General features: G+C 39.1%; 52 protein-coding genes (2 of these 52 running past the window's edge). 8 read left to right on the top strand and 44 right to left on the bottom strand.

What is annotated here, in order from left to right:
* The 5 genes in view from CLNEO_RS08595 to CLNEO_RS08575 are tightly spaced (at most 33 nt apart) and all read right to left on the bottom strand, a layout consistent with a single transcriptional unit that may run on beyond the window.
* On the bottom strand, positions 1 to 227 hold the 5' portion of the coding sequence (locus CLNEO_RS08595; RefSeq protein WP_066087451.1) for an alcohol dehydrogenase. 835 nt of this gene lie to the left of the window's left edge; the window shows 227 of its 1062 coding nt (coding positions 1–227); its start codon is at positions 225 to 227; the stop codon falls past the left edge of the window.
* 33 nt (positions 228 to 260) lie between these two features.
* Positions 261 to 851, bottom strand: coding sequence for an NAD(P)H-dependent oxidoreductase (locus CLNEO_RS08590; protein ID WP_066087361.1), 591 nt, complete (start codon positions 849 to 851; stop codon positions 261 to 263).
* A 15-nt stretch (positions 852 to 866) separates the two neighbouring features.
* Positions 867 to 1790 carry a ribokinase gene (locus tag CLNEO_RS08585; protein WP_066087359.1) on the bottom strand — a complete coding sequence of 308 codons (924 nt, stop codon included), beginning with the start codon at positions 1788 to 1790 and terminating at the stop codon, positions 867 to 869.
* Complete coding sequence (locus CLNEO_RS08580; RefSeq protein ID WP_066087356.1) at positions 1787 to 2263, bottom strand: DMT family transporter; 477 nt, start codon at positions 2261 to 2263, stop codon at positions 1787 to 1789. The genes CLNEO_RS08585 and CLNEO_RS08580 overlap by 4 nt, the downstream gene beginning before the upstream one ends.
* 12 nt (positions 2264 to 2275) lie before the next feature.
* Positions 2276 to 2701 (bottom strand): DMT family transporter, encoded by a 426-nt coding sequence (locus CLNEO_RS08575; protein WP_083531930.1) that lies wholly within the window; start codon positions 2699 to 2701, stop codon positions 2276 to 2278.
* Positions 2702 to 2860: 159 nt separating this feature from the next.
* Between CLNEO_RS08575 and CLNEO_RS08570 the strand changes: the two genes are divergently transcribed.
* Both CLNEO_RS08570 and CLNEO_RS08565 read left to right on the top strand, forming a co-directional pair.
* Entirely contained in the window at positions 2861 to 3607 is a 747-nt protein-coding gene (locus CLNEO_RS08570) for a nucleoside phosphorylase (RefSeq protein WP_066087354.1), read from the top strand.
* A 71-nt stretch (positions 3608 to 3678) separates the two neighbouring features.
* Positions 3679 to 4470: a hypothetical protein gene (locus tag CLNEO_RS08565; protein WP_066087351.1), complete on the top strand. Its 792-nt coding sequence runs from the start codon at positions 3679 to 3681 to the stop codon at positions 4468 to 4470.
* A 209-nt stretch (positions 4471 to 4679) separates the two neighbouring features.
* On the opposite strand, the gene CLNEO_RS08560 is transcribed toward CLNEO_RS08565, so the two are convergent.
* The 19 genes from CLNEO_RS08560 to nifH form a co-directional block, all read right to left on the bottom strand.
* Positions 4680 to 5042, bottom strand: coding sequence for a CoA-binding protein (locus CLNEO_RS08560; RefSeq protein WP_066087348.1), 363 nt, complete (start codon positions 5040 to 5042; stop codon positions 4680 to 4682).
* 387 nt (positions 5043 to 5429) lie between these two features.
* Complete coding sequence (locus CLNEO_RS08555) at positions 5430 to 10883, bottom strand: S-layer homology domain-containing protein (RefSeq protein WP_066087345.1); 5454 nt, start codon at positions 10881 to 10883, stop codon at positions 5430 to 5432.
* 52 nt (positions 10884 to 10935) lie between these two features.
* Positions 10936 to 11664, bottom strand: coding sequence for a hypothetical protein (locus tag CLNEO_RS15805; protein ID WP_066087342.1), 729 nt, complete (start codon positions 11662 to 11664; stop codon positions 10936 to 10938).
* Between the two features lie 1082 nt (positions 11665 to 12746).
* Positions 12747 to 13784: a sulfate/molybdate ABC transporter ATP-binding protein gene (locus CLNEO_RS08540; RefSeq protein WP_066087334.1), complete on the bottom strand. Its 1038-nt coding sequence runs from the start codon at positions 13782 to 13784 to the stop codon at positions 12747 to 12749.
* Between the two features lie 2 nt (positions 13785 to 13786).
* Entirely contained in the window at positions 13787 to 14458 is a 672-nt protein-coding gene (gene modB, locus CLNEO_RS08535) for a molybdate ABC transporter permease subunit (protein WP_066087332.1), read from the bottom strand.
* A gap of 22 nt (positions 14459 to 14480) precedes the next feature.
* Positions 14481 to 15323, bottom strand: coding sequence for a molybdate ABC transporter substrate-binding protein (gene modA / locus CLNEO_RS16275; RefSeq protein WP_066087329.1), 843 nt, complete (start codon positions 15321 to 15323; stop codon positions 14481 to 14483).
* A gap of 78 nt (positions 15324 to 15401) precedes the next feature.
* Positions 15402 to 16403, bottom strand: coding sequence for a hypothetical protein (locus tag CLNEO_RS08525; RefSeq protein ID WP_083531927.1), 1002 nt, complete (start codon positions 16401 to 16403; stop codon positions 15402 to 15404).
* A gap of 11 nt (positions 16404 to 16414) precedes the next feature.
* Complete coding sequence (locus CLNEO_RS08520) at positions 16415 to 17029, bottom strand: Fe-only nitrogenase accessory AnfO family protein (protein ID WP_066087327.1); 615 nt, start codon at positions 17027 to 17029, stop codon at positions 16415 to 16417.
* 13 nt (positions 17030 to 17042) lie between these two features.
* Entirely contained in the window at positions 17043 to 17333 is a 291-nt protein-coding gene (locus tag CLNEO_RS08515) for a PqqD family protein (RefSeq protein WP_066087324.1), read from the bottom strand.
* Between the two features lie 9 nt (positions 17334 to 17342).
* Positions 17343 to 18161, bottom strand: a complete 819-nt coding sequence (locus CLNEO_RS08510; protein WP_066087320.1) for a beta/alpha barrel domain-containing protein — start codon at positions 18159 to 18161, stop codon at positions 17343 to 17345.
* On the bottom strand, positions 18136 to 19128 hold the full coding sequence (locus CLNEO_RS08505) for a homocitrate synthase/isopropylmalate synthase family protein (RefSeq protein WP_066087317.1): 993 nt from the start codon (positions 19126 to 19128) through the stop codon (positions 18136 to 18138). Before CLNEO_RS08505 ends, CLNEO_RS08510 begins: the two co-directional genes overlap by 26 nt.
* A 26-nt stretch (positions 19129 to 19154) precedes the next feature.
* Complete coding sequence (locus CLNEO_RS08500; protein WP_066087314.1) at positions 19155 to 19463, bottom strand: 2Fe-2S ferredoxin; 309 nt, start codon at positions 19461 to 19463, stop codon at positions 19155 to 19157.
* 13 nt (positions 19464 to 19476) lie between these two features.
* Positions 19477 to 22122 carry a nitrogenase component 1 gene (locus CLNEO_RS08495; RefSeq protein ID WP_066087311.1) on the bottom strand — a complete coding sequence of 882 codons (2646 nt, stop codon included), beginning with the start codon at positions 22120 to 22122 and terminating at the stop codon, positions 19477 to 19479.
* The gene (gene nifE, locus CLNEO_RS08490) at positions 22119 to 23480 is read right to left on the bottom strand and encodes a nitrogenase iron-molybdenum cofactor biosynthesis protein NifE (protein ID WP_066087307.1); all 1362 of its coding nucleotides are present in this window, start codon (positions 23478 to 23480) and stop codon (positions 22119 to 22121) included. The genes CLNEO_RS08495 and nifE overlap by 4 nt, the downstream gene beginning before the upstream one ends.
* 135 nt (positions 23481 to 23615) lie before the next feature.
* Positions 23616 to 24986: a nitrogenase component 1 gene (locus CLNEO_RS08485; RefSeq protein WP_066087304.1), complete on the bottom strand. Its 1371-nt coding sequence runs from the start codon at positions 24984 to 24986 to the stop codon at positions 23616 to 23618.
* The gene (locus tag CLNEO_RS08480; protein ID WP_066087302.1) at positions 24979 to 26583 is read right to left on the bottom strand and encodes a nitrogenase component I subunit alpha; all 1605 of its coding nucleotides are present in this window, start codon (positions 26581 to 26583) and stop codon (positions 24979 to 24981) included. Before CLNEO_RS08480 ends, CLNEO_RS08485 begins: the two co-directional genes overlap by 8 nt.
* A 12-nt stretch (positions 26584 to 26595) precedes the next feature.
* Entirely contained in the window at positions 26596 to 26979 is a 384-nt protein-coding gene (locus CLNEO_RS08475; RefSeq protein ID WP_066087301.1) for a P-II family nitrogen regulator, read from the bottom strand.
* 19 nt (positions 26980 to 26998) lie between these two features.
* Complete coding sequence (locus CLNEO_RS08470) at positions 26999 to 27322, bottom strand: P-II family nitrogen regulator (protein WP_066087298.1); 324 nt, start codon at positions 27320 to 27322, stop codon at positions 26999 to 27001.
* Between the two features lie 18 nt (positions 27323 to 27340).
* A complete protein-coding gene (gene nifH, locus CLNEO_RS08465; RefSeq protein WP_066087295.1) occupies positions 27341 to 28159 on the bottom strand; it encodes a nitrogenase iron protein in 819 nt (272 codons plus the stop codon).
* A gap of 651 nt (positions 28160 to 28810) precedes the next feature.
* Here nifH and CLNEO_RS08460 point away from each other — a divergent pair.
* The 3 genes from CLNEO_RS08460 to CLNEO_RS08450 are packed head-to-tail and all read left to right on the top strand — an operon-like array spanning position 28811 to position 31255.
* Positions 28811 to 29416 carry a TetR/AcrR family transcriptional regulator gene (locus CLNEO_RS08460; protein ID WP_066087292.1) on the top strand — a complete coding sequence of 202 codons (606 nt, stop codon included), beginning with the start codon at positions 28811 to 28813 and terminating at the stop codon, positions 29414 to 29416.
* Positions 29413 to 29907 (top strand): DUF6323 family protein, encoded by a 495-nt coding sequence (locus tag CLNEO_RS08455; RefSeq protein WP_066087289.1) that lies wholly within the window; start codon positions 29413 to 29415, stop codon positions 29905 to 29907. Before CLNEO_RS08460 ends, CLNEO_RS08455 begins: the two co-directional genes overlap by 4 nt.
* Entirely contained in the window at positions 29894 to 31255 is a 1362-nt protein-coding gene (locus CLNEO_RS08450) for a DUF6179 domain-containing protein (protein ID WP_066087286.1), read from the top strand. Before CLNEO_RS08455 ends, CLNEO_RS08450 begins: the two co-directional genes overlap by 14 nt.
* 217 nt (positions 31256 to 31472) lie before the next feature.
* Here the strand turns inward: CLNEO_RS08450 and CLNEO_RS08445 are convergent, their stop codons facing one another.
* From CLNEO_RS08445 to CLNEO_RS08365, 16 genes are all read right to left on the bottom strand, one after another.
* Positions 31473 to 32156, bottom strand: a complete 684-nt coding sequence (locus CLNEO_RS08445) for an HD-GYP domain-containing protein (protein WP_083531926.1) — start codon at positions 32154 to 32156, stop codon at positions 31473 to 31475.
* Positions 32157 to 32426: 270 nt separating this feature from the next.
* Entirely contained in the window at positions 32427 to 32939 is a 513-nt protein-coding gene (locus CLNEO_RS08440) for a chemotaxis protein CheW (RefSeq protein ID WP_083531925.1), read from the bottom strand.
* Positions 32940 to 32969: 30 nt separating this feature from the next.
* A complete protein-coding gene (locus CLNEO_RS08435) occupies positions 32970 to 34766 on the bottom strand; it encodes a methyl-accepting chemotaxis protein (RefSeq protein WP_066087283.1) in 1797 nt (598 codons plus the stop codon).
* 367 nt (positions 34767 to 35133) lie between these two features.
* The gene (locus CLNEO_RS08425; protein WP_066087277.1) at positions 35134 to 36273 is read right to left on the bottom strand and encodes a tyrosine-type recombinase/integrase; all 1140 of its coding nucleotides are present in this window, start codon (positions 36271 to 36273) and stop codon (positions 35134 to 35136) included.
* Between the two features lie 655 nt (positions 36274 to 36928).
* Positions 36929 to 37261, bottom strand: coding sequence for a hypothetical protein (locus tag CLNEO_RS08420; protein WP_066087274.1), 333 nt, complete (start codon positions 37259 to 37261; stop codon positions 36929 to 36931).
* An 85-nt stretch (positions 37262 to 37346) separates the two neighbouring features.
* Positions 37347 to 37895, bottom strand: coding sequence for a hypothetical protein (locus CLNEO_RS08415; protein ID WP_066087271.1), 549 nt, complete (start codon positions 37893 to 37895; stop codon positions 37347 to 37349).
* Positions 37896 to 37975: 80 nt separating this feature from the next.
* Positions 37976 to 38470 (bottom strand): hypothetical protein, encoded by a 495-nt coding sequence (locus CLNEO_RS08410; protein ID WP_162266466.1) that lies wholly within the window; start codon positions 38468 to 38470, stop codon positions 37976 to 37978.
* An 897-nt stretch (positions 38471 to 39367) separates the two neighbouring features.
* On the bottom strand, positions 39368 to 40282 hold the full coding sequence (locus tag CLNEO_RS08405; protein ID WP_066087265.1) for a DMT family transporter: 915 nt from the start codon (positions 40280 to 40282) through the stop codon (positions 39368 to 39370).
* A gap of 17 nt (positions 40283 to 40299) precedes the next feature.
* Entirely contained in the window at positions 40300 to 41124 is an 825-nt protein-coding gene (locus tag CLNEO_RS08400; RefSeq protein ID WP_066087262.1) for an AraC family ligand binding domain-containing protein, read from the bottom strand.
* Positions 41125 to 41722: 598 nt separating this feature from the next.
* The gene (locus tag CLNEO_RS08395; RefSeq protein ID WP_066087258.1) at positions 41723 to 43414 is read right to left on the bottom strand and encodes a Na/Pi cotransporter family protein; all 1692 of its coding nucleotides are present in this window, start codon (positions 43412 to 43414) and stop codon (positions 41723 to 41725) included.
* Between the two features lie 160 nt (positions 43415 to 43574).
* On the bottom strand, positions 43575 to 44633 hold the full coding sequence (gene mnmA / locus CLNEO_RS08390; RefSeq protein WP_066087255.1) for a tRNA 2-thiouridine(34) synthase MnmA: 1059 nt from the start codon (positions 44631 to 44633) through the stop codon (positions 43575 to 43577).
* Positions 44623 to 45222 (bottom strand): DUF5662 family protein, encoded by a 600-nt coding sequence (locus CLNEO_RS08385; RefSeq protein ID WP_066087252.1) that lies wholly within the window; start codon positions 45220 to 45222, stop codon positions 44623 to 44625. The genes mnmA and CLNEO_RS08385 overlap by 11 nt, the downstream gene beginning before the upstream one ends.
* A 454-nt stretch (positions 45223 to 45676) precedes the next feature.
* Positions 45677 to 46219 (bottom strand): hydrolase, encoded by a 543-nt coding sequence (locus CLNEO_RS08380; RefSeq protein ID WP_066087248.1) that lies wholly within the window; start codon positions 46217 to 46219, stop codon positions 45677 to 45679.
* Positions 46220 to 46426: 207 nt separating this feature from the next.
* Positions 46427 to 47206: an RNA polymerase sporulation sigma factor SigG gene (gene sigG / locus CLNEO_RS08375; protein ID WP_334292150.1), complete on the bottom strand. Its 780-nt coding sequence runs from the start codon at positions 47204 to 47206 to the stop codon at positions 46427 to 46429.
* Positions 47207 to 47530: 324 nt separating this feature from the next.
* Positions 47531 to 50083, bottom strand: a complete 2553-nt coding sequence (locus CLNEO_RS08370; RefSeq protein ID WP_066087242.1) for an EAL domain-containing protein — start codon at positions 50081 to 50083, stop codon at positions 47531 to 47533.
* Positions 50084 to 50090: 7 nt separating this feature from the next.
* The gene (locus tag CLNEO_RS08365) at positions 50091 to 50453 is read right to left on the bottom strand and encodes an Hpt domain-containing protein (RefSeq protein ID WP_066087238.1); all 363 of its coding nucleotides are present in this window, start codon (positions 50451 to 50453) and stop codon (positions 50091 to 50093) included.
* Between the two features lie 559 nt (positions 50454 to 51012).
* Here CLNEO_RS08365 and CLNEO_RS16055 point away from each other — a divergent pair.
* The 3 genes from CLNEO_RS16055 (at position 51013) to CLNEO_RS08345 (ending at position 53077) form a co-directional block, all read left to right on the top strand.
* Entirely contained in the window at positions 51013 to 51318 is a 306-nt protein-coding gene (locus CLNEO_RS16055) for a hypothetical protein (protein ID WP_066087232.1), read from the top strand.
* Between the two features lie 204 nt (positions 51319 to 51522).
* Positions 51523 to 52269 (top strand): ABC transporter ATP-binding protein, encoded by a 747-nt coding sequence (locus CLNEO_RS08350; RefSeq protein ID WP_066087229.1) that lies wholly within the window; start codon positions 51523 to 51525, stop codon positions 52267 to 52269.
* On the top strand, positions 52259 to 53077 hold the full coding sequence (locus CLNEO_RS08345) for an ABC transporter permease (protein WP_066087226.1): 819 nt from the start codon (positions 52259 to 52261) through the stop codon (positions 53075 to 53077). Before CLNEO_RS08350 ends, CLNEO_RS08345 begins: the two co-directional genes overlap by 11 nt.
* Positions 53078 to 53181: 104 nt before the next feature.
* Here CLNEO_RS08345 and CLNEO_RS08340 read toward each other — a convergent pair whose 3' ends face one another.
* From CLNEO_RS08340 to speB, 4 genes are all read right to left on the bottom strand, one after another.
* Positions 53182 to 54489 (bottom strand): aspartate kinase, encoded by a 1308-nt coding sequence (locus CLNEO_RS08340; protein ID WP_066087223.1) that lies wholly within the window; start codon positions 54487 to 54489, stop codon positions 53182 to 53184.
* Between the two features lie 162 nt (positions 54490 to 54651).
* Entirely contained in the window at positions 54652 to 55779 is a 1128-nt protein-coding gene (gene nspC, locus CLNEO_RS08335) for a carboxynorspermidine decarboxylase (RefSeq protein ID WP_066087221.1), read from the bottom strand.
* Positions 55779 to 56981, bottom strand: coding sequence for a saccharopine dehydrogenase family protein (locus tag CLNEO_RS08330; protein WP_066087218.1), 1203 nt, complete (start codon positions 56979 to 56981; stop codon positions 55779 to 55781). Before CLNEO_RS08330 ends, nspC begins: the two co-directional genes overlap by 1 nt.
* Before the next feature lie 14 nt (positions 56982 to 56995).
* A protein-coding gene (gene speB, locus CLNEO_RS08325; RefSeq protein WP_066087215.1) for an agmatinase crosses the window boundary here: on the bottom strand, positions 56996 to 57671 show its 3' portion. 173 nt of this gene lie beyond the right edge of the window; only the last 676 of its 849 coding nucleotides appear in the window; the start codon falls outside the window, past its right edge — the gene reads right to left on this strand; it ends in the stop codon at positions 56996 to 56998.

Below are 57671 nucleotides of genomic sequence, written 5' to 3'. Positions count from 1 at the left end.
AAATGCTTTACGCCCTCTCCAACCTCAACCACTTCTCCTACAAATTCATGGCCTAAAATCGTGTTTTCCTTTGCTCTTGGTACTGCTCCATGCTTTATATGTATGTCGCTGGAGCATATGGTGGATCTGGTTACTCGCACAATGGCATCTGTATCTTTCTCAATAACAGGCATGGGGCGATCCTCTAAAGAAATCACGCCATTTCCTTTATATACAACTGCTTTCATCGTTTTTTCCATGTTGAACCTCGATTCTTATGTTTAAAAATCAGCCGCCATCTCTTTCGCCTTTTCCATTGCTTCTTCCAAAATCACCTCTACAGGTCGAATTCCCATATCCAGCCCTTCCGCTGCAATACAATCATATCTTTGAATACCAAAAAATTCGCACATTGCTTCCATATATTTTGAACCCATTTCCATAGGCGTTTGGTCGTAAAACCCGCCTCGGGTAGTAACGTAAACCAGATGAACCGCCTTGCAGACACCAAAACATCCTTGTTCGTTGCAGCCAAAGGTAATCCCCTCAACGCACAAGTTTTCAATATAAACCTTTAGCAAAGCCGGAAAGCTTAAATCCCAAAAAGGAGCAGCTACAACAATTTTATCCGCCTTGGCAAATGCATGGGCATAACGAAAACGAGGGTGTGAAAAATCCTTTTTCACCAATAGTTCATCTCTTTGGTGAAAAAAACCTTCGGACATATAGGTCATCCCCTCATCCATCAAGGAGAGCTCCGTAATCTCGTAGTTTCCTGTCTTATTTAATTCATTTAGAAAAAAATCAACCAATTTTTTCGTTCGAGATGCTTCCTTACGAATACAGCAGTTTACAAATAATATTTTTTCCATGGGGACACTTCCTTATTAATTAATTTTTTCAACAGATAATGGGCCGAATCTCTTTTCTTCTAATATCCCTTCCACTTCCACTTTTAAAGGCACAGAATCAGACGCACCCTTTTTGCCGATGGCCAAGGCACTTGCCGTTGTTGCCATTCGTAAAGACGCGGGAATGGATTTTCCATTCAGCACGCCATAGAGAAAATATCCGCTAAAGGTATCCCCGGCGGCCGTTGTATCCACAACCTCAACCTGATAGCATCCGATTTTAAAGGTTTCTCCATTGAAAAAACAGATTGCACCTTTACTCCCAAGGGTTAAAAGAATATTCATACTTGGATATTTTTTCTTTAAAACAGGTAGAATCTCTTCATCCTTTTCACAGCCTGCGATCTGTTTTCCTTCAACCTCATTAACAATCAACCAATCCAAAAGCCCTAAAGGATACCCCGAAACCTTTTCATCCATAGGTGCAGCATTAAAGGCAATTTTCAATCCTCTTTTATGGGCTTCTGTCATAATATAGTCTACCAAATTAGCTTCATTTTGTAATAAAACAAGGCCTTCATTTCCAAATTCATCCAATGTTTCGTTAATATATTCTTTTGTCAAATGCTGATTCGTACCGCCGTAAAGCAAAATACAGTTTTGTCCACTAGAATCCACCTGAATGATTGCATGTCCACAGCTTTCCTCAAGTCTCTTTATCAGTGAAGTATCTACGCCATTTTCTGTAAGCTTATTTTCCAGAATTTCCCCGCCCTTACCAATGAACCCTGCATGGAAAACCGTATTTCCTGCCTTTGCCGCCGCAATGGATTGATTTAATCCCTTTCCGCCACAATTGATATATAACCCCTTCGAGGATAATGTTTCCCCCGGCTGAACAAAATGATCCACATTGTAAACATAGTCCAAATTTAAAGACCCAAAATTTAAAATTTTCACTTTGTCTCCTCCTCGTTTCTTCCTAAAATAGCTTGTCGCAAATCTTTTTGACGAACCTTTTCCTTCCAGTAAATTCCAACTAATATCAAAAATATGCCAAGAATTTGAACGGGACGAAAACTTCCAAAAAAAACATAATCCAAGGCAATCGCTGTACCAAGCTGTCCGAAAAGCATTAAAACAGTGGAAGTCATGGCTCCTGTGTTTTTTGTGCCTATAATTAAAAAAATCATAGCAATTAATCCGCAAATACTGCCTAAATAAAATAAAAGAGGAACCCCTTTTATATATTCAAAGCGAAATTCACTTCCTTTTCCCACAATATACACCAGACAGAAAGATATAACTGTTGCTTCAATATAATTAATTAACGCCCCTCTCGGCGTACCTAAACATTGGCCCGCTTTTACATTTACCATTTTATTAACTGTATTCAAAAAACCATTAGCAATTGCAACTATATAAAATATCATTTTTTTGCCTCCTTAGCCGTAAACAACAACCAAAACGCCGATTAACACCAACAAATAGCATGGGAGCTGCTTTAACCGAAATGCTCGTTTTGAGGCGTTAAACCAGCCATAATGGTCAATAATTGCTGCTGAAAGCATTTGACCAATTACCGAAAGACTTAACATTGCCGTTGCACCAATATGTAAAGTGCACCAACTACTGGTTGCAACCATTGCTACCCCCATAAATCCTACGGTATATACATATTTGGGTACACCACGAAATGAAATTGGTTTTTTTTCTTTTATTATGATATATAAAAATAGGAAAACCGCCGCAATCATATGAACAAAAAAGCAGATACCAAAAAGGCTGTAATAATTTCCCAACTGCCCATTTAATGAAACCATAAACCCCTGAAAAATGCCCGCTAAAACTAAAAAAACAAAATAAATCATAGTTACCTCCTTAAAAACACAAGGCTTTCCCTTCCATCTTCTTTCAATGATTTTAGCATATTATTCTAATAGATTCAAATATTATGAAGGTGAACGTTGCATTTTTTCAAAATATAAGGTAAATTAAAACAAAAAAACACAAATCAAGGAGGGCCACTTATGTTAAACCTACAGCCTCACATTCAATTGGATGATTCTCTTGGTATAAAATATGCGCTGCTACCCGGAGATCCGGCGAGATTAGATCGAATTTCCCCATTTTTAGAAAATGCTCAAGAACTAAAATTTAACCGTGAATATAGAAGCCTGGTTGGAACCTATAAAGGTGTGAAAATATTGGCAATGTCCACCGGTATGGGCGGTGCTTCCACAGGAATTGCTGTGGAGGAACTGCATAAAATTGGCGTAGAGGCAATGATTCGCATCGGAAGTTGCGGCAGCTTACAGCCTAAGGTGAAAATGGGTGATATTATTTTGGTCAGCGGCGCTGTTCGAGATGAGGGCACATCCAAAACCTATATAGATTCAATCTTTCCCGCTGTACCAGATACAAACCTTTTACTTGCCTGCTTAGAGGTTGCTAAAGAGAAAAATATACCTCATCATACAGGAATTGCCCGAAGCCATGACAGTTTTTATACAGACGATGAGGATGCGATTGATGCATTCTGGTCAAAAAAAGGTGTGCTGGGTTGTGATATGGAAACAGCTTCTTTGTTTACAATAGGTCATTTAAGAGGGGTGAAAACCGCATCTATATTAAATAATGTTGTAGACTATCAAGGCGACACCTTTGATAGTATTGTAAATTATGTTGATGGTGCATCTCTTTCTATGCAAGGTGAAAAAAACGAAATTATTGTTGGACTAGAAGCTTTTGTTAGGCTGGAAAAAGGCCTTTTATAGTTTTTTATGCAATAGAAACTTTTTCTCCTTTTTTTGCGTCTGTGTAATAAAACTGAAAAGGAGTCAAAAAAATGAAAAATTATCTTTTTATAGCCTTATTCATCTGTAGTTTGTTTTTATCTGCCGGTTGTACGGAAGAAAAATCAGGAGAGCATAATTCCACAAATAACGCCTTGGACTCTGCTGATATAAATCAAAAGCCCTCTGTGCAATCAGAAAAAATAATAAAAGGAAAAATTATTAAAATAGAAAATGATATGTTGCTCATTGCAGACACTGAGGATAAAAGCGGTTTATACCAAATTTCAACCAAAAAGTTCTTAGGTGACATCTCTAAAATCACTACCGGAGATATAGTGGAAATAGGATTTGATGGTACGATTTTAGAGATTTATCCGAGTATCATCGCAAATGTTGATTACATTATTTTTCTGAAAAATGGCGAAGATTTTGTAGGACTGTATTATGATATTTTAATGCAGCTTTATGAAACAGATTTGGAATTAAACAGTGGGATTGACTTTATTGCCCTAGATTTGACGAAAGACAATAATCTCCTAGATAGCGAAAAAACCGCTCTGTTGCATTTACTTTGGAGTAAAACGCAAAAACAGACTAACTTGGCAACCTATGAGGAATTGCTTTCCGAAAATTTCATTACGGTGGAAGAAAATTCGAATTATGCCCAGTTTAAAACAGGAATTTTATTTAGGCTTGAAACATCCGAATTAGAACAAGGAAAATTTACTTTTAATGCCGAAAAATGGCGCTCCTCACTAGGTGCATATTTTTTTACCAACTGCGAAGCAAGAAAAGAAAATGGAACATGGGTTTATGAAATTGGCGCAGAAATGATTTCTTAATTATTTGAGTAACAACTTTGCGTTTTTATGCTAAACTCGTTGTTTGAATTAATATTCGGTTTTTTCATATCTTCAAAAGAGTTCGCTATTTTCTGCAATGTTATTTTGTAAATCAGTTTGTCTATACACAAAAACCCGATTTATTTAACATCAAATCGGGTTTTCTACAGGCTGGAACCATTTCTGTGATAAAACTTCCAAGTATATTTTTAATTTTTTTTTGCATATACCCGCAAACCCACCAATGCGCAGCCTTCAAAAAACGCAATATGAGATTTTTCAAGATATTCTAACAACGCAGGACTTTCTGCGCCTGGTTGAATCAAAATATATTTATATGGTTTGGTGCACTCTTTGATGAGATTCAGCCCTTTTGATGGATGAATGCATAAATCAATGACATCTATATCTTCCGAAATATCGTTGAGCGATGCCAATTCCTTCCCAACACAATAAACTTTATAACCGTGCTCCATCAATTCATTTTTTATCTTATATGCATATTTATCTTTGTTTAACGTATCTCCAACAACCGCAAAAACATTTTCCTGCATAATTTCTTTTAAATTCATAGGATCACCCTTTCTAAATTGTCCCTGTGGGAACGGTATCTATTGCAAATTTTTTCATCTTTATCCAGTCAATTGAAAAGGATTGTAGGATTATTATGCAATTTTTCCGACTATTCTCAATGCCGGAATACCAAATTCCGCTTTCATCTTTATAAGCACATTATATATTTTCTACAAATAATTTCAACTAAAAATTACATTAATTTCTTATTTACAATCATTTGTTTCTTTTTTGAAGGAAAAGATAAGATATCTCTGCCTTAAAATTGACCATATTCCAAGGAATTATTCTATGAATCTCCCTTACTAATAAAAAAGCCCTTACCTTGAAAATCACTTCCTCGGTAAGGGCTTAGTTACTCTCTATTCAATTTTACAATAACAGCATTAATTCCAGGTTTTATCCGGTGTAATTGCTGTCCAGGTTTCAGCACCGTCAGGTGTTTCCCTTGTGTAATCATGTGAATTTGTTGCTTCCATTACTGCTTCATAGTACCAAGCGTCTTTGTTATTATCACTCCAGTATCTCGCATTCTCAAGCAAGCCTTCTTTGCTTACCTTTCTGTTTAATACTGAATTAATCAAAGTCACTGCTTCCGCTCTCGTAATATATTCATTAGGTCGGAAGGTACCATCTGGGTAACCGTTAATCCAGCCTTTTAATGCTGCTGAATTAATAAAGTCTTTTGCCCAGTGGTTGTCAATGTCTGAAAATTGATTTGTATCGGTTGTGCTCAAATTATCAAACTTCGATACAATAACAGCAAATTCTGCTCTGGTAATCGCATTGCCAGGCTTAAACTCACCGCCCGGATAGCCGGAAATTACGCTACCATTTGCCAAAGTTGCAATGCTTGTATTTGACCACCGCTGGCTTGATACATCAGGGAAATCTTGGGTTGTTGACCTCATAGTTGCTCTGGTATCATCACTCAGCAAGCGGTAGAAAATTGCTGCAACTTCTTCACGGCTGATTTTGTTTGTTGGTTTCACGGTACCATCTGTATATCCGAAAATGTAAGCAAAATGGTCAATCATGTTTAAACCATCCGCCAATGGCACTTCTTCATCAAGAATTGTTACTTCCTCACCAAAATCGCTTCCGTTATCCGATGAATTTCCTGAATCGCCCGAATCGCTGCTCTTTTTCCCATATACAAATACAACTTCATATTTGTCTATTTCGGAAAAATCTAACGTAATACTTCTTGAAGATGAGACAGCTACACCATTTACTGTAACCGATTTAAGTTTTGTGTATCTTCCACTATTTACAGCATTTACTATAACACTTTGACCTTCAACACTTTCCTGAGACTGTGTTGTGTCATATACTGTATTGTCTCCGTACACATGTTTTACTATCAGGTCATTTTTTTCATAAACAACGTTCACTGTACGACCGTCCTCATCAATTCTAATCGGTAATACAGTGGGATCGCCATTAATCTGATATTCTTTGAATTTGTAGCCCTGTGGTGCATATAAAGCCACAGATTCAATGTTCGGTTCTCTCTTCAACACGGAACCAGCTACTGTTTCAAATGGAATCTCGGAACCTTCCAAATAGTGTTCTACGGTGAAGTTCCACACGTCTTCATTGGGTTCCCATACTGCTCTCAACTCCACATCACTGTCAGGCATAATAAATCTGCCATTTGTAATTGTTACAACATCATCCTTTACTACCCAACCGCCAAAGGTAAAGCCATCTCTCTGAGGTGTTACATTAGAGACCACAATTTCGTCACCTTTATATCTGTCGATAATATCGTTTGGCATATTGGTTACTTGACCATCAGATACATACTCAACGGTATGTTCTTCCAATTTTTCATATCCGTATTTAATCCAGATACAATTATCAGGCATTGCACCGCTAAGCGTACCATCTTCAGTTAGGGTAATATTATACTTTTCCTTCAGTTCCTGAATGAGTTCTGCTGTTGTATCTACAATCAGTTTGTTTTTGCCAATAAACACAGTGATATTGGTTAATTCATAACCTCTTATAGGATCATTTGCTTGGCTGCTGATTTCTTCGCTTGCTTTGCGTTTCACAGGAGCAATAACGTCTTCATTTGGATAAACATCTTCTGGAGAAGCATCGTCATTTATATCCGCATGCTCAACAACAAAGGAATAAACATCAACAAACTTCGCAGTGAATATTAAATTACTTGTTACAGTATCAGGGAATGAAGCATTCCAACCTGCAAATTCATAATCGTGGCTATATATATTCTGGCGCAATTTTCCTACAACCGTTGGAACTGAAATATCTGTCCAAGGTGTATTCATATGAACGCCTGAAATAGTCACAGGGCTGATTGTGCCTCCTGCCGCTTTGCTTTTATTAATTATAAAGCTGACATTCAGTAAAGAGGAGAATTTAGCAAGATACGTCATATTGCCTAATACTTCTGTATCCTCTGCAGGTGTTTCCAAAATTTCTTCTATGCCGGATTCACCTTCCATCACCCTATACCATGCTTCAAATTCATATCCGGCATTGGCTTTTGCTGAAGGAATTGCTCTACCAATTGCATTACCAATTAAGATAGGATCTGTAACAACATCATCAGTATTGCCATTAAGCGTACCGTGTCCGTCTGTTGTAAATGTTACTCTAGCCCAGTCCTCATCTTTGATAACAACTTCACCATACAATAGTGTTGTATCCATAATTACAGTACTGAATTCAAAGGGGTGTTCGCACTCCTCGTCAGTATACCAACCGTCAAATTTGTATCCGGGCTGGATGTTTTCAATTGCAGCTGCTGTTGGATCTGCGGCTGTTGTTCCCTTCTGAATTGATTGGCTATCAGGTTTTACAACACCGAAGAATTCTTCAGTTCCATCCACCATAATACCTTTCACTTGGAAAGAAACTACTGCGTTATCCTCAGTCCACTGTGCTGTAAAGGTCAAGCCATCATTGGGGATTAGATCATTTTCACTAGGCAGTGTTTTATCCCATGACGGAGCTGCTAATTTCCAGCCAGTACTTGCAGCTATAGGTGTTGGTACTTGACCGCTATAGTCAGACCATGCTGCACCTTTAATTGCATCTATCACAACATCTGCATTTGTTCCGCCTTCCCATTGTCCATGGGTACCAGCTTTAAAGGTAATTGTGGTCCAGGCTTCTGCATTCTTTACAAGATAGCAATCGACATGAATTATATTACCCTCTTTCACCAATCTAAATGGTACTATGTCATATCCCGGAGCATTGTTGTATGCAGCATTCAAATCTGAAGTACCCTTATAATTTCTAATTAAATCTGCAAATTTTGCATCCGCAGTTTCGGTTCTGTCCTTTGCATCGGGCGTTGTGCTTACTGCAAACTTATTAAGATCTACATTAGAAATTTTAGATTGATCTGACAATAGTGCCGGACTATACCGGGTTGAGGTATGAGTAATGTGTGCTGCAACGGCTGCCTCTGCCTCTGCCTCAGAATCAAACTTTGCAGTTATTGTTGTATCAGCACTAGATTTCTTTTCATATACATAGTAGCTCACGTTATAAATCTGTGTCCACTGTGCTGTATATGTTGCATTTTGCGTAATGGTTGTCGGCAAATCCTCATTTTGGATTAATGTTGCACCATTATCTGTCGACCAACCGATAAACTCATAATTATTCTCTGCTGTCACAGTAGGAATACCACCAAGAGATGCAAGGGTAGTGTCTTTTAATACACTAGGCCATTCAACTTTATTCTGGTTTGTATTCAATGTGCCGTGGTCACCTGCTAAAAACGTTACCTTGAACCACATGTCATCTTGTTTCTGATACTTCATTTCATAGGTTTTTGCACCTGTAACTGTTTGAGGGAATGTTACAAATTTTTTCTCCACCGTATCATACCAACCCACTGTTGCCCAGCCAGGGTCTGTAGTTATTCCAGGCGCAGCATCGAAGATTGCATCATAACTTGTGGCTGTTGTAACGCTTGACTCAGTTGGGTAGGCGCTAAATTTACCATGCTCGCCTCTATCGAAGACTAAGTTCACAGGATTTGAGGTATAGTAAACTTTAATCACTGTGCTTCCGTTTGGCTGTATTCCAATGATATTAGCATCTTGATTGTATGAATCCAGACCAACCTTTGCTTCCTGGAAAGTATATTTTGTATAATCTCCCGTTTTCAAGCCTTTGACACTTGCAAGTGTTACCGTAGGAGCACCTTGCCATACAGTGGCGGGTACTGGGTCTCCGGTTTGTACACCATTTTTGTAGAATACAACTTGATATGCATAGGTTTTGCTTCTGTCTTCATCCACTCTGGCGTGAAGGGTAATTGTATTATTCCCATCTACGGGAGCGTCAAAGTCAAATTTACTTCCTGTACAATTTGCTTCTTTATACCAACCGATTACTTGATAGCCAGGTGCAACGGCAACTTCTGGTTCTGTCACCTTATCACCAATTTTAACCAATTGGTCTGCTTGGGCAGGATCAACAAAGCTTGCTTTGTCCTTATTTAATCCAACAAAATTAAACTTTGCTGCAATACTTTTTGCTACCTTTAATTTTGGAACAGCAGAACTGTAATCATTTTCAGTTACCGCTAAATTAACAACATTTCCGCTTTGGTTTTTATATGTTCCATAGGCTGATTTCTTTACATTTGTCGGATACTCTCCGCCTTTCTCCAAATCTGCCTTTTTCAGCTGCACAAAAATTTCCAAGCTCTGCTCTGCTGTTGAAAAATTGGGCAGACTCCAAACAAATTCTTTGCCGGCGTTAATTTCAACTGTACCTGCGCTTGCAACATAGGAAACAGACGTTTCCGGCTTATTTGTCAAAGTAAAATGTTCTGTATCAATAATATCATGAATTGATACATTTGCTGTAATGGTTGAACCAATGTCACTTAACAAGCCTGATAATTCACTGGCATCAGTAATGTTATGATAATGTGCAGAACTTGTTGCGTAATTCTCTAAACGATTCGTTGCATCACCGTTTGTAAGATTGAATCCAACTGTGTAAATTGTAATATCTTTTGATTTTAATGATGCAATTTCGTTTACACCATTCCAACTTGGATTATTTCCAGATTCACCCTGTAAACCGGGTTCACCATCAGTTAAAAATACAACATAACCAGGTCTGGATTTATCCGTTCTTGCATTGAGCATATTATATGCCCTTTGCAAAGCAGTGGTATAGTTTGTTCCGCCCTTCGGTGATTTAGGAATTTTAGCTGCAATCTTACTTGAATCGTTTGTCAGACCGCACTCGTTAGAGTTTTGAGCATAGCCACTTGAACTAAACACCACCAACCCAAGGCGATTTTTGGTGTTTTTATTTGGAATAACTTCATCAGTCAATGCTTCTACGGCATCTGTTGCAATTGACCAGCGAGTTGCACTTTCTTCGTACATTGTTTCATACAACATACGATTTAATTTGTTTTGCCCACCCCTCGTCAGGGTACCATAGTAGTCTGTTTCCACATCAAAGCGATCTGATTCATGACCACTCGCTGTATATAGAACCACCGTTAGATAGTTCGATAGTATAACATAGTGAATATGCTGTGCTACTACTTTATAGTTTACCCACGCCTCAGTTTGCACCGTAACATAATCGTCCATGCTTCCGGATGCATCCAAAACCATAACAACATCTGCACCAGTTGTTGTGGTAATTGGTGTTCCTTTTGTTTTTAGAGTTATCTTTGCAAGCCCCGCTTCTTCATCAACCCACTCCGCCATTTTCGTTAATTCGTGGTCATCAGTGGCAGCAGCGAAAGCACTTGCGGGAAACAGCGTAATAACCATAACTGTGGCCATTAGTAAAGATAATAACTTCTTAAATCTCATTCAATCACACACCTCCTTTATCCCTTCTTTCTTTATTTAATTGTTTTTCATCTTAGCGGGCACTCACCTCCCCTACGATTTCGAAAGAAGTTTCATTAATTTCAACAATTATGCTAGGATCAATGGTTCCACTTAAAATTAAATAGTCAATTACAATTTCATTTTCGCCTGCAACTAGCACAACGTCTTCAACTTCAATCATTGACTCAAGATTATCATCATGACGAGCGTAGTTTGCTGTATGAACAGTTTCGCCCGCAGTCAAATCTACAATTACTTCTTCTGTATCGGTAGATCCGAAAAGACCATGTTCTCTATGAATAATTTTTAAGGTCGCTAACTCTTGAGGTGCTTCTACCAAAGGAACTTCTTCCTCAGGGATTTCAACAATCTCGCCTTCGGGTACTTCTACTACCGGTACTTCTGCTTCGGGTACTTCTGCTTCCGGTACTTCTGCTTCTGGTACTTCTGCTTCTGGTGCTTCTGCTTCTGGTACTTCTGCTTCTGGTACTTCTGCTTCTGGCACTTCTGCTTCTGGCACTTCTGCTTCTGGCACTTCTGCTTCTGGCACTTCTGCTTCTGGCACTTCTGCTTCTGGCTCTTCTGCTTCTGGCACTTCTGCTTCTGGTACTTCTGCTTCAGGCGCTTCTGATGCAATTAATTGACCTGCTGTTTCAGTCGCAACTTCTAATGCAGAACCATTTTCCTCAGCAAAAGCAACTACGTTTGCCGTTCCCAATGCTACACATAATGTCATTGTTAATCCTAATTTAAATTTCATTTTAATTCCCTCCAAATATAATTATATTTTATCAATACCTACAAGTTACAAAGCCAATTGCTTAAATTTGTTTGAATGTGTCTGATTGTAAAATATACTGCATTTTCAGTACGCTTCTTTTACAATCGAATCATTCCGTGCTCCATTGTTAAAAAGAAGAAACTCAACTTTTTAAACATCCATGGTAAATTTGCCCAAACTAGTTTTTTTCATACATTATATTTTTTAAAAAGATATAATGTACCTGACTTATTATGGCTCTAGTTTTATTATTTGCTTTGATTGTAGCATTCTCTGGTAACATCTTAGTTACAAAACAGAATTTTCCAATTCTTTTTATAATTTTTTTAAATTTCTTTAAAGATTTATGAAAGACTGAAAATTTAGTGCTTTTACTTAGAATAATAAATTTGCAATTCATATAAAAAGCAAATTTTGCAACAAAAAAAGTCCCCCCATTTGATAGCCTATACATAATTATCAAGTAGGAAACTCTATTTTAACATTCCAAAATATTTTGTTTTTTGGACAACTCCAGAGTTATCATATTATATTATTCTTTTTTATCCTATCCTTTAGAGCATCGTAGAATAACTATCACATTTCATCAAAAAAAAACTTCTTTAATAATAGATTTGTTGGAAATAAAAGTTGTTTCTTCCTATTTAAATACACATTTATTTTTAAATCATCTTTTCTTAATTCATCGTTATTTTCTTGTATGCCGGAACACTTTAAGTTGTGCCATCAATAAAATTGCCAAAGTAGAGAAAAACAATGAATCAACTTTATAATTTACATCATTTGGTTGAAAATGCATTTTTGCATTTACAAAGTTGGAGAAGAATCGCTATCTGCTATGCCAAAAACATAGGTTCTTTTGCAGCAGCAATTCAAATTCTGTGTATTGCTTTATGGTTAATAAGTGTTGATGACACTACCTAGTGTCATAGACTGAAAGGTCCAATATTCGCATTCAATTTAAGTGTCTTTATCCTCCTTTTAAAAATAGATTTTCAGGAATGAATTCCGCTAAAGTATCATTCCTGAAAAGCCGATCCATATATTTCTCTAAAGTTTAACTACTTTGTAAGCAATAGAATTTCAGTTCTAGGGATAGCCATTACCCTTGGGTACTTATGTAATTGGGCATAAACATCTTTTTGAATTTCCCATCGAATCAGTCCATCTGCATTTTGGGGCTTGATCATTAATATATCGCTGAAAACACCCTCCGTTACACTTACAATTTCATACTCCAGCAATAATGCATCAGTACTGGGGGTGGTTAAAAAAGCGGGAAGAATGCGTTTTGTCCTGATGCATAAATAAGACAGCCCATCGAAATTCTCATTGCATTCCAATTCCAACCCATAATCCGGGGCAAGTACTCGCCCCCTCTTCCAATATGCTTGACAGATATTTTTGCAGCCTATAAGTAAAGCATCCGTATAGGTTTTGGGCTTTATGTAAAGGGCATGCTTAGAGCAAATTTTTTCGTTTTTACCATGCTCCATCACAACAACCTTATCACTTATGCGAAAGACTTCGTCCCGATCATGGGAAACAAACAATACTGTTTTGCCAAATTCCTTGACAGCAGAAATAACCTCTTGTTCCATTTGCCATCTTAAATAGCTGTCCAGTGCGGAAAAGGGTTCATCCAGCATAATGATTTCCGGTTCACAAGCCATCATTCTTGCTAATGCACATCTTTGCTTCTGACCACCCGACAGCTCAGATGGTAGCCTTTCCTCCAACCCTGTCAGATGATAGGCTGAAATGAATTTATCAATATTACATCTTTTTTCTTTCGCCATAACAGCCATGATGTTTTTTTTCACAGTCATATTAGGAAACAGGGCATAATCTTGGAACAAAAATCCGACTTTCCGCTTTTGTGGCGATAGATTAATTTTTTTTTCGGCATCAAAAACAGTTTTTCCGTTTATTATAATTTTTCCACTATCCGGCGTTTCAACACCTGCGATGCACCGAAGTGTCATGCTCTTTCCGCAGCCCGATCCACCCATTAAAGCAACATTTTCGTCCGTTGCTTCAAACTTGACATCAAGGGTAAATGCACCCAGTCGTTTTTTTATCTTGCAGTATAAAGACATATTTATGACCTCCTTCCATAGGAGTTTTTCTTTTCAAAAATATTTACAATAAGCATTACAACAAAAGAAATCCCAATGTTTACCAAAACCCAGTTCATCGCCTGGCTATCCTGATTGGTTTGCCAAAAATATGCCACCGTCGTTGAAATCGTGGCAGTGCTATTTGCAATATAGCCTGCCACCATACTGGTAGCGCCATATTCTCCAAGCCCTCTGGCAAAGGCCAGCACAAATCCGGCGATGATCCCTTCCTTGCAGTTGGGCAAAAGAATGCGCCAGAAAATATATGAATTGGAAAGGGAAAGTGTCTTTCCAGCGGCTATAATATTTTTATCAAACGCCTCAAAGGAGCTTCTCGCCGTTCTGTACATTAACGGAAGCGTCACAATCACCACAGCAAAAATTGCAGCATACCATTTCATGGTAATTGTGGTATCAAAATATTTTTTCACTAAAATACCCAGCGAGCTTTTCGGCGAGAGTACCTTAAGCAAAAGAAACCCCACTACCGTAGGCGGCAATACCATAGGAATTGTAAGCAAAGTGTCAAAAAAACCTTTTAATACGCCCGGAAGCTTCACAATATAGTATGCCATAAAGATGCCGATAAAAAATGTGATAAAAGATGCAACAAACGAAATTCTTAAGGAATTATATAACGGAAACCAATCCATCGGCATCGCCTCGCTTAAAAAGTTATTTTTCGGGAACAATCAGCACAACTTCGTTTTCCAGCAAATTCATAAGGGTGTCCCCATTGATATATCCGCCCTCATTCAAAGCTTTCATCTGCTTTTGTGCTGCAGAGATAAAAATATCAACATTGGCACCAGACTCAATTTGTGTGAGCAAGGTTCCGCTGGAATCAAAATTGTATACAAGCTCAATATTCGGATATTTTACATTAAACAACTTACCGATTTCTGTTAAAGATTCTGTTAGGCTAGCAGCGGCAAAAATAGTCAAGGTACCCCTGTCATCAGCAGTCAAGCCCTTTGGCGTATCTGTTGCCGCAATTTTAAATCCAACCTTTTCGAATTCACTTTTTGCTTCATCTGTAAGAAGAAAATCCAGGAAAACTTCTGCTACAGCCTTATTTTCAGCCTGGGAAAGGGCTGCTGCAGGGTAAATAACAGGTGTTTTTAAGGTTTCGTAAGGAGCGGAACAGACGACTTTTACGCCATCAGCAGTTGCGGCATCCGTAGCGTAAACAACGCCGCAATCAACAGCCCCTTGTTGAACTTGTGAAATCACCTCTTTTACATTTGTACCAAAAGAAATTTTACTTTGCATTGCGTCCCAAAAGCCTAAATTAGTAAATATTTCTTCTGAATACTGCCCTACGGGTACATCGGAATTTCCTAATGCAATCAGCTTAACCCCATCGGTGTTTACATCTTCAAATCCGGTGACCTCTGCCAGTACAGCGGTTTGGTCCGATTGCTCCTTGGCGGTGTCTACCAGTGGGCTTGCGGCTTTTCCGCATGCCGTAGTCAGCAAGAAAGCGGCAATAATTATCATGGTTAAAAATTTTTTCATAAAATATCCCCCTTTTGAGTACAAGCCATGAAAAGCGCATGGCTTGCTCTCTTTCTTTGATTGAAAAATGTGGGTACGCTATTGTATTTCTTTATTTTTAGAATGACACAAAGAACAACTTGCGCAATCCTCAGGGGTACACCCTAAAACGTCGGTTTGAAGGCTTTGAACGGTAAACCTACAGGCTGACATGGAAAAGGTATGCTCTTCGTCGTTTACGATTGTTACAGTGTCATTTTCAAAATCAAAATAAAGCACCATTGCTTGAGTGATTTTCATATCATCATACAAAGGATGTATTTTTTGCTCAGGTTTAAGGAGTAAAAATTCGGAATCCTCGCTCTGTACAGCAATTCTATTGGACACCGTGGAAAACTTATTGATTCTTCCCATTTCATCAAAGGAAAGGGAATTGCTGTCAGCATTTATGCCAATGGCATTGGGATCATTTGCACTGAAACGCCCAATCTGCGTATGTATGATAACTGCCTCGGCAGGCTCAGCCGATTGGAGCTGACCGCTTTCATATAAAGAAAAACCAATTCGTGTTTGAAACGAACCTGACTTTGTGTTTAATGTAATGCATTCTCCCGGATATAGGGTGATGCTTTTGATCGCTCCGCTTTGATAAAAACAAATCCCATTGGTTTTTGCCGTAAATTGGGCGAAATCTAATTCGAAGGAAAGAGGGATATTATACGCACCTTCATCCTCCTCCGACCAAAAACCGCTTATTTTGCCGTCTGCCACAAAAACTCTGTGGATTTCTCCTGTGGGATAAAAAGTGACATATTCCGCCGGCAAAGTACCAATGGGGGTTTCTATTTCCGTTTGCTCCTCCAAGAGAACGCCTTTTACCAAGCCATTTTTATGAAACTCCACGGAAGCCTTGTTTTTTCTTCTTTCTGTTTCACTATAGGCAGGAACCAGTTCGCCTGCATGGGTCATAACCATATTTTTTCCCCCAAGCTTTACACCTTGCAATTCGCCGGAGGTATACGTTTCATAAGAGGTTACATCCCCTAATACACCAAAGGCAATCTGGATATGCGTGTCATCTACGACAAGGTAATTCATCATATTTTTCCCTCCTAACACTGTTTGTAAGTAATAGACAAATGAAGCTGAAGTCCTTTTTTTTCAGTCTTAATCTTAAATCGGGGATCCCTTTCAAGCCATGGCGGCATATGCGCACAAATCAGACTTAATTCCATAAATGGAACCGTATCAAAAAACGGTTTTAATACTTTTTTAGAGGTGAGCTCCGGATATTTTTCCTGCGCCTTCATCAAGTCAAAAAAGTATACGCCGGGGATATCCGTTTCAACGGGGGCAATGCTGCTTCCCAGTTCCTCTCGTTTTTTCCTTTCCTCCTGTAATGTCAAAATATCATTTTCTATTTCCGCTAATTGCTCCATGGTGTTGTCCTCTATTGAAAAAACATTACAGCCTGCTTTATCAAAAACAGTAAAGGGTATGCCGAAAATTTCCTTAAAAGCCACTGTATTACATTCTTTTATAAAGTTTAATAAATTCTCGGTCTTTCGTCTGATTTCAACTGGGGAGGTTGGTTCAATTTTTTCAAAGCATATGGTTTTCTTTTGCCGAAAGCCGTCCTTTTCCTTAACGTAAATTTTTATCTGAACACATTGATAAAAGTTTGCCAGATTTCCATTTTCATCAGTAAATACTGCGATTCCACCCATACCGTGGCCCCCTTTATTTATTTATTATTACAACATCTCCATGAATCAACTTGGCAAGAAATTCGCCCACCTCATATTCAGCATCCTCAAATTCAATGCCGTATTTATCAGCTACGGCTTCAATCAGCATTTGTGCATCTGCGCCTTTTGCCAATCGATCCCAAAGAAAAACACAGGTTTCATTGACTGAGGGAAGCCCCACTAAGGAGCCGTTTTCGCTATCGCTTTCATGGAAAATACAAAATTCTCCCCCTAATTCACGGAGGATATAACCCTCCTTTATCTTTACTGATTTAATATTCATAGTTCCCTCCTACAAAAGGCTTCGTACATCCTTATGAACGGTTTGAAGAAAAAGCTTCTGTACCTCAAGAATATCGCGCTTCTCAATTCCTGTATCAAAGCGCATTTCTGCGGCATGCACAAAATCATATAAATTGCAGTTTCCCGCCCGCTCTCCGATTCCAAACAAGGTACAATCTATAAATTCAGCACCAAGAACTGCCATTTCTAAGGAATTTGCTACCGCCATACCAAAATCATTGTGCTCATGGGTCTCAATAGGCAGGGAAGTTTTACTCTTTAATTCTTTTATTAATTTTCCTGCTTTTGTTGGAGTAAAAATACCTACTGTATCAGCAAGCCTTATGGTTTTTACCCCCAAGCTTTCCGCAAGATATGCGAGCCTGATCATAAAGCCAGTGTCTGCCCTTGAGCAATCCTCAAAGCCAAGGGTTATGGGAACGTCAAAATTATCAGCAATCTCCATGCATTGTATGAGTGCCTTTTCCACCCACTGCTTGTTTTTATTTAGCTTTGAGTAAATTTGAACATAACTTACAGGAGCTGCAATATGAATTAAGTCCGGTTTTTGCTTTGCAGCTTCCATAACATCGTTGGGAATCAACCGGGCCCATAAAGAAATTTTGGAGTTTTTTCGTCTTTCCATAATTTCTCTTAGAAATTCCTTGCCCTCGGTTTTTCTGTCGTAAATTCCAACTTCTATTTCATAAAATCCAATTTTATCCAAGGCTAGGGCAAGCTTAACTTTGTTTTCAGGGCTGAAAATAATCCCAGGACACTGTTCGCCATCGCGCAGTGTTGTATCAACTATTTTTAGTGGTTTTTTCATGGCAATCATATCCTTCAACAATTTTAGTAAACTCACTATCCGAAACAGCTGTTCCCTCTAAAACACTTTTCTGTTTTATGATTTTTAAAAGCTTCTCCGCGTCCTTTTCCGTATACTCGTTGTAGCCTAGCTTCTGCAGCTTTATCATTACCGAATTTTTACCGGAGTACTTTCCCAAAATCACCTTTCTTTTTAACCCTACCTCCTCGGGGGGATAGGGCTCATAATTGGCAGGCTTTTTCATAATGCCATCCACATGCACCCCTGATTCCACATGGAAGATTCTATCTCCAATGACGGGGGCAAAAGAGGGGATTTTTATCCCGACAATTTCTTCTAACCAAATCTTTATGTTTGCAAAATCGGGAAATAATTTATTGTTCATATAACGCTCTGAAACATGCAGTGCCATAATAATCTGCTCCGTTGCCGCTTTATTTCCTATTCCGGAAAATGTAGTTACAACACCATACCCCTTTTGCTCCAAAAACAATAAGGCCGTTGCCGTTGCACAGTGATAGGTATTTTCCGGACAAAGGATGGTGGTTTTTACAGGAATTTTTTTCTGAAACCATATGACCGCTCCATCACATCCGTTTAACAGCAGACTGTCAAGACCAACAATTTTTATTAGTCTGTTATCGATATGAAAATCTGTGGGTTCCGTAATATCATTGAGCTGGTGAGTTTCAATTTCGTTTGGCAGGGTACTCCTTTTCGGCGTAAAATAATATTTTATTTTATCATCAATCGGATAATTCCCTCGCATATAGGTCATTGTTCCCAGCTCAAGATAGTAAACAAACCCTTCGGGAAGCTCTCCCTCAAGCATTTCGTAAATTAAGGGATTAATCTGTAAATCCTTAATTCCCACATTTCCAACAAATGAAATAAAGCATTTAATTTGTTCCTTTGTCAAAGGATAATCATTGAGCATACATAATGTTGAATCTATAATCTTAATCATCTGCATGCCTCCATTTCAAAAAATTGTTATATCATAAGGTCTTTTACCGGTGTGTTCCCTTCAAAATGTTCATCAAAAATTCTTTCAACATCCTTTGCCTGAACATTCCCATACCATACACCTTCAGGATACACAACCACAATGGGTCCTTTATCACAAATACCAAAGCAGCCTGTATTATTTAAAACAACATCTCCCGACAGCTCCCTGTCCTCAATTTCCTGCATAAATGCTTGTATCAAATCGACACTCCCCTGCTGATGACAGTAGCCCTTCTGCTGACCGTTTATTCGACAGCTGGTGCAAATAAAAACATGAAATTTGGGCTGAATCATATGAACCCCTCCTTTATATGGCCTTTGCGGCTTCTATTACTGCATTTTCTATTTTGTCAAAGGTTGAAATAACTTTGATTCCTTTATCCTTCAGGCGAACCTTCGGGGATTCGCCAATTCTCATTGCAATTACGCCGTCGCAATCGCTGAGTGCTGCAATAATTTTAGCGATTTTATCCTGCTTATCATCACAAAACTCATTTCCATTGCAATATTTTTCAATATTTCGCCTTTCCTTAAATCTGACTTCGCTATTTGTATATTCAAAAATATAGAACTCCTCTGCATGACCAAAATGTAAATCTACATTGACACCACTTTTTGAGGCAACGGCAAAGGTACAGCTTTTTGTACTGGGTGAAGCCTCTTTTGGGGCAAGAAAACCTGCTAAATCCACGGACATGTCGTTATCCAATGTACCAACTGCATCGGCACGACACTGCTTGCAATGGAACATTTGCTTCATAATTTTGTTGCATTCATTTCTCAAATTCAGGATATCCTTATTGCTCACCATGGGGAGGCTTTCAAAAGCACTGCCCGGTACAGGAATCAGCTGCATAATATTTGTAATATAGCAACCCATATCCTTACAGGTTTGCACAACCGCAGGAATATGGGATTCATTAATCCCCTTCAAAGTAACAATATTAACCTTGCAGATAACTCCATGGGCAAGAAGAATTTTAAGCCCCGAAAGCTGATTGGAAACCATGATTGCACCTGCGGCATCCCCTTCAAAACGATTGCCCATGTAATTTATGTATTTGTATATTTTACCGCTGATTTTCGGATCGACGGCGTTCATGGTTACAGTAACGTGAGTAACACCAAGTTGAACCAATTCTTCTGCATAAAAAGGTAGCATCAACCCGTTTGTGGAGAGGCAGAAGGTAACATCCTTGTCGTAGCTTCTGATGAGCTCTAAGGTTTTTTTAGTATCGGCGTAGTTTCCTGCAAGAGAATCCCCCGGTCCGGCAATCCCCACAACTGTAAGGTTAGGCATTCTCTCCTTTACGGCTATATATCTTGCCAAAGCCTCCTCGGGCGTTAATATGGTGCTTGTAACACCAGGTCTGCTTTCGTTTGGACAGTCATATTTTCTAACACAATAATTGCACTGTACATTGCACGAAGGAGCAACGGGCAGATGAATTCTTGCAAATTGATGCCCCGCACAGTTATAGCAAGGATGCTCCATGGTTTTTTTCATGATGTCCGAAGGAATGCCCTCATCCTTTGTTTCAGTCGTTCCCTCACCACTTTCATCAATGGGAGTACCTTTATAATAGGTATCATAAAGGGTATCTCGAAAGGTGTTTTCCGTGACGGATAACAAAGCGTTTGTGATTTCATCCAAAAGGGATAGTGAACCTTCATAACCAAGCATTCTAAGGCGCTGTCCGCCGATGCGGTCATGAATGGGAAAAGCGCGTCTTACCAAAGGGATTTTCAGCTCTTCCTCGATACGCCTTCCGTCGGAGTTTCCAATCATAATATTCACCTGATGTTTTTTAGCAAACGCCTCAATCTGGGCAAAATCCGTATCGTCGGTAATGATATAATCCTCAACATAATACTTCTTTGCAACATAAGAAATCTTATCCTCAACGTATTTTTTTAAATGGTGAAAAACGCTTCCTGTTGACACAACAACGGGCAAAATTCCATTTTCCGTACAAAGACTTACGGCAGAAACCACAAACTCAGGTTCACCAAAAATCACCGCTCTACCTGCGGAGTTGTATTTGTGAGAATCAATCATGCCGTCAATATATCGGCTTCTTTCCTCCTTGATTCCCTGAGGAATGTCTGCGACTGCAAGCTCTGCCAGGGTTTTATAAAATTCATCCGTTGCCTTTAGTCCCACTGGGGAGGCAAGCCTTTTATAGGGTACCCCATATTTTTCATATAACGTTTTTGCTGGGGATTTCTCACAATCAATGTCGGCGAACTCTATTGTATATCTTGCACCACCCATTTTTTTTAGGTCGCTTAATTCCGTGCCCCCTTTGGGAAGTCTGGAATACACCTCATTATGCCCACTATCCAAATTTTCGGAAATATCAGGCAAAAGAATTACATCCAACCCAAACTGTTTAAAAGCAGCCTTCAAAAATCGTATGTCCGCCGGACTATGGGGTGGAATAATTACATTGATTTTCTGATTTTTTTCTGTATCCATTTCAATCTTTTCGGCTATAGTATTGAGGGATGCAAAGTATCCTTCATACTGTGTACCTCCATAGCCGGGAGAATTCACAGGAAGAATTGTAATGTTTTTATGCTCGGGATTTTCTTCATAAAACCGTTCGATAATACCCACAACATCTTCCCCGATTGTCTCAGCAAGACAGGTTGTCATAACACCAATCACCTTTGGATTATACAGAGAAATAAGGTTCTTAAGCCCTTTTTTTAAGTTGTTCTCACCACCGTAAACGGTTCCCTGTTCAGTCAGGGAGGATGAGGCAATATCAACAGGCTCGTTATAATGGGTTGCCATATGTCTTCTGATATAGGTTGCACAACCTTGAGAGCCATGAAGAATTGTGATACAATCCTTTATACCATAAAAAGCCGTTGCCGCTCCCATGGGCATACACATTTTGCATGGATTTGTATTTAAGTTTACCAATGCATTTATTTTTGTTTTCATACGCATCCCCCCTTTACATAATCCCAAACCGGACTGTTGATGCTTTGGTTGATTTCTGTGGTAAAATGATAGACACCCTCAAAACCAGCCAACGGACGCTTTCTTTCGTGATTATGGTCGCAAAAGGCAATGCCAAGCTTATAGGCAAGGGGGCGTTCCTTTACCCCGCCAACCAAAATGTCGGCACCCTTTTCCTTCATAAACGCTTCCAGCTCTGCTGGGTTTGCATCGTCTAATATAACAGTGTCCTCACCCACTAGACTTTCAATGATTTCGTAATCCTCTTTTTTTCCCGTCTGCGTACCAACCATAACGGTTTTCATTCCCATGAGATCGAACTGTCTGATCAATGAGATTGCCTTAAATCCCCCCCCCACATAAATAGCAACCTTTTTACCTTGCAAATTTCGTCTGTATTTTTCAAGAAAACCTTCCATTTTTGCGGCTTCTTGAGAACAGAATTCAACGGCCTTTTTTCTTGCCTCCTCGTTGCCTAACGCCTCTGCCACTCTGATTAAAGAATTGGTGGTATCCTCAATACCAAAAAAACTTACCTTTAAATAAGGTATGCCAAGCTCCTCCTCCATTCTGTTTGCCAGATAGGTACTGGAGCCAGCACACTGCACCACATTGATTGTGGCAGAGGGAGCCTTTATCATGTTTTCGTAATTCGCATCCCCCGTAAAGGCAGAAACCACAGGAATACCTATTTTCTTGAAATAGTTTTTAATAATCCACATTTCACCTGCCAAATTATAGTCCCCTAATATATTGATACCCTCCACTTTTTCGTCTGTTTTGTGAGGTAACAGAAGCTCCATAATGGCGTCGCAAGCCATTTTGTAGCCGGTAGATTTATTTCCGGAAAACCCCGGGGATTTTACAGGAATAACAGGAATATTATATTTTTCAGACATGATTCTGCAAACTGCGTCAACGTCGTCACCAATGACCCCTACAATACAGGTGGAATACACAAAAATCAGCTTGGGGTTTTGCTCCTTGATTAGCTCTTCAATGGCTTTTGTCAATTTTTCCGCACCGCCGAAAATAATATCTGTTTCCCGCAAGTCTGTGCAAAAGCTGTTGCGGTAGATATCTTCCTTGCTGGTAAGGCTTCCGCGAATATCCCAGGTATAGCTGGAACAACCAATGGGCCCATGAATAATATGATAGGCATCAGTAATGGGATTGAGTACAACCCTTGCACCGGTATATGCGCAGGCTCTCTGGCTTACCGCACCGGAAACAGAGGCCGCATCACACTGCATCCCATTTCCGCTGCAAAATCCATCTTGCTTTCTCAATATTGAATTTTCTCTTTCGTGAAGTATATCTGTACGGTTAATATCAGCCATAAAAGCACCCCTTTCAATTTTATACACAAAGAGGGCATGATTTTCTCCATACCCTCTTTGGCATAAATATATATATAACCATAAGCCGAAAAGTAGATTCTTTTCGGCTTTCGTTCATAATCATACAGGATTATGTTACATTACAATTTCAAAATCCTCGTCGGCAGCATCTGTATCCTGTCTGTCCATCAAGACTTCGGTTATTTTTTCAACGTATCTAATTCCTCCGGCATAACCAACGGTAGCTTGTATGGTATTGCCGTATCTATCCAAAACAGGGAAGCCCATTCTTACCATAGGCATACCCTCCGCCTTCGCAATCTGTTTTCCGTAGGAATTTCCAAGTAAAAGGTCAACAGACTCATTTTTAATCAGCTGATGAAGATAGAATAGGTCTGTGTCTGCCTTAATAACAGACTGTTCCGGGTCGAGGCCGTTATCTTCAAAAAGCTTTTTCACACTTCTCGTGAAATTTTCTTTGGGAGTACCTGTGATTACATACTTGGGAATCATGCCCAGCTCAATGCAAAACGCTGTAAAGCTGTAAACAACATCGGGATCACCAAAAATTGCAACCTTTTTATTATGGGTATACTGGTGTGAATCTAACATAAGGTCCACAAGGCGCCCTCTTTCTGCTTCAAGCTCGGCAGGAACCTCATGACTGGTTGCTTCTCTTAGTGCCATCACATATTGATCAGTAAGCTTCACGCCAACGGGGGAAGGAATCAGTGTATAAGGCACTTTATACTGTTTTTCCATGTATTCTGCAGGCTCAACACTGGCAATTTGTCCTAGGGCAATGAGTTTCTTCACGGAACCGAGAGCCTTAATATCCGCAGCAGGAGTACCTGCGCCTTTGGGAAAATATTTATATGCGCCTGTCATTGGCGTTTCCAGAGAGCCCTCATGATCTGGGAAGTAGATGAAATCTGCACCAAACAACTTGGCAATACGTTTCAGCTCACGGTCGTCACCAGGATTCACCCAGCCTGGGAAAATGGCAAGCTTGTCGGTGGTTTCTTCTTTTTTCGTCATAAAATTCATGAAACCAATCATCATATTGGAAAACCCTTGAATATGTGAACCTTCATAGGAAGGTGTACTTGCATACAGCACGGTTTTATTCTCGGGGAGTTCCATATCCATGATATAGTTTCCAACATCGTCACCAATTGTTTCGGAAAGACATGTGGTATGTACTGCAATAATATCAGGATCATAAAGATCAAAAATATTTTTAACCGACGTATTTAGGTTGCTTCTGCCACCGAAAACCGAAGCCCCTTCTGTAAAAGAGCTAGAGGATGCAATGGCGGGTTCCTTAAAGTGACGTGATAATACGGTTCTGTGGTAAGAACAGCAGCCTTGAGAACCATGGCTGTGAGGCATACAGGATTCTACGCCTAATGCACAGAACATTGCGCCAACTGGCTCACATGTTTTACATGGATTAATTGTAATATGTCTTTTTTCCATGATTTCTTTTGGTGTTAAATCAAGCATTTGCTTCACCTCCTATTTTTCCCCCAAGCAGTGGTGCCACTTTCCATGGTGGCGTTGTAAGGGCCCATGCGTTTGTATAAATACTCATTGTGATATCTCGGCCAAAGTTTACAGCTCCGTTAAAGCCTGCATAAGGGCCAGAATAGTCATAAGAGTGCATCTGTCGGGATACAACGCCCGCTTTTTGGATTGAATATTTGTCTTTGATCCCTGAAAAGAAGATGTCAGGCTTCATTGACTTAATCAGCTCGTCGGTTTCAAACAAATTGTAGTCATCTACGGCAACATAGCCTTTTTCCATATCTGGGAACATACCGTCATAAGTATCCAGTTCAATGCCTTTTGCTTTAAGCGCCTCTATTTCTTCCGCCGTATAACGCTCACGATACAGGTTTTCATCAGGAGAAACTGTAATTTCCTCAATGTTTTTACTGTCAGCGTCGGGCTTAATCTGAGAAATAATATCTCTGCCTTCAAAATCATCTCTGTGGGCAAATTCATAGCCGGCAATAATGGTTTCCATGCCGAAATCCCGAAGCAGCAGTTGATAGTGATGTGCACGAGAGCCGCCAACAAAAATGCCTGCTGTTTTGCCTTTCAGCTTTGATTTGTAGTATTCAATCTCGTCTGAAATCAAACTCAATTCATCTGCAATCACTTCTTCCGTTCTTGCAATCAATTCGGGATCGTCAAAATATTGGGCGATCATACGCAAGGACTTGCAGGTTGCACCCACACCAATAAAGTTTACCTTTAACCAGTCGATGCCGTATTTTGTTTTCATCATCTGCGCCACATAGTTAATGGAACGATGACACATAACTAAGTTCAGATCTGCAAGATGAGAATTTTTCATGGTTTCAAAGCTTCCGTCGCCTGTAAAAACAGATACAATTTCATAACCGATTCTTTTTAAAATTCTTTCTTGCTCCCAACCGTCACCGCCGATATTGTATTCGCCTAAAATATTCAAGGAATACTTCGTCTTGGGTTTTTTGTCACCAACACCGATTACTTGACGCATCAAACCATTATTGGCGATATGATGGCCGGCGGACTGGGAAACACCTTTATATCCCTCGCAAGAAAAACCGATGGCTGTAATTCCATATTTCTTTTCCACCCGCCTTGCTACAGCCTGAACATCGTCACCGATCAAGCCAATAGGACAGGTGGAGCAGATAAAAATACATTTCGGATGAAAAAGCTGCATGATTTCATCAATGCCATCCTCCAACTTTTTCTCGCCACCGAATACAATGTCGGTGGGTCGCATGTCTGTACAGAAGGAATAAGGGATAAAATTTTGCTCGCCTTCATAAGAAGGCTTTGCCTTATTTCTTCTTGTGCCCCAGCTATAGAAAGCACATCCGATAGGGCCATGGGTAATGGTGACAACATCCTTCATTGGCCCAACAACAACGCCCTTGCAACCTGCATAGCAACAGCCTCTTTCTGTTACAATACCAGGTATCGTTCGGGTATTGGCGGTAATGGTATCGGGTTCTTCGCCCAACTCCAGCTGTGTCACATGATTTTTTCTATTTTTAAAGACTCTTGAGGAGTATTTCTCAAGAAGAATATCTCTTTCCTTCATTTCATACACCTCCTAATATGCTTCTGTAGTAGATTCGCCGCTTCTCACCTTATATGATTCATTGATGGGAAGCACGAATATTTTTCCGTCACCGGGATGTCCGGTTTGGTTTGCAGCAATAATAATTTCTACCACATCATTAACATTGCTGTCATCAACGATTACAGTAAAGAATCTTTTGGGAATCAGCCGGACAGCCTCCGTAAGGTGCTCCCCTGTGGCATTCATGGGAAGCTCCCCCGTGGAGAGTACAAGTTTTAAAAGCTCGGCATCGATACTCTTTTTTCCTCTTCCCAGACAAGAGCGACAGCTGAAAGAAGGATAACCTCCTTCCGCCAAAGCCTTTTTTGTAGCATTGACCTTATTGGTTCTAATAAAAGCCATAATTTCTTTCATTTGAAGTACCGCCTTTCCTTTAAAGTCCAGCTTTGCCGGTGCTGATTGTATATGCCTCATCAATAGGTGAAACAAAAATACGTCCGTCGCCATAGCTTCCTGTTCCTGTTTTTGCAGTACGAAGAATAATTTTTACAAGGGTGTCCTTGTCCTCATCATTGCAGAAAATGATCAGCATTTCCTTGGGTATTTCATCATAGTATAGGTCGCCGACCATAATACCTTTTTGTTTTCCACGGCCATATACATCCATTTTTGTTATTGCAGGAAAACCTGCTTCTGCAAGCTCGGTCATAACATAAGCCGTTTTTTCGGGTCTAATAATTGCTCTAATCATTAACATATCATTTTCCCTCCTCTATTAATCCATAATGCCGTATTCCATGAGGATTGCCTCCAGCTCATCAATCGACATGGGCGTAGGTACAACAAACATTTTGTTTTCTTCAATTTTTTTTGCCAAGATTCTATATTCTTCAGCCTGGATTTCTTCGGGACTAAAATCAATCACAGTCTTTTTATGAATTTCGGCTTTTTGCACGGCATTGTCACGAGGGACAAAATGAATTAGTTGTGTGCCAAGCTTTTTTGCAACTGCTTCAACCAGCTCATACTCACGGTCAACCTTACGAGAATTGCAAATCAGCCCACCAAGACGAACAGTTCCCGTTTTTCCGTATTTTGCAATACCTTTTGAAATATTGTTTGCCGCATATAACGCCATCATTTCACCGGAACATACGATATAAATTTCCTGTGCCTTGCCTTCACGAATGGGCATTGCGAAACCGCCGCAAACAACGTCGCCCAAAACATCATAAAATACATAATCCAAATCATCGGTATATGCCCCAAGCTGTTCCAGAAGGTTAATGGATGTAATAATGCCTCTACCTGCACAACCAACGCCGGGTTCCGGGCCGCCGGATTCAACACCTTTGATTCCTTTAAAGCCTGTTTTTAATACTGCATCAAGCTCGATATCATCACCTTCGTCTCTCAAGGTGTCCAAAACTGTTTTCTGTGCAAGACCGCCAAGAACAAGTCTTGTGGAATCTGCCTTAGGATCGCAGCCTACAATCATGATATGTTTGCCCATGTCTGCAAGACCAGCCGTAAGATTCTGCGTTGTTGTTGACTTTCCAATACCGCCTTTTCCATAAATAGCAACCTGTCTCATAATCCTTACCTCCATTCGCTTTGTTGGATAAAATAAAAGCGGTTTTTCAGCATTCATACGAATACTAAAAAACCACACCATTGTGAATTGTTTAAACTTTACTTCCTATAGGATTTTGAAGTTGTGCTTATGATAAACGAAAGGGCGGCTTCTGACAATACATCATAATTTATGAAAAATTTAAGGAAAACGAAGTAAAATGTAAACTTTTGAGTAGGACATTGTTTTCCATACTGCATTATTTATACTTTTAACTCATTTTCATTTTAAAAATTAATCATAATTATGTAAAATATTAATTGTTTATTTCTCTAAAAAAAATTAATATTAACGATTTTTTTATTTGATCTCTTATTATTTGAAAAAAGAAGAGAATTTTCTGCAAAAATTTTAAAAAATAAAACTCTTGTTTTTTAAAAGTGTAACGAAGTTTTTTTAAAGCTAATACCATACTACCCTCAAATTTAACGCACAGGGCTACATTATTTACTTATTTTGTCGAAAAACTCGATTTCAATTTTTTTGCTAAAGAATGAAGATATTTAATACAGAGCTGTTAACTTTTTTAAACGCTATTGACAAGAGTCCAATCCGAGGATAAAATCTAATTACCAACGGTAATTACCGTTGTTAATTTTGTGGGGTGAGAGAATGAAAAAAAGTATAACCAAGGAGCAAATACTAACGACAGCATTGGATTTAATGCGTAAAAAAAATGAATTGAGAAGCCTAAATCTTAGAGAAATTGCCCGTACCCTTGGGTGCGCCCATACGAACCTCTATAATTATTTTTCTTCCTATACAGACTTGCTTTGGGAAACACATACAAATTTGCAAGAAGAATTCATGATAATAATGCGGAACAATCTTTTGGCAACAACCACAGCAGAAATGAAGCAGTTTTGTTTTTTTCACACTTTCTTGCAGATATATCTGGAAAATAAGGGGTGGTTTCGTTTGGCTTGGCTGGAATATATTGGCGAGGATCGGCCCGAAAGCAATTGTATTGCAACCCAAAAAGCACATCTGGAATTAGTTCAATTTGCGTCCGAAATTTGGACGGAAATGAAAGGAGTCACGCCTCCAACAGAAACCATTGACAAAGTTGTGCACAATATTCATTGTTACATTATTGGCGAGGTGTCCAATTTTATCTCCGGCAGAGGTTTACTCAAAAATGAAGCAGAGCTAAAGGAATATGTTGTTCATCAAGCGGTTGGTATGTTCACTCTTTATATGGGAGGTGATACAAATTGAGTTTTGCCCTTTCAATATTAAATAACAATGCCTTGGTTGAAAAACAGGCCCTTCAAGAAATTTTAAAATATAATGATCTGACTGCTCGTTATGGCCTTATGCTTACAGAACAACAGGCGGTTGCATTGGTGGAAACACGCACCTTTGCATTAAAAGAGAATGGGCGAATTGAGTTTGGCGGAGGTGTCATTGAAAAACTAATCTATGCATTTTGCGACTCTCCGTATCTTACTTCGGATCATTACGAGGAAACCTTGCACAATCTATTGGAGGTTTTTTATTACTATAAAAATGAATCTCTGGACTTAATCAGCGATGATGATTTGATTCGATTTATGAAGCAGGCATTTGACGGTGTATGTCAAGGCTCATTGGAATTGCTCGCTGGGCGCGAATTGGATGGACTGGCACGCAATTTACGCAACCCAAATGACTGGGAGGATTCAGATGATATCTCACAAGAGGAGGAGGATGACGATGGAGAATATTGAAAAAATAAGCAAGTTGAATTTACTGCATCTAAATAGCGAGCACTATTTTCAATCTCTTTTGGAGCAGGCATATTTGGCAGGATTGCTTTCCCAGAAAGAGTTAGAAAAAATACAGCTTGAATGTCTTACCCTTTTGGCAAAATTATCAGAACAATATAATAACGGGGACAGTAGCTCTATACGAGTTGAAACAGCGGAGAAAATACTGACCTCTCTATTGTTTACCATTGGCATCCATCTGAAAACACATATTTCCCCAGATGAAGCTGCGGAGGCCTTGAAAAGAGAACCCATAGAACAGCTGTATCAACTAGGCAAAAAACAACTGGATAAAATGATAAACACCTCAAAGCTGCTTCATAGCCAAATTACAAGCAAGCTTTTAGATACACCCAATATTTACTATCGTTCAACAATCGTAGACGGAATACTTGGATTTTTCAAGCTCTATCGACCCGATTTTTTTGCACAGGAAATTCATATCACTGCGGACTATCCCACTTATCACCAGGTCAATGGCCTTGTTGGAATAGAATTTATTAAGCAGTATTTGGAAAACATCTATTACGAAAATGATTTTCTTAATCGGTTTTCTACGGAAAATATTCATCATTTACTTTGTGGATACCATGCAGATTATCAAAAGCTGTTAATAAATCTTTTTGAACCAGTTTTTATTAGTGCCCTTGGCTGCATTCTTGTTCATGCAGATGCAAGAAGCTTAAAATTAAGCCTCTCTGATGTTGCATATCTTGAAGAGAAATTTAAAAACAAAACAACAGCAGCAATTGAACAGGAATTAATTTGCGCAGCAGAAAAATTGGTGAAAAACCTATCTTTGGCCGAGCAAACCTGGCAATATCTTAAAAAAAGCATCAAAAAAGTTAGTCGAGCAATTGAACTGGCACTTTCCATGGATACGCTAGACAAAGTTTTTCTTATTCCCCAATATCCCGAAAATAAGCCAATGCTTCAATGCTCTTTTAGTAGTAAAATGGATGATAAATTATATAAAAAAATTGCAGAAGAAATTATGTGTTGCCAAAGCTCTGTTGAAAAAATTAGAATAATAAAAGAAAAAATTCATTCCCTTGGCGATTTAGCGGATATTCTGCTGGATACCGAATTATCCGAAACTGAAGTATCCGCTGTTTTAAAGGAACTGAGTCCCGCTGAATTTGCGGCATTTACAAAAAAATATCTTTCCTATACCCAATGGGAAGAAGTTGATTTACGCGCAGGCGAAGTAATTCTACTTCACTGCTTAAGACGGCATATTTCAATGTTGCCACCACAGCAACAAGCATGGATCAAAGAAACTGCAAAGGTAATTCATATTATAGAATAGGGTTAATTTCACATTATTATCTCGATTGGGAATCCATTTGAACCTGCGGAAAAATTAAAAAAATGAGCACAAATCACTCTGTACTCATTCTGCCCCATAATCATTAGAAATGTGAGGGAATTCGCATTGTTTTCCAACTGCAATCCAAAGGGTTACTCTCCTTCATTTTGCTAAATTCACTTACTACTTTCCGCAAAAATGCACTATTATTTTATATCTATTTTGAGTGACGAATAAAAGCTTTCTTTCCATCAACCGCCTTTTCTTTCTGATAGATGCATAGATCATGAAATAAATGGTTCACTTCAGCTTCATGCGCAAGAAAAACTTCAACCAGCGCTGGTTCAAACTGCGTGCCGGCTCCTCTGCGTACTTCTTCACAGGCATATTCATGGGTAAATGCCTTGCGATAAATTCGATTGCCTACCATAGCGTCATATGCATCACATAAGGATGTCACTCTTGCAACATATGGAATATCCTGACCGCATAAATGAAAGGGATATCCTTTGCCGTTCCACCATTCATGGTGATAGGCTGCAGCCTGTATCGTCAGGGGAAAAAGGAATGATGGTATACCGCTCATATCGGTTTCTCTGTAAAAAGAAAGCAATTCCTGTGCATAAATTGGATGCCGCTGAATGATACTGTACTCTTCCGCAGTAAGGGCACCCGGTTTATTAAGAATGCAGGAGGGGATGCAAATTTTTCCAATGTCGTGGTAATAGGCGGCCCTTCCAAAATACTCTAAATATTTATCTCGAAATACCGTTTCCGACATAGACAGCCACTCCGCCAGCTTTCCGACGAGGATTTCTACATTCAGACTGTGTATGATTTGATCCTCAGGCAGCAGACGAATCAATTGATCTGCTGTCAAACCTTCAAAAAAATCATGCAATTATTTCCCCTCCTTTGTGCACAGATATTCTGCAAACATTGGCTTTGGTACTGTTTGCCAATTCTTAGAAACATTTCCCACGATAAAAGTCATCATTTTTTCCACACTGGAACTATATTTAGTAAATATTTTTTAGTAAGATCCATATTTTGGCCTTGCATTTGAAGCAGATTTAACTTTTGATTTTCTCCTAAAAATTGCATTCTTCCCAAATCCGTACTAACATCTGAAGCTTTTAGCCAGAAATAGCAAAACGCTTTTTAAGATTTTTCACTGGACTGCCTGTGCCATTTGTGATAACTCTTTTTCACTCAGTAATTTTTTTATATTCATAAGCATAATAATTTTTTCTTTGCTCTGTTGTGCTTTTACCTTGGCAATACCCGTCAAGTATGGGTTGACTGCTTCCAGATCAATATGCAATGGAGCGGTTATTTGCTCCTCAGGTATATTGCACACTTCATCCACCTCATCCACAATAAAACCAAAAAAACTGTCAATGATTTTTGTAATAATAATGCAGGTGCGATCATTGTATTCTTTTTCAGGTCTTTTCAATCGCAAACGTACATCAATCACAGGAAATAAGTCATCTCTTAAGCTGACCAGCCCCTTAACATAATCAGGTGCTTCCGGCAGCCTTGTGAACGGGTGCATCCCAATAATCTGCACCACATCCTCAATGGGAAGTCCGAAAAGCTGACCGTCAGCCCAAAAGGTTAAATAACGATGACTGACCGTGTCTGCTTCCGCCTGCTGATCATTCCACATTTCATCCATCATATTTATAAGGCCTCCTATTCTCCCGTCGCATTAGTATTTATCAAAACCACTTGCTTCAGATAGTGAAGTCATGTGTTCCTGATTCTGATTTTTTAATAGTGCTCTGTCATGCTCCCACATATGGAAAGTGTCCGATGTCTTGCGCAGCTTGAATTTTCCAATTTCCTGCTGTAAAACCAGAGCCTGTGCCGCAAGCTCTTCACTGGCAGCAGAGCTTTCCTCTGCGGTTGCAGCGTTAGTCTGCACCACAGCTGACACCTGTGTTAATCCTTGATTGATTTGCTCAATGGCTGCTGCTTGTTCTGTAGAAGCGGCTTCAATTTCATGAATTGACTTTACAACCATACTTGTTTGTTCCGCCACGTTGGCCAACAACTTACGGGTTTCACCGGCAAGCTGTTCTCCCTCCGAAACGGCAATTACCGATTTTTGAATGAGATCTGAGGTTTGTTTCGCTGCCTGAGCCGATTTTGCCGCAAGATTGCGCACCTCCTCTGCTACTACGGCAAACCCCTTGCCTGCATTTCCCGCACGGGCAGCCTCTACGGCAGCGTTAAGCGCAAGAATGTTTGTTTGGAACGCAATGTCCTCCACAAGCTTGGTAATCTTTGAAATTTCCTGAGAGGATTGTCCGATTTCTCCCATGGCTTTATGTAGCTTATTCATATATTCGTTACTAAAGGTGACCCCCTGCCCTGCCTGATTCACATAATTACCAGCCTGTTGCACGCTGTCAGCATTACGCAGTGCCTGCTCGGAAACACTGGTTGTCGAAGCCGTCAGCTCCTCAACCGTTGCAGCCTGCTCCGCAGTGCCGGAGGATAATGCCTGTGCGCCATCAGAAACCTGCCCTGCACCAGCACTTACCTGTTCCGCTGTTGATGCAACCGATAGCATCAGCGTATGGAGTTTTTCCACCAAGTCTGTCATTGCTTTGCCAAGGACATCTTCTTCTGATCTAATTGTGATTGTCGTAGTCAGATCCCCGTCCGCAATCAATTTGGTCTTTTGAGCCTGTTCTGTTGTAGATAGTATCATTTTATCATAAGCTCTGATTAATGCCCCAACCTCGTCTTTCCGAACTGCCCAAAGCTTATCCTTTTCCTCCGTAACCTTTGAAACATCCACATCTCCCACAGCCAACATTTCAGCAATTGCTGCACACTTCTGGATAGGCTTACTAATAAGAGCGGATATGTAGCGACTGAAAACATTCGAAATAATAAAAGATATGATAATAACCGCAATCATAATAATCATTGATGTTACTGCCGCCGCCTTGCTCTTTGCATTGTTTTCCAGGGCGTTTGCATCTTTACGCTCTATCAGCAATTCAAATGCATCCACTGCATTTTGCGCGTTAGACGCCGATTCTATAAGCAAAGAAAGTATTTCTTCCTTTGGTTCTCCTGCTTTTGAGGCTTGTAATAAATTATTAATGGTATCCTCATAGATTCCATATGCCGCCATGGTTGAATCATATAGCTGCCGTCCATCATCAGTTGAAATTGTTTTGCTGTAGTTATCCATCTGTGTCCGAACAGCATCCATTTGGGTTGAAGCCTCTTCCTCATATTTTTCCTTGTTTGTATCATAAAGGATATAAAGATTACGAACCGCAACTCTGATGTTGCTAAAACCGTTTTCAGCCCTGGCGCAGTAAGCAATCCCCATGGTGTCATTTTTATAAGTGTTCTCCTGGGTGTTCGTCATGTAAAGCATACTGAAAATGCCAACGCAACCAATAATAATTCCCAGAAATGATACAAAAAGAAACCCTGTTGATAGCTTTTTAGAAATTTTCATATTTTCAAATATTTTTTTCAAGTTCGTATCCCCGCTTTCTTTTCATGCCGGACAAGCTGTTGTCTGCTTTGCTTTTACTTTTATAACGTACACCAAAACCATTCATAAAACAAAGTATTGTCCGGTATTTTGAAGTATCCCTACCATTTTCTTTTGCGCAGCCTTGGATTAAACCTCCTTTCATCGCATATCCGAGTAGGCTGTGACGGATTTATGCAGAAAACCAGTTGACTTTGCCACCTTGCACTTAAGTATATGTATAATTTGCTCCATTTTGAAATAACATATAAAATATTAAAATGGTGCAAAAAAACGCAGTATATTTCATACTGTGTAATGTCTGCAAAAATCCTTGTTTTATAGCTTTTTTAAAAACAATACCACGAATTCAGACGGCGAATTTTTTGGAATCAGACACCTCAACATACATAATATTATATTTTTCTATTGCAACCTTTTTTTGCTCCACTAAGGAATGAGCATAAATATTAAGCGTTATAGAAACACTGGAATGCCCCAATATTTCACTAAGCGTTTTAATGTCCACCCCTAGTTCTAAGCCCCGTGTGGCAAAGGTATGTCGGATTGCATGAAACTTTCGATCTGGCAAATGGGATTCATTAAGTAGGTCTTTATATAACTTTTGAATCTTGCGTGGATCGATGGGTGTATTTGTACCTGATAAAATGTATACATTTTCATTTTCTTCATATAATTTGCGCTTCTCCACCAGCTTTAGTAAAAAATCAGGCAAAGGAATTTTACGCATCGAATTTCGGCTTTTGGGAGTTCCCACCACCAATTCAGTCTTTTTCGAACCACCGTCAAATTTTTTGACCCTTGATACTGTTTTTGTGATTGACATCAATCTGGTTTCTCTATCAATATCTTGCCATTTTAAAGCGCAAAGCTCCCCAAGCCTAATACCGGTATATAGACATAAAATAATGCCCAAGGCGCGCTGATCCTCCGAGCATAGCGCCGCGGACTCCAAGCTTCGCTGTTCCTTGAGGGAAAAAGCTTCTACTTCCTTCATTTCCTGTTTTGGCAATTTTACCGACTTGAAAATCAATGTCCAATTTATTTCTTCTTTCAGTACGTCCTTCAACGCTATTTTGAGAACTGTAAGAATTTTCTTCTTAGAGGTATTTGCAAGAAGTGTGTTTTCGCTAAGCTTTTTAATGAATTGCAAAACCGTTTCTTCGGTAATCTGGTCTTCTTGTTCGTTTTGAAAAAACGGAAGAATGTGTTTTTTCATGCAATGATAGTAACTTTCGTAAGTCAAAGGCTTAACTCTCACACGCACTTGCTTTTCCAACCAGTTTTCTAACAGTTTTGTTCCATTCTCATCTTCAATAATCTGTTCTTCTTCTAATTTTTTTGGATTTTCCTGAAATGAACGCATTTTCATCTTTACCTCTTTATATGATTTTCCATAAAAATATTTATATTTTCCTTTCTGAATAAGCAACCTTGCCTCCCAACGTCCATCTTTACGTTTATAAATGTTTTCTCCTCTGCGTGCCATTATCTGATCTTCCCTTCTACAATTGTTATTCTTATGACGGTGTCTTTGACGGCGAATGAAAAAAAAATCTGTCAACAATACAATAATTGCTAATAAATTACATTATTTCTTCTTTTTTCTATTAATTTTACCAAAAAACTCATACAAATTGACAAATAGTGCGGCGTTGATATATAATAAAACAATATCATTATACATAATTTCAGAATATAGTATGAAATATACTGTGTAATATCTTCTTAAAATTACAAAAAACGCCCCATTACAAAACTTGTAATGGGGCGTTTACTCGCATTAAATTTCTAAATAGCAAAATTTATAAAAAACTGCCTATCGTAAGCAAGATAGTCCTCATTTTCTGCCATGCGTTTTGTTTAGTCCGCAAAAATTCACTTTATGCGCTGTTGCCTTAGTATCTATTAAATATTGTAAAGCTTGTCTATCGAGGAACTGCTTTATGCTTTTTAACACAAAAAACCTTTAAGCCAAAGTAATTTTTGTTACTTTGACTTGAAGGTTAATATTGGTTTAAGGTACTTCCTAGGATAACCACACTTTCCAGCATGTCCAATTTGAGATGCTCCCCCTTTTACATATATCAAACAGTTTGTATAAGGCAAAGGCTGATTTTTAAATCCAAGGCATCCCTGCACATCTATTCTTTCTTTTTTTTTACCAAAATAGTGGTCTGTGAATACGGAAGATGGCCGGGAAGGTTTCTCGAGCTATCGGTCCCTACCGCTTGAACGGCCTCTTTTTTCACTTTAGCCTGCGTTGTTCCTTTGGGTACAGACATACCGCCACTAGCGGTTTTTTCTTCAAACTGTAAAACATCCTTATTGAAAGCGGTTTTAGACACAGATCTATCGGCTAACTTTTGACTTTCATAATTTGACCTTCTTACGATTGCCGGATAAAAGGCTATAATAAGCAGTGCCCATAAAATCCCCAAAATTTGACCCAAAACAAATACAATTAATTCACGCATACAAACTCCTTTCGCCTCATACCGTTGTAAATTTATACAAACTATTTATAAAAAAAGCTTTAGATTGTATGAAGCCCCTTTAAATTTAGTCAGGGACTACTACATCCGATGTCTGCACATAAGGCTGAGAACCAAGTGTAACGAATGCCTGGATGTCCTCAGTTACCTTGAGCTTCGTCATAGTGTTTACAATATTGGTAAAGGAACCCTCTGAAGCGTCTTCTTCCATTACTATATCATCAATAGTAACGGTGCCTGTAAAACGAAATACCTGAATCTGCAAATTTGTGTCTGTAGTTCCCGGCGGAAATGTGAGCTTCTGGAAACTTAAGGTTTCACTAAAACGGAACGCATACTCAAGCGGAAAATCGACTAGCGGGTCAGGAGCTGCGCCTACCTGTGCGGTAAGCTCTTCTTGAACCATAAACTCCACATCAGCTGTTACCGTGCCTGTTATCAGATCCACATGTGGTTCGGTGCTGACTACGGCAACCGTTGCAGTGCCCAATATTGTTGCTCCTGCTGCAAATACCGTACCTGCCGGTGCTGTAAAAGTAACATCTGCTATGGTTTGGCTGTTATAAAATATTTCATCAGCCCAAACCTTAGTTGTATAAATTTTTTCAATTTGCATTATTATCATCCCATACTTTTTTAGTTAATCGTACGCCAGCTTCAGACAGGATATCTAAGTCAAGTTGGTGTTTGATTATATTATATTTTATGCATCCTTTTGTATATCGTGAATGATAATAAAGTATGTATTGGACAAGATGCTACGTTAAACAAAATTGCGGCAAAAAGGTCTTGTTTCTTTTTGGACATAGTGGCAAACAAAACAGCAAGGGGCAAAAGAAAAGGCTTAAAACCAAAAGCATTCCCAGGTGAATACTCTTGAGTCTGACGAATGGGCACAGTAAGCTGACGTTGCTGAACTAGCTTTAGATGCAGTCCCACCATCAACAAATCATCAAACGAGGCTACGGGCGCATCTGCCGAAGAAGGATGGAGCGTCACAATATCTTTAATTGTTATATCGATAACACGGCATTCTAGGCCGCACAAAAGATAAGGATCCACTTCCCATAATTTGCTGGGCGTACAGTTTTTAAAACAAACCTTTCTTTTAATCCTGAATCCGTATTCCAAAGGGAATTCTTTGCAATCCGGAGTTTTGACCACCAGCTTTTTTTGAATAAACAATGTCATTTTGGCCTTCAGCATATCCTGTTCTTTATCTATTATGGGCGTACAATCCAATACAGAAATTTCTGTAGTACCCCCTGCGGTACTTTTTTCGGGAACTACAATGTTTTCGATTTTAACATTTTTTTGTAATCCGACATCTTAAACAATTCGCTGCAAACAACTTTATCTACCAAAATTTCTTCATACATACGCAAATCCTACTTCCCTTCGTTTTTTCTTCCCATCGCAAGCAAAACTCTGTCATTATATTAATATGCATTTCGGTTGAAATTTGTAACATGTCTGCCAACCTTTTTTTATTTCATAGGAAACAAATTAGCACAGACAAAATAGAATCCCTTTCTCTGTCAATCTTTAGCACAAACTATAACCGGAAGCTTACCTCGTTTGTATGTCTTATTAAATACTTTATGGGAAATTTTTCATCATCTGCTAACTTTAGAGTTTTTCATCCATTTGCGTTTTAAAATACAATGGACAACTTGGATAAAAATAATTTCGAATAAAAGCTTTCTTCGAATAATTCCATTGTCCAAAGATTTGTGATGTAATATTGCAAAAGTTTTGTTAAATTTATATAATTAGCTCTATGAAAATTTTCTGTTTATTACTTTTTTGCAACATAAAAAGCAGAGTTTATAGATCCTTTAAACGACCTAAAACTCCGCCTCATAATTATTCACTCATTTTATACAAGTTGTTTCTCTTAGTCTATTCCGTTGGTGGTGTAAATCACCTTTCTTACTGTTGATGAAACTAAAAATAGCGCTGATCCGACTTCGTAGCCATATGCATCCACTCTTTCATTTATATTATATTGGGATTAGCTAAAAGAACAATTTATTTTATACCCTCGCCGCAAAGAACCCAGCGCAGCATCGTCCACTTTTATTAGGGTTATTCATTATTAAGCCCTTCTTTTGTTTTAAATGTGATTCTATTCTCAGAAATAAATAGCCCTGTTAGTGTCAAAATCACGCCTAACATCGCCATCCCTGTGATTCTTTCTTTCAATACTATTATAGACGTTGCAATCGTTATGACAGGTACCAAATAAATATATACACTCGTTTTTACTGCGCCTAATATACGAACTGCCGCATTCCATGTAACAAAACATAATGCAGAGGCCCCCAGCCCTAAGAATAGTATATTAAATAGGTTTGTAGGCTGAATAAGTACAACAACACTTGGATTAAATTGAAATATTTTTAATGAGGGCAACATGAACACTAGACCATAAAAGAAAATTCTCCGAGTTGTTTGAATCGTATTATATTGAAACTCACCAATTTTCTTTGTTAAAATTGAATACACTGACCAAACCACTGCTGCAAGAACCGCCAAAATATCACCTCGTGGGTTTAGCTTTAAAACGCTGAAGCCATTAAAGCTAATCAAAAAAACTCCAGTAAATGCAATCAAAAAACCCACAAAAAATTGGAACGTCAGCCGTTCTTCTTTTAAAAATACATGGGCAAAAACAGCGGTAAAAAATGGCGCAATGGATATAATGACACCAACATTTGAAGCAAATGTATACATCAATGCGATATTTTCCAACAAATAATAAAGGGTGATGCCACATAAACCTGCTGCCGCAAAATACATCTCCTGTTTTCTTTCTTTAAACCTAAGTCTATGGGGATAAACAAGGGACAATGCAATCCAACCTATTGCAAATCGAATAAATAATATTTCAACAGGTGTCATTGATTGAAGCAGCACCTTCGTTGAGATGAAGGTAGTGCCCCAAACTATAATTGTCATAACGGTAAGTAAGTGACCGGTGGTTTCTTTTTTTTCGCTCATTTTTTTCTCCTATTCAACTATTCCTGTATCCCTTTAAATATGTTTAAATATTGCTTAGGCGTAAGACCAATAAACTTCTTGAAGAAATTTGTAAAATGACTTTGATCGGTAAAACCGGTAAGCATCGCAACCTCGATGGGCATCACGCCTTGCTCCAAAAGCCTTTTGGCTTTCCCAATGCGTATGGTTTCCAAATAGCTGTACGGAGAAATTCCCTTTTGCTTGGTAAAGGATCGCAGCAAATAATACTTGCTAAAACCGGTCAAATTGCTTAAATCCTCCAGCTTAATATTATTAATGTAATTTTGTTCCAAAAATTCACAAATAACCTTTATTTCACAGCTTTGTTCAGCCCTAGAAGTCGTCACTTCTTGTTCCGTGTATTCTTCAATCAGCTGTTCCAACAGCAATAAAAATATCTCTTCCTTTCTGAAATCCTTTTCCTCTTGCATAATCATCAAATGCATCTCTTTTAAAATTGAAACCATTTCGCTATGAAAAACCACCTGGTTCGTAAAATAGGGCAAGCCCGCAACCCCAGTTATTTCAAAAACTGCCCGCCGCATTACTTCCGGCTGAATATTGATACATCGATAATCCAAGGCTTTCCCATCAATCTGTTCACAAGCATGATTATCCCCCGGATTAAACAGCACCAAATCTCCCGGCTCTACAGTATAACTCTTATTTTTACATGATACATAACGGCTGCCATTTTCAATAAAGCCAATAACATAATAATCATGAAAATGATTGGGGAATTTTTGCATAATCCCTTGAAAATGATAGGCTTCAATTTTCAGCTCTGTATCAAACTTCACTATTCTTGTTTCCTTTACCAAATCATTACCCCCCCTTTGTTCCGATCTCTAGTGTACCACATTTCCCCTCTTTATTCTTGTACGATGTTGCTCTAAAAAAATATTTTCCAACATAAAGCAAAAGCATCAATAGTTTTGTCTTGATGCTTTTGCTTTATGTTGATTTACTAAAATCACTTTAATTAGCTTTGGAATCAACAGAAAATAAGGTTTGTCCTCCCTGCCAAACAAAAATAAATCCTTCCATCCCTTAAAGAATTTAAAGAAAATCCATTTCATAAGAGTACAGCCCACAAACCTATCATAATAATAGTGCTTGATTGCCTCCTTTTTTCATCTTGCCTTTTCTATTCAAAGCTATCGACACCCTATTCCTTGACAAAAAGATTTCTTGGAACACTCCTCCTAAATACTAAAAAACTTTTTCAATTTTATTTTAATCAAATACATTCTCCCTCGGAATGATATAAAAAGAACCCTGCTTTTTAGATTTTTTTGTCCAAAAAGCGAGGCTCTCCTAAATGCCAATTAATACATTTTCTTATAAAACAAAGCAAATAATTCTTATAAACAAGTTTTTTTCAAGACATCAGACTTCTCAAAGGGAAAAGCATTTCCCTTAATCCACCTCAGTCCCTTCATTCTTCACATATACATTTCTATTATATCTATGCTCATTTAAAACAACCTGAGAAATATTCATAGCATGGTCGGAAATACGCTCCAAATTTGCCAGGACCTCCAGAAAATGAATGCCCGCATTAACATTACATTCCGCATTGGAAAGTCGTTCAATATGCCCAGCACGCAATCTCTTCTCCAAATCATCAACCTGATCCTCATATACCGCAGTCTTTGCCGCCGATGCAATATCATCATTTTCTAAGGCCTTTAAAGCATTATCATAACTGGCAAGTGCGGCACAAATCATTTCGTCTAATTCTTCTAGGGCACTATGGGAAAACGCTAACTCTTCTTTTGTCATTTCTTCAGCCAATTCAGCAATATTTTCCGCATGATCACCTACACGCTCCATATCGCTAATAGTATTTAATAGGGATGTTACGATCAGATTTTCTCTATCACTGATTTGCAGCGTGCAAAGCTTAATCAAATATTCCGAAATGCCATCACAAACTCTATCCACAACACGTTCTCTTTGTTTTACCTCTTCAATTATTTCAGGCGAACAAGTGTGCAATGCTTCCAAGGCACGGCCAAGATTTTCTCTTGCAATGCGTCCCAAGCGAATGGTTTCCAGCTTCGCACCTTCTACGGCAAGGCTTGGTGTCTGCAAAACACGCTTGTCCAAATGAAGAAGCTGCCCTTCGTCACCATTTGTACTTTCAACAACACCATTGAGCTTCATAGCCACACGAATAAGTGCGCTTGAAAAAGGGAATAATATCAAAGTTGTACCAATATTGAAGACAGTATGAATTGCACTAATTTTTGTTTGGGAAATAATCCCTGCCCCCGCTTCTGGATTGATAGACTTAAAAAACACTACAGCTATAACGCTGAATATGACCGTACCTATGATATTAAACATTAAATGCATATACCCAACGCACTTTGCATTTTTTCCAGCACCAATACCGCTGATTAACGCAGTAACACAAGTACCGATATTCTGTCCCATGATGATGAAAACCGCCGCATTCATGGGCACTAAACCCGTTGCCGCAAGAGAAAGCAAGATGCCCTGAGCCGCAGAGGAGCTTTGAATAATGGCAGTTACACAAGCTCCCGCCAAAATACCTAACAAAGGATTTTGTCCTAAAGTTGTAAATGCATCTTTAAATACCTGTGATTCTCTCAAAGGGGACACACTGCTGGACATCGAATGCATACCAATGAATAAAATACCAAACCCAATAATGATTGATGCAACTTCCCTATGCTTCATTTTTTTACCGGAAATTTGCAAAATTACACCTACCATAACCGCCAAGGGAGCAATGGTCGTTGGACTAAAAATCTTTGCCCATTCAGAGCTGGAAACCAACCATCCGGTTACTGTTGTACCAATATTTGCACCCATAATAACGCTCATGCCTTGTGTTAAATTCATTAAGCCTGCGTTAACAAAACCAACCACCATAACAGTTGTTGCCGACGAGCTTTGAACAATGGCCGTTACCAAGGCACCCAAAGCAACACCCATCACTTTGTTTTGCGTTAAAGCTTCCAGAATTGCCTTCATTTTGGTGCCAGCTGCATTTTGTAAGCCTTGTGCCATATAATTCATGCCAAAAATAAACATGGCAAGCCCACCAATAAACGGTATGAGTATATTCACGTAATTCATTTCTTCCTCCAATTTAATACATTTAATTTTAACAACGGAAAAATTGCCATATTAATCATAACATAAGCCGAAAGCTACCGCAATGAACAAATACTTGCTTTTAACATTTTGTGTATCTATATAAAATTTTAGCGAAAAATAAATGAAATTTCGAATAATTTCAAGAATGATGAGGAAGAATAATCCCACCACCGGCCACATATTCTCCGTCATATAAAACAAGGGATTGTCCCGGTGTAATTGCCCTTTGCGCCTCATCAAAAATGCATTCCAATCTATCCTCATCAATCATTTTTATGGTACACCAAGCCATTTTGTTCCCATAACGAATTTTGGCCTGTAACCGCATTCCATCCTCAAATTTTTCCACTGCCATGTTTGCCAGCTGGCCTGCATACAGCTTTTTTTGAAAAAGAGCTTCGTTAGCGCATAAAACAACTTGATTTCGTTTTGGATCCACATTGTAAACGTACATGGGCTTACCAAAGGCAATGCCTAACCCTTTTCTTTGTCCCACAGTATAGTGAATAATTCCTTTATGTTTTCCAAGAATGCTACCCTCTAAATCCACAAAATCGCCCATTTCTCCATTCTTCCCGCTTTGATTGACAATAAAAGATGCATATTCTCCGTCGGGAATAAAACAAATATCCTGGCTGTCGCCTTTTTGCGCAATAAATCCGTCAATCTGATGGGCAATTTCTCTCACTTCATTCTTTGTATACTCGCCAATAGGTAACAGCATTGCTTTCAGCTGCTCTTGCGTTAACCGATACAACGCATATGTCTGATCTTTTTGAGCCGTTACGGAATTGCGAATTGCATAGCGTCCTGTTAAGGGGTGCTTTTCTACTTTTGCATAGTGCCCGGTGGCAATGCGACTTGCCCCAAGCTCATGTGCCTTTTGCAAAAGCGCCTCTCCTTTGATATAACGATTGCACACTACACATGGATTTGGCGTGAGCCCCAAAAAGTATCGTTCAATAAAATGATCAACAACTTTTTCTTTAAATTCTTCTTTGAAATTCAAAACATAATGGGGAATACCAAGCTTTTCAGAAACCCTCTTCGCATCTTCTATTGCTTTGCTGCCATTTTCACTTGGCCACAAATCCATTGTAACTCCCAGGACTTCATAACCCTGCTGTTTAAGTAAATAAGCACACACACTACTGTCTACACCACCGGAAAGCCCCACAACAACCTTTTCACGATTCACTTTTCCTATTCTCCTCCTTTAAATGACTGCTTATAAATTGCTTAAATGCACGTTTTCTTTCACATTTTAAAAACCATTTCACATACGCAAAGGTGGCTTCCTCTCCACGTTCTGCAAGCATACGCAAAAAATGCTCCAATAGGCGCAAGGAATCCTCGTGCATAATTTCATGCACAAGCCTACTTTTTTTATGATATTCCCAAGGACTGGCATCGGTATAACCACCCTTTTGGTAGGTCTTGCAGGCTGCAATACGATCCATAAACATTTCAACCACAAAGCGCACCGGCATTTTCATTCCCGTTAACAAGCACTCACGGCTTCTGCTATAATCAATCCAGTATTCAAAGTGATGTTTATTTCTTCCCTTATGGTGTAACCATGAACTGGAGTATCCTTTGTCCTCCCGTTCCGCATTATTTGGGCTGCGATCCCCTTGAAAATATTTCGCACCCACCAGAAATTCCGTAGGTGAAAATTTAGAAAGATCGTGGGTCAACCCTTGCCAATAAAGCCCCACCTGAAAACAATGCTGACGTACAAGCTGTCTATGGTGTGTAATGGTTTTTAAGTGTTCCATTGCTTTCATTTCAATTCCTCCACATAGACTTTAATACAATTTAATCATTATTAAATAATACCGGTCTTTCCTTATTTGAAACTTAAAAATCTTTCTTTTATAAAAAATTTAATAATCATTTTAATGCTTACGCATACTCACAGGGATTTAATGGCAAAATAGTCGGCCAGAATTTTGCTGACTAAAAAACACCTAAGAAAACACCTTATAATTCTTGTGCCCAGATGTGCAGTCAAATTTTTCGTCAAACAAAACAAAAAGCACAGCTAATACCGGATGTATTGGCGAGCATTTTTGTGCAGGCTGACAGAAAAGATGTTAGCAGATGGGTACACAAAGCGTCCGCCGTGAATTGCACGGTGTTTCTCTAAATTTTCACAGCAAAAAAACGTCTGTATAAACCCATTAAAAAGCGGCTCAGGCCACTGCCCGGCCGCTTATCGCTCTTTTGCCAAAGCTAATTTTATTTTACTAATTTGGAAATAGCTTTAAAATAAGGCGATTTTGCACCACCTGTTAATTCAAACAATGCAGCCTCGCAGGTTGTTAAAATGGCCCCCTCTACTCTCATTCTCTCCAAGCCAATTTCTTTGTCATATGGATTTCTTGAGCCAACACAATCAGCAACAACAAACACCCGGTAATCAGCACCCAAAAGATCAATCACCGTTTGCAATACACAAATATGAGCTTCCACACCGCAAACTAAAATTGTCCTTTTTCCTTGTGCTTTCACCCAATCCGCAATTTCCTCACATTCAAAACAACTAAATGTATTTTTTTCCATATAATGAAAAGAGTCAATTACACCGGTAAGCTCCTCAACAGTTTCGCCCAACCCTTTTGTATATTGCTGTGACACCACAAAGGGGACACCAACTTCCGCCAAGCCTTGAACCAATATAGCTGATTTTCTTAAAATTTCTTCCTTCCCACTAATTACGGGTACTAATTTTTCTTGAAAATCAATAACCACTGCCGCAGTATCATCCGCACAAATTCTCATATCATCTTCCTCCTAAAACCAACGACAATTTCAAAAAAGTATTTTCTTTTTACTTGAAGCATTTGGCAACGAAGCATCTTTGTATTTCATAAAAATCTAATCATTTCACGAATTGTAAAAAGTATGTTCTTGTATGCCAATGCATTCTTCCATTTTCCCTATAGTTCACCTACATTTTACATGATTTTTGGCGGATTGTCTATTATCTTACACATATTTTTGCATATGCTTTAATGCGCTTTTTTCCAAACGACTTACCTGCGCCTGACTAATTCCAATTTCCGTACTCACCTCGGTTTGCGTTTTCCCCTCAAAAAACCTTAACGCAACTATTTTTTTCTCACGTTCCGAAAGATGGCGCATTGCTTCGCTTAGCGAAAGATTTTCAAGCCATAGCTTGTCTCCATTTTTTTCATCACTCACTTGATCCATCACAAAAAGAGTGTCCCCACCATCGTGGTAAACAGGTTCATACAAGGATACAGGATCTTGAATTGCATCCATTGCCGTTACAACACTTTCGCGAGAAATACCCATTGCTTTTGCAATTTCTTCTAACGATGGCTCTTTTTCTCGTTCTGCCATTAAGCGCTCCTTGGCTTGAAGCGCTTTATATGCAGTATCCCTTAATGAGCGGCTTACCCGAATAGAATTATTATCCCGGAGATAACGCCGTATTTCTCCAATAATCATAGGGCAACAATATGTCGATGGCATCACTTGCATATTAATATCAAAATTGTCTATGGCTTTGATTAAGCCAACCACGCCAACCTGAAATAAATCATCCATGTTTTCATTTCTGTTTTCAAATCTTTTAATAATACTTAACACCAACCTCAAATTACCTTCAATCAATTTTTCCCTTGCTGATTCGTCTCCTTCTCGATATTTAATAAAAAGCTCTCTCGCCTCCATGCCGCTTAAAATAGGTAAATTTGAAGTGTTAATTCCGCTGATTTCTACCTTTCCATAATAGCCCATTATGCTCACTCCTATCAAGCAATTTGGTAGCAGAAATGGTAAACCATTTCAGTTGAAGCTATTAAAAATCTCCCCCTGAATGCGGTAATTTATACCTTGCAAATATCGTCATTTTCTTTTCAAATTGCTCTGTAATTTTTAGACTTAAATGAAGTTGTCCTTTTGTTCTGCATATTTTAATCAATATTTTTTAAAGTTGGCACTTTTTCCATTTTTTCACTGAAACACCGACTTTTCTCGAGAAATAAAAAAGTGACTCTTTTGAGTCACTTTTTTACAGTTTCATTTTGTCAAACAAAAATCATTTTTTTGAATTTGTAGTCAACGCTATTTTATCTCTTTTGGCATTTCCACTGCTTCAACAAGGGCACAAAGATAAAATTGATTTTCCACCGCCCCCATGAGTTTCCCAGTAATTTTAACCAAACGCCAGCTGCCATCCTCGCAAATTTGCCGGCATGTTACGCTTTTAACTATTTTTTCACCAAATTTTTGTTGACGAAGCCATGCTTCCACATTATTTCTGTCCTCAGGATGAATTAACAAAAGAAAATCATTACCAAAGCACTCTTTTAACGCAATTTGAGAATATCCAAGCAGCACGTCCACAGCAACATTACTATATAAAATTTCCACTTTCTCCGCCACATCCAGCACCAAAACCACACCCGACACACTATTTACCACAGCGGTTAGCCATTCTACCTCTTTTTCCTTTTCTATGGATTTGCGTTTTGCTTTTGTAATATTTTCAATGGCAACATAAAAAAAATGTTTGTTGACACTTGTCATCAGAAGCTTTGTGCACAGCTTAAACCATCTATAATCCATCGAAATAATTTTGGGCTTTGCCATTACTTCACAGCGCGCATGCTTACCTGTTTTAATTGCCTCTTCAAACATAGAAAAAACCAACTGCCTATTTTCACCCTCATAAAAATCAAAAACACTTTGTCCCTTTTCCATGTACTCCGCCCTGTTTATACCAATTTCTTCAAAAAAACCATCATTGATTCTTAACGCTGTCAGTGATTTATTTCCCCTGTCATATTCTACAACAGCTGCCCCGCCCACAAAGCAATTAAACAACAAGGTGGATTGGGAAGAAAAACTCAGTAAATCTATGGAGTTTTCAATGCTTTCCAAATTGTTTTCCGTTAAACCTGAATTTGTTTGCTTGTTTTTTAATAACGCTTCAAAATTTTCAACTTTGATTGGTCTGGAAAAAAAGTAGCCTTGCATTAATAAACAACCGATGCTTTTCAAAAAATCCGCTTGTTCCTTTGTTTCCACACCCTCGGCAAGCACGGGAAGCCTTAACGCAGTTGCCATGCGCACAACAGCATTTAAAACATTTCCACTTCTTTCATTTTTATAATCATTCCCAAGAAATCTCATATCCAGCTTCAAAATATCAACAGGGACATTTTGCAACATATTTAATGAAGAATACCCACTTCCAAAATCATCCATATGTACTTCCAAACCATGTTTTCTAAGCAGGTTCACCGTATTTACCAGTTGCTCTGCATTTTGTGTATATGCACTTTCAGTAATTTCCAAATGCAATAACTCATGACTTAAATTATATTTGTGAAGCAAATTAAGAATATTTTCTACCAGGTGTGGATTATAAATGTCTCTACGAGAAACATTTACAGAAATCGGCACCAAAGGCAGTCCCTCATCTCGCCAATTTTCCAGCAGTATACAAACCTGCTCCCACATATATTCGTCCATTCTGGAAATAAAACCATTTCTTTCAAACAACGGAATAAACTTACATGGCAAAATTGCACCTTTTCTTGGATGTTCCCAACGAACCAAAGCCTCAGCCCCTATTAGATTACCATTTTCGTAATTATATTGAGGCTGAAAATATGGAACAAATTGTCCATCCTTCAAGGCAAACTCCATTTCATTTAAAATTTCCTGTTGCTCAAGCATGGTTGCTCGCATAGAATCGTCATACCAAGCATAGCGTTTCCCATAGCTGTCTTTAATAGAACGCAAAGCAAGCAGTGCACGATCACACATCAAAGCCACATCTAACGTAGGCTCGGTAATGAAATATAATCCAACACGAGGTGTATATTCAAAATCCAAGGTTTTCAACTGTGACATGAAGTCATCTATAACTTTTGTAACCTTCTCCGGTTCAAAGCCATCCGCCTCTTGGCAGCATACAAAGTGATCCGCATCATATCTGGCATAGGTCTTAACTGTGGAATTATTTTGTTTATAGCAACGAAAAAAATCTCCAATCTTTTTCAAATATGCATCTCCGGCCTCAGTGCCAAACCAATCGTTATATACCTTAAAGTTGTCAATGTCCCATCGAATTAAAACGAAATTTTTGTTGGGATTTTTTCGAAGCATTTTCGCTGTATAGCGATGAAATGCATTTTTATTAAAGAGTCCCGATTTTTCGTCGGTATCCATAAGGCGCAGCTCTAACTCATAAGCTCTATTTTGCTCTGCAAGCCTTTCCGATTCCTTGCGGGCCATAATATTTTTAATGCGATGTAGAATAATTTGAGGGTTAAAGGGCTTTGTCATAATATCAGTTGCACCGTAAGACAACGCTCGGATTTGAACATCCTCCTCATTATTTGCAGTAATCATTACTGTTGGGATTGTACGGAAATATTCGTCTTTTTGCATAGCCTTAAGCACATCAAAGCCATCCATCTGCGGCATCATAATATCCAATATTAAAACTGCCACATCCGATAACTGGCGAAGCTTCTCTAATACTTCCAGGCCGTTTGCTGCTTCCTCAACAAAAAACTCGGCGGCAAAAATCTTTTTTAACAATAAACGATTCGGTTCAGCATCATCCGCAATTAGAATTGTTTTCTTATTCAGCTCTCCGTCCATTAATTCATCATGCCTCCTTTGCGGTAACAATACCTAACATAACAGAATAATATGCCTCTTCCACCTCACGAAACAGAGGAATTATCATATAACTATCAATATTATCCCATTTTCGCAGGTAATCGCATAACACTCCTGTGGAGCAATAGAGTTTAATCATATCTGTATTTCCGGCAACGCCCTTTAGCATATGCACACATTCATATAAATTGATATAGTTTTCATTTTTCAAAGCCTCCTTTGCCTGGGCAAAAGTATTATCACTCAGAAAATTAACCAGAATACTTTCATACAACCTTCTATCTCCAAGAAAGCGCGCCACGCCCCTCTCAAAATCAATGCCGGCATTCTTTAAAACCTCACTATCCATTCAATTCCCCTCCTTACTAGCCGTTTTCCCCAATATGTAAAAATGCTCCTGCTGCAAAAGCAAAATATAAAACTTTTTCGTATCACAAAAAAGAATTTGTCTAAAAACTCTCTGACTGTTCCTCAATTATTTTTTACTAATTTTGGTAAAATATAACGACTTATTCGTACAAGAAAACAAAACAGTACTAAATTAGATTATAAAATTAATTATAACAAGTTTTCCCATTTTTATCTACAAATTTATTCCTTTGTTTTGCTTTGCAAAAATTACACAAAAAAAATATTTTTATAATTTTATTATAAATAATCATCAAATCTATAAGAATGATATACTTTTTTCCTCTTTTCATCTTACTTGATTTATCTTTTTCCGTGCTCAAGTTTTTGTTCTTAAAATATTTTTCCCATGTATTTGACATGCTGTTTAATCACCAATTTACCAAGCTTTTCATATTCTATAGTAGATATGAAGTACAAGTTGTAATTTTGCCAAAGGAAGGGAGGAAATATCACAAGTAGACAAAATCCAACTTACGGCAGAAAAAGTAGGGATACCGGTGGCTGTAGATACTGCTGTAGTTACAGTTGTTGCAGTTGTAGGTGTTGCAGATGCTGTAGGTGCTTTAGGTGTTTCAGCTGTTAAGTATATTGGTATAAGCATAAAAGGAGGAAATATAATGAGCAGTCATAATCACAGACATCATAACCATGGCAAACAACACAGATGTTGTTGCTGTTGCTGTTGCTGTTATTACTATGGTTGCAGATACTGGTGCTGGCAGAAATGGTGGTTTCTGCAACAAGGCGCATTAGCTGGTATGATTGATCCGGAAGATTTCGATGCATTCATAGAAGAAGAATAGCTTATAACGTAAGAAAATCACTAAATTTTTAAACAATAAGAGCCGCCATCGTTGGGTGGCAGTTCTTATTTTAAAAATAAATACTATATAAAAATTATTGTAAAAAAATGTTTTTGCTATACTTATATTTCTTTCAGGCGGAAAAGCACCTTTTGTCCGCTGATTGATATAATAAGAGTATACATCTATAAGGAGGTCGTTCCCATGCGCCCTATCGTTTCATTAGAGGATGTCAGCCTTCGGTATCACAGCATTAACGGTGAAACATTGGCTGTTTCAGATATGTGTCTTTTCGTTCAAGAGGGTGAATTTCTTAGTATCGTTGGCCCAAGTGGATGCGGAAAATCCTCCATTTTGTCTATGCTGGCAGGTCTAATTGCTCCCTCAGAAGGCAATATCTCTGTAAATGGAGAAATTGGGTACATGCTGCAAAAGGATTATCTATTAGAATGGCGCACAATTCGCAATAATGCCCTTTTAGGCTTAGAAATACAGAATAAACTTACGCCCCAAAATATCGCTTATGTAGAAGAATTGCTTGACCAATATGGTCTTGGTGATTTTAAAGATCATTATCCTTACCAGCTTTCAGGGGGAATGAGGCAACGAGTTGCATTAATTCGTACATTGGCCATACGCCCCTCCATACTTCTGCTGGATGAACCATTTTCCGCTTTGGATTATCAAACACGCCTTTCTGTTTCTGACGAAATCGGTACCATCATACGCAAAGAAGGGAAAACCGCAATCTTAGTCAGCCATGATATTTCTGAGGCGATTAGCTTGGCAGACAGAGTTGTAGTTCTTTCTGCCCGCCCCGCTCAGGTAAAAAGAATTTACGATATTCACCTTACAACAGATGAATATAGTCCAATAAAGGCCAGGGAAGCACCGGAATTTCGGGAATATTTCAATGCAATCTGGAAGGAGCTGGATGTTCATGTGGTATAAAAAAGAAATTAAATCCGTCTCAAAAGAACAGACTGCATTTTTAAATCGTTTGCGCAAAAGAAAGCATGCAGTACACACAATTCAATGGGTACTTCTAGTTGGTTTTTTTCTTCTTTGGGAGACAGCTGCTCGCTTTGACTGGATTGACCCATTTATTTTTAGCCAGCCCACAAGAATGTTGAATGCAGGAATACAAATGGGAAAAGATGGTTCCTTATGGACACATATCGGAACAACGCTTTGGGAAACGGTGGCAGGTTTTGTATTAGGAACGTTAATCGGGACGTTAACTGCAATTTTATTGTGGTGGAACCGTTTTGTTTCTAATGTAGCTGAACCATATTTGGTTGTATTAAATTCTCTGCCGAAAACCGCCCTTGCTCCAATTATTATTGTTTGGCTGGGAAATAATCAAACCTCCATTATTGCCGTTGCATTGTTAACCTCTGTTATTGTTACAGTAATGAGTGTTTTAAATGGCTTCTTACAGGTTGATAACGAAAAAATAAAATTGATTCAAATTTTCGGAGGAACGAAAGCACAGGTTTTAAAAAAAGTGGTCTTCCCTGCCAATATTCCTTGTATATTAAACGCATTGAAAATTAACGTGGGATTATCCTTCGTCGGGGTTATTGTAGGGGAATTCTTGGTTGCACAATCTGGCTTGGGGTTTCTGATCGTTTACGGGAGCCAAGTATTTAAGCTGGACTGGGTAATGCTCAGCGTAATTATTCTTGCAATCTTAGCGGCACTCATGTATCAAGGCATTGCTTTTCTTGAGAAAAAATGTTTGAAATGGCAGCAATAAAAAAATCTCCTTTGACTGAATGGCTTTCCATGGCCAAACATCCAAAGGGGATTTTTTGCATTAGGTACTCATCATATTTGTTTTAATCCTTTAGTTGACCTTTATCAAGCAAACTCCTCATAAATCACACGAATAGCCGATTCCATCTCATTTTCTGCAACACCTACCCAAGTACTCAACTCACCGCCGCCTTGATTAATCATTACAACCTCTATATCCTGACGATGCAAGGCTTCGTATATTCGGTTGACTGCCATTCGATTGTGAACAATTCCATACCCAACAAGAACAATCCCTGCAATTTTAGGCTGAATCGTAAGAGAATGGGACAATTTCAATCTTTTAATTTCCTCAATAAAAACACTTTCCAGCCTGCGAAATTGCTTCGTTTCCACCAACAAACAAACACAATTTAATCCTGAGGGCAAGTATTGAAATGTTAATCCGCTTTTTTTGCCAGCCCTCAAAACCTCTTGCACAAAAGTCCAGGTGCGGTCAGTTTGCTCTTTTTCCACAAGCAAAATGCTAAAGCCTTTTTTCCCTGAAATGCCTGCAAAAATAGCAAAATCCGCCCGCTGTACGGCGGTACAGGTAATCATGGTTCCAGGATGTTGGGGTAAATTGGTGTTACGAATATTGGTGGGGATGCCTGCGCGGCTTACAGGAAACACGCAGTCTTCATGCAGCACCGTCGCCCCGGCGCAGCAAAGCTCATGCATTTCATGGTAAGTAATGTGGCTTATTGGGCGAGGATTGCTAACAATTCGTGGATCGGCCATGAGAAACCCCGAAACGTCAGTCCAATTTTCATACAGCTCTGCCTTGGCGGCACGAGCCACAATAGCACCAGTAATGTCACTGCCACCACGAGAAAAGGCTCGGATACTTCCATCGGGATTACTTCCGTAAAAACCGGGTATCACAGCATTATCCAACGATTTCAGCCTCTGCCCCAAAACATTATTTGTTTTTTCTCCATCAAAAATGCCCTGCTCGTCAAAAAAAACGACTTCCGCCGCATCCAGAAATTCGTATCCTAAATAATCTGCCAACAGCAGTCCATTTAAAAATTCTCCACGGCTGGCGCAATAATCTGCCGAGGTACCCAAGACAATTTGATGATAGATTTCCTCAAAAAAAGGCTCAAGCTCCAACGTTAGATGCAATCCATTTGCAATGTCAAAATAGCGCTGCCGAATTTCTTCAAAGGTTTTTTGGAAGGACTGTCCAGCCACCGCCTCCTCATGACAGCGATAAAGAAGGTCTGTCACCTTTTCATCCTGATCAAACCGCCGCCCCGGCGCACTGGGAACAATAAATGTTCGGCGGCTGTCTGCAAAAATGATGTTTTTTACTTTTTGAAACTGTGCTGCATCTGCAAGCGAGCTGCCGCCGAATTTTGCTGCAATCACTGTGTTTCCCCCCTAACCAAACAACATAGCGAATAATTCATTTGTTCTTCCATGTCATACCGAAATCATCCAATTACAAAACAATAGTGTTACTAAACCATGATCCTGAAACATTTATCCCATTCCTAATAACCGTCCTTATAAAGCACCACAGATAATTTATTAAGAAAGACGTTCCTTAAAATCCCCATAACCAAATTGGCGAATTGTTTTCATCTCACCATTTTCCTGAAGCAAAGCAATACTTGGCAAACACATTCCATTAAAGGTATTATTTTTCACCATGGAATAGATTGCCATATCCTCAAAAATCAGCTTATCCCCAATGGAAAGGGGCTGTTCAAAGGAATAATCCCCAATCACGTCCCCCGCCAGGCAGGTGGCCCCTGCCAAGCGATAGGTATATGGCTTTTCCTTGGGCTCGCCGCCCTGATAAAGGGGCGGTCGATAGGGCATTTCAATGACATCGGGCATATGACAGGCAGCGGAGGCATCCAAAAGGGCAATATCTATGCCGTTATGCACAATATCCAGCACCGAAGCCACTAGATACCCTGCATTCAGTGCCACCGCTTCCCCTGGCTCCAAATATACCTGAACATCATATTTTTCCTTAAACTGCTGAATACAATCTATCAACGCTTCCCTATCATAATCCTCACGGGTGATATGATGCCCGCCACCGAAATTTACCCACTTCATTTGGGGCAAAAAATCACCAAACCGTTCTTCTACCGCCACCAGTGTTTCAATCAGTGCATCGCTGTTTTGTTCACAAAGGGTATGAAAATGCAAGCCCTCCATGCCCTCTAGTAGCTCCTCCTTAAAATTCGCTCTGGTCACGCCAAGACGAGAACCCTCGGCGCAGGGGTCATAAATGCCATGCTCCTGTGTGGAATGCTGGGGATTGATGCGAATGCCGCAGCTTTTCCCCGCCGCCAAGGCTTTTTCTTTATATTTCTGCCACTGAGCAAAGGAATTGAAGGAAATATGGTCGCAAATTTTTACAATCTCATGAAATTCTCTTTCGTTATAAGCCGCAGAAAAAACATGGGTTTCCTTGCCCATTTCCTCAAAACCAAGCCTTGCTTCAAACAAGCCACTGGCAGTTGTTCCATCAAGATAACGTCCAATCAAGGGATAGACCGCAAACATAGAAAATGCCTTTTGTGCCAGCAAAATTTTACAGCCGGCACGTTCCGCAATCTCCCTCAATATTTCAAGATTTTCAATCAAGCGTTTTTCGTCAACCACATAACAAGGTGTTTCCACCGAATATAGCCTCTCCATTAGTCCACCAATGTAGGGTTAAAGTCCTCTACCCAAGGCAAGCCCCATTTATTCAATGCTTCCATGAAGGGATCGGGATCAAACTCCTCCATATTCCAAACACCGGGCTGATTCCACTGTCCGTTCATCACAAGCATTGCACCAATCATGGCAGGTACACCTGTGGTATAAGAAATCGCCTGACTGCCCACCTCTTTATAGCACTCCTGATGATCGCAAACATTATACACATAGTAAGTTTTTTCCTTGCCATCCTTGATGCCTTGGAAAATACAGCCGATATTTGTTTTTCCAACGGTACGAGGGCCAAGGCTTGCAGGATCGGGCAATACAGCTTTTAAGAACTGCAAAGGAACTATCTTTTTTCCTTCAAATTCAATGGGCTCAATGGAGGTCATACCTACATTTTCCAGGCATTTCAAGTGGGTAATATAGCTTTGTCCAAAGGTCATGAAGAAACGGATACGCTTAATACCCTTAATGTTCAAGCCTAGGCTCTCCAGCTCCTCATGATGCAATAAATACATATCTTTTTTTCCAACCTGGGCAAAATCATATTCACGCTTGATTTCCATCGGCTCTGTTTCTACCCATTCGCCATTTTCCCAATAGCTACCGTTAGCGGTTACTTCTCTGATATTAATTTCAGGGTTAAAGTTGGTTGCAAAAGGATAGCCATGGTCGCCGCCATTGCAATCAAGAATATCAATATAATTGATTTCATCAAAATAATGCTTCTGTGCATAGGCAGAAAAAACACCGGTAACACCAGGGTCAAAGCCACTGCCCAACAATGCGCAAATGCCAGCCTCCTTAAATTTTTCACGATACGCCCACTGCCATTTATACTCAAACTTTGCGGTATCCAAAGGCTCATAATTTGCGGTATCCACATAATGTGTTTTTGTAATCAGGCAGGCATCCATAATGGTCAAATCCTGATAAGGTAACGCAAGGTTTAAAACCACGTCGGGCTGAAATTCATTGATGAGTGCAACCAGCTCGTCCACATTATCTGCATCCACCTGTGCTGTTTGAATTTTTGTTTTGGTCGTTCCCTCAAGCTTTGCCTTTAATGCATCGCATTTGGATTTGGTGCGGCTGGCAATCATAATTTCCTCAAAAACCTCACTATTTTGGCAGCATTTGGTGATTGCAACGCCAGCAACACCACCACAACCGATAATCATACATTTTCCCATTTTTTCTATCTCCTTTACTTTGTAATTTGCAATATTATTTCACGAGTAATTTTACAGGCAACGGCAGTGGAACTGCCGCTTTGGTCATAATGTGGGGAAAGCTCGTTGATATCACAACCCACAATATTGAGTTGATTCAACTGCAAAACAGCTCCCATTAATTCTTTAAAGGAAATCCCCCCGGCTTCCGGTGTTCCTGTTCCACAAAAGATGGAAGGGTCTAATACATCTAAATCCAATGTAAAATACACTGGCTTGTCTTTTAGCTGGGCTACGGTTTCAGATAAACCTTGCAAATCAAATTTATGCAGCTTCGTATGATTTTCTGCGAATGTAAACTCATATTTTTCACCGCTGCGAATGCCAAATTGATGAATTTTGCCATCTCCCACCAAATTCCACGCCTGTTTGATTACCGTGGAATGAGAAAGGGTTTCTCCCAAATAATCCGTCCGTAAATCTGTATGTGCATCAAAATGAATAATATGCACATCCGGGTAACGCTCCACCACGGCGCGCACTGCCCCTAAGGTAACAAGATGCTCGCCCCCAAGCATGACAAACCGTTTGCCGTCGGCAAGGATTTGCGCCGCATATTCTTGTGTCATTTCCAGCACCTTTTGGGTGTTCCCAAAGGGAAGCTCCAAATCCCCACCATCAAAAATCAGATAGTCTGCAATATCACGGTCA

The sequence above is a fragment of the Anaerotignum neopropionicum genome, assembly GCF_001571775.1.
In the GTDB taxonomy this organism is placed as follows: Bacteria; Bacillota; Clostridia; order Lachnospirales; family Anaerotignaceae; genus Chakrabartyella; species Chakrabartyella neopropionicum.
This window is presented reverse-complemented; position numbering and strand designations above follow the sequence as displayed.

Excerpts from the sequence above, each read along its gene's own strand:
- CLNEO_RS08590 (WP_066087361.1), bottom strand. The coding sequence starts at position 851 with ATGGAAAAAATATTATTTGTAAACTGCTGTATTCGTAAGGAAGCATCT.
- CLNEO_RS08580 (WP_066087356.1), bottom strand. The coding sequence starts at position 2,263 with ATGATATTTTATATAGTTGCAATTGCTAATGGTTTTTTGAATACAGTT.
- CLNEO_RS08575 (WP_083531930.1), bottom strand. The coding sequence starts at position 2,701 with ATGATTTATTTTGTTTTTTTAGTTTTAGCGGGCATTTTTCAGGGGTTT.
- CLNEO_RS08570 (WP_066087354.1), top strand. The coding sequence starts at position 2,861 with ATGTTAAACCTACAGCCTCACATTCAATTGGATGATTCTCTTGGTATA.
- CLNEO_RS08565 (WP_066087351.1), top strand. The coding sequence starts at position 3,679 with ATGAAAAATTATCTTTTTATAGCCTTATTCATCTGTAGTTTGTTTTTA.
- CLNEO_RS08560 (WP_066087348.1), bottom strand. The coding sequence starts at position 5,042 with ATGAATTTAAAAGAAATTATGCAGGAAAATGTTTTTGCGGTTGTTGGA.
- CLNEO_RS08555 (WP_066087345.1), bottom strand. The coding sequence starts at position 10,883 with ATGAGATTTAAGAAGTTATTATCTTTACTAATGGCCACAGTTATGGTT.
- CLNEO_RS15805 (WP_066087342.1), bottom strand. The coding sequence starts at position 11,664 with ATGAAATTTAAATTAGGATTAACAATGACATTATGTGTAGCATTGGGA.
- CLNEO_RS08540 (WP_066087334.1), bottom strand. The coding sequence starts at position 13,784 with ATGTCTTTATACTGCAAGATAAAAAAACGACTGGGTGCATTTACCCTT.
- modB (WP_066087332.1), bottom strand. The coding sequence starts at position 14,458 with ATGGATTGGTTTCCGTTATATAATTCCTTAAGAATTTCGTTTGTTGCA.
- modA (WP_066087329.1), bottom strand. The coding sequence starts at position 15,323 with ATGAAAAAATTTTTAACCATGATAATTATTGCCGCTTTCTTGCTGACT.
- CLNEO_RS08525 (WP_083531927.1), bottom strand. The coding sequence starts at position 16,403 with ATGATGAATTACCTTGTCGTAGATGACACGCATATCCAGATTGCCTTT.
- CLNEO_RS08520 (WP_066087327.1), bottom strand. The coding sequence starts at position 17,029 with ATGGGTGGAATCGCAGTATTTACTGATGAAAATGGAAATCTGGCAAAC.
- CLNEO_RS08515 (WP_066087324.1), bottom strand. The coding sequence starts at position 17,333 with ATGAATATTAAATCAGTAAAGATAAAGGAGGGTTATATCCTCCGTGAA.
- CLNEO_RS08510 (WP_066087320.1), bottom strand. The coding sequence starts at position 18,161 with ATGAAAAAACCACTAAAAATAGTTGATACAACACTGCGCGATGGCGAA.
- CLNEO_RS08505 (WP_066087317.1), bottom strand. The coding sequence starts at position 19,128 with ATGATTAAGATTATAGATTCAACATTATGTATGCTCAATGATTATCCT.
- CLNEO_RS08500 (WP_066087314.1), bottom strand. The coding sequence starts at position 19,463 with ATGATTCAGCCCAAATTTCATGTTTTTATTTGCACCAGCTGTCGAATA.
- CLNEO_RS08495 (WP_066087311.1), bottom strand. The coding sequence starts at position 22,122 with ATGAAAACAAAAATAAATGCATTGGTAAACTTAAATACAAATCCATGC.
- nifE (WP_066087307.1), bottom strand. The coding sequence starts at position 23,480 with ATGGCTGATATTAACCGTACAGATATACTTCACGAAAGAGAAAATTCA.
- CLNEO_RS08485 (WP_066087304.1), bottom strand. The coding sequence starts at position 24,986 with ATGCTTGATTTAACACCAAAAGAAATCATGGAAAAAAGACATATTACA.
- CLNEO_RS08480 (WP_066087302.1), bottom strand. The coding sequence starts at position 26,583 with ATGAAGGAAAGAGATATTCTTCTTGAGAAATACTCCTCAAGAGTCTTT.
- CLNEO_RS08475 (WP_066087301.1), bottom strand. The coding sequence starts at position 26,979 with ATGAAAGAAATTATGGCTTTTATTAGAACCAATAAGGTCAATGCTACA.
- CLNEO_RS08470 (WP_066087298.1), bottom strand. The coding sequence starts at position 27,322 with ATGTTAATGATTAGAGCAATTATTAGACCCGAAAAAACGGCTTATGTT.
- nifH (WP_066087295.1), bottom strand. The coding sequence starts at position 28,159 with ATGAGACAGGTTGCTATTTATGGAAAAGGCGGTATTGGAAAGTCAACA.
- CLNEO_RS08460 (WP_066087292.1), top strand. The coding sequence starts at position 28,811 with ATGAAAAAAAGTATAACCAAGGAGCAAATACTAACGACAGCATTGGAT.
- CLNEO_RS08450 (WP_066087286.1), top strand. The coding sequence starts at position 29,894 with ATGGAGAATATTGAAAAAATAAGCAAGTTGAATTTACTGCATCTAAAT.
- CLNEO_RS08440 (WP_083531925.1), bottom strand. The coding sequence starts at position 32,939 with ATGATGGATGAAATGTGGAATGATCAGCAGGCGGAAGCAGACACGGTC.
- CLNEO_RS08425 (WP_066087277.1), bottom strand. The coding sequence starts at position 36,273 with ATGGCACGCAGAGGAGAAAACATTTATAAACGTAAAGATGGACGTTGG.
- CLNEO_RS08420 (WP_066087274.1), bottom strand. The coding sequence starts at position 37,261 with ATGCGTGAATTAATTGTATTTGTTTTGGGTCAAATTTTGGGGATTTTA.
- CLNEO_RS08415 (WP_066087271.1), bottom strand. The coding sequence starts at position 37,895 with ATGCAAATTGAAAAAATTTATACAACTAAGGTTTGGGCTGATGAAATA.
- CLNEO_RS08410 (WP_162266466.1), bottom strand. The coding sequence starts at position 38,470 with ATGACATTGTTTATTCAAAAAAAGCTGGTGGTCAAAACTCCGGATTGC.
- CLNEO_RS08405 (WP_066087265.1), bottom strand. The coding sequence starts at position 40,282 with ATGAGCGAAAAAAAAGAAACCACCGGTCACTTACTTACCGTTATGACA.
- CLNEO_RS08395 (WP_066087258.1), bottom strand. The coding sequence starts at position 43,414 with ATGAATTACGTGAATATACTCATACCGTTTATTGGTGGGCTTGCCATG.
- CLNEO_RS08385 (WP_066087252.1), bottom strand. The coding sequence starts at position 45,222 with ATGAAAGCAATGGAACACTTAAAAACCATTACACACCATAGACAGCTT.
- CLNEO_RS08380 (WP_066087248.1), bottom strand. The coding sequence starts at position 46,219 with ATGAGAATTTGTGCGGATGATACTGCGGCAGTGGTTATTGATTTTCAA.
- CLNEO_RS08370 (WP_066087242.1), bottom strand. The coding sequence starts at position 50,083 with ATGGACGGAGAGCTGAATAAGAAAACAATTCTAATTGCGGATGATGCT.
- CLNEO_RS08365 (WP_066087238.1), bottom strand. The coding sequence starts at position 50,453 with ATGGATAGTGAGGTTTTAAAGAATGCCGGCATTGATTTTGAGAGGGGC.
- CLNEO_RS08350 (WP_066087229.1), top strand. The coding sequence starts at position 51,523 with ATGCGCCCTATCGTTTCATTAGAGGATGTCAGCCTTCGGTATCACAGC.
- CLNEO_RS08345 (WP_066087226.1), top strand. The coding sequence starts at position 52,259 with ATGTGGTATAAAAAAGAAATTAAATCCGTCTCAAAAGAACAGACTGCA.
- nspC (WP_066087221.1), bottom strand. The coding sequence starts at position 55,779 with ATGGAGAGGCTATATTCGGTGGAAACACCTTGTTATGTGGTTGACGAA.
- CLNEO_RS08330 (WP_066087218.1), bottom strand. The coding sequence starts at position 56,981 with ATGGGAAAATGTATGATTATCGGTTGTGGTGGTGTTGCTGGCGTTGCA.